Source organism: Pseudoclavibacter sp. CFCC 13611 (genome assembly GCF_008831225.1).
In the GTDB taxonomy this organism is placed as follows: domain Bacteria; phylum Actinomycetota; class Actinomycetes; order Actinomycetales; family Microbacteriaceae; genus Pseudoclavibacter_A.
In genome coordinates this window covers 836,396-894,066 of sequence record NZ_WBKE01000001.1, presented here as the reverse complement: position 1 = coordinate 894,066, position 57,671 = coordinate 836,396, and the positions used below count along the sequence as shown (strand labels likewise).

46 protein-coding genes and 1 tRNA gene (1 of these 47 cut by a window edge) are annotated in these 57,671 nt (G+C 66.7%); 23 read left to right on the top strand and 24 right to left on the bottom strand.

The genetic code is table 11. The features are described from left to right. The 3 genes from F8O08_RS03915 to F8O08_RS03905 form a co-directional block, all read right to left on the bottom strand. Positions 1-921: the 5' portion of a polysaccharide deacetylase family protein gene (locus F8O08_RS03915; RefSeq protein WP_158042589.1), read on the bottom strand. 237 nt of this gene lie to the left of the window's left edge; 921 of the gene's 1,158 nt are visible here — the first part of the coding sequence; the start codon lies at positions 919-921; the stop codon falls past the left edge of the window. 104 nt (positions 922-1,025) lie between these two features. Continuing rightward, a complete protein-coding gene (locus F8O08_RS03910; RefSeq protein WP_158037675.1) occupies positions 1,026-1,817 on the bottom strand; it encodes a DNA-formamidopyrimidine glycosylase family protein in 792 nt (263 codons plus the stop codon). After that, positions 1,817-6,529, bottom strand: a complete 4,713-nt coding sequence (locus tag F8O08_RS03905; RefSeq protein WP_158042588.1) for an ATP-dependent helicase — start codon at positions 6,527-6,529, stop codon at positions 1,817-1,819. The genes F8O08_RS03910 and F8O08_RS03905 overlap by 1 nt, the downstream gene beginning before the upstream one ends. A gap of 131 nt (positions 6,530-6,660) precedes the next feature. Here F8O08_RS03905 and F8O08_RS03900 point away from each other — a divergent pair, with 131 nt between their 5' ends. From F8O08_RS03900 to F8O08_RS03855, 10 genes are all read left to right on the top strand, one after another. Further along, a complete protein-coding gene (locus F8O08_RS03900; RefSeq protein ID WP_158042587.1) occupies positions 6,661-8,136 on the top strand; it encodes a basic amino acid/polyamine antiporter in 1,476 nt (491 codons plus the stop codon). Positions 8,137-8,203: 67 nt separating this feature from the next. Next, positions 8,204-9,493, top strand: a complete 1,290-nt coding sequence (locus F8O08_RS03895; RefSeq protein ID WP_158042586.1) for an arginine deiminase — start codon at positions 8,204-8,206, stop codon at positions 9,491-9,493. 114 nt (positions 9,494-9,607) lie between these two features. Then, positions 9,608-10,201, top strand: coding sequence for a TetR/AcrR family transcriptional regulator (locus F8O08_RS03890; RefSeq protein ID WP_192497706.1), 594 nt, complete (start codon positions 9,608-9,610; stop codon positions 10,199-10,201). Beyond that, positions 10,198-11,106, top strand: coding sequence for a HEAT repeat domain-containing protein (locus tag F8O08_RS03885; protein ID WP_158037670.1), 909 nt, complete (start codon positions 10,198-10,200; stop codon positions 11,104-11,106). The genes F8O08_RS03890 and F8O08_RS03885 overlap by 4 nt, the downstream gene beginning before the upstream one ends. A 54-nt stretch (positions 11,107-11,160) precedes the next feature. Then, entirely contained in the window at positions 11,161-12,036 is an 876-nt protein-coding gene (locus tag F8O08_RS03880; protein ID WP_158042584.1) for a hypothetical protein, read from the top strand. A gap of 143 nt (positions 12,037-12,179) precedes the next feature. After that, positions 12,180-12,947: an endonuclease/exonuclease/phosphatase family protein gene (locus tag F8O08_RS03875; protein WP_158031145.1), complete on the top strand. Its 768-nt coding sequence runs from the start codon at positions 12,180-12,182 to the stop codon at positions 12,945-12,947. 242 nt (positions 12,948-13,189) lie between these two features. Next, a complete protein-coding gene (locus F8O08_RS03870; RefSeq protein ID WP_158037668.1) occupies positions 13,190-14,809 on the top strand; it encodes an L-lactate permease in 1,620 nt (539 codons plus the stop codon). Between the two features lie 134 nt (positions 14,810-14,943). Next, entirely contained in the window at positions 14,944-16,410 is a 1,467-nt protein-coding gene (gene cls / locus F8O08_RS03865; RefSeq protein WP_158042583.1) for a cardiolipin synthase, read from the top strand. A 164-nt stretch (positions 16,411-16,574) separates the two neighbouring features. Continuing rightward, complete coding sequence (locus F8O08_RS03860) at positions 16,575-17,276, top strand: PadR family transcriptional regulator (RefSeq protein ID WP_158042582.1); 702 nt, start codon at positions 16,575-16,577, stop codon at positions 17,274-17,276. 11 nt (positions 17,277-17,287) lie between these two features. Further along, positions 17,288-17,920: a YitT family protein gene (locus tag F8O08_RS03855; protein WP_158037665.1), complete on the top strand. Its 633-nt coding sequence runs from the start codon at positions 17,288-17,290 to the stop codon at positions 17,918-17,920. 51 nt (positions 17,921-17,971) lie between these two features. On the opposite strand, the gene F8O08_RS03850 is transcribed toward F8O08_RS03855, so the two are convergent. Then, positions 17,972-18,802 (bottom strand): TetR/AcrR family transcriptional regulator, encoded by an 831-nt coding sequence (locus F8O08_RS03850; protein WP_158042581.1) that lies wholly within the window; start codon positions 18,800-18,802, stop codon positions 17,972-17,974. Positions 18,803-18,938: 136 nt separating this feature from the next. On the opposite strand from F8O08_RS03850, the gene F8O08_RS03845 reads away from it, so the two are divergent. Continuing rightward, positions 18,939-19,922 carry an NAD-dependent epimerase/dehydratase family protein gene (locus tag F8O08_RS03845; RefSeq protein WP_158037663.1) on the top strand — a complete coding sequence of 328 codons (984 nt, stop codon included), beginning with the start codon at positions 18,939-18,941 and terminating at the stop codon, positions 19,920-19,922. A 122-nt stretch (positions 19,923-20,044) separates the two neighbouring features. Here the strand turns inward: F8O08_RS03845 and F8O08_RS03840 are convergent, their stop codons facing one another. Further along, complete coding sequence (locus F8O08_RS03840) at positions 20,045-21,700, bottom strand: TIGR04028 family ABC transporter substrate-binding protein (RefSeq protein ID WP_158042580.1); 1,656 nt, start codon at positions 21,698-21,700, stop codon at positions 20,045-20,047. A 249-nt stretch (positions 21,701-21,949) separates the two neighbouring features. Between F8O08_RS03840 and F8O08_RS03835 the strand changes: the two genes are divergently transcribed. Together F8O08_RS03835 and F8O08_RS03830 are read left to right on the top strand one after the other, a co-directional pair. Continuing rightward, a complete protein-coding gene (locus F8O08_RS03835; protein ID WP_158031139.1) occupies positions 21,950-22,243 on the top strand; it encodes a PLDc N-terminal domain-containing protein in 294 nt (97 codons plus the stop codon). After that, entirely contained in the window at positions 22,240-23,352 is a 1,113-nt protein-coding gene (locus F8O08_RS03830) for a YcjF family protein (RefSeq protein WP_158042579.1), read from the top strand. The genes F8O08_RS03835 and F8O08_RS03830 overlap by 4 nt, the downstream gene beginning before the upstream one ends. A gap of 72 nt (positions 23,353-23,424) precedes the next feature. On the opposite strand, the gene F8O08_RS03825 is transcribed toward F8O08_RS03830, so the two are convergent. Genes F8O08_RS03825 through F8O08_RS03815 form a run of 3 tightly spaced genes read right to left on the bottom strand, consistent with a single transcriptional unit; the run spans position 23,425 to position 26,440 of the window. Further along, on the bottom strand, positions 23,425-25,158 hold the full coding sequence (locus tag F8O08_RS03825; RefSeq protein ID WP_158042578.1) for a TCP-1/cpn60 chaperonin family protein: 1,734 nt from the start codon (positions 25,156-25,158) through the stop codon (positions 23,425-23,427). Between the two features lie 35 nt (positions 25,159-25,193). Continuing rightward, a complete protein-coding gene (locus F8O08_RS03820; RefSeq protein WP_158042577.1) occupies positions 25,194-25,622 on the bottom strand; it encodes a zinc ribbon domain-containing protein in 429 nt (142 codons plus the stop codon). After that, positions 25,622-26,440 carry an N-acyl homoserine lactonase family protein gene (locus F8O08_RS03815; RefSeq protein ID WP_158037657.1) on the bottom strand — a complete coding sequence of 273 codons (819 nt, stop codon included), beginning with the start codon at positions 26,438-26,440 and terminating at the stop codon, positions 25,622-25,624. Before F8O08_RS03815 ends, F8O08_RS03820 begins: the two co-directional genes overlap by 1 nt. 225 nt (positions 26,441-26,665) lie before the next feature. Between F8O08_RS03815 and F8O08_RS03810 the strand changes: the two genes are divergently transcribed. Beyond that, positions 26,666-27,844: an LOG family protein gene (locus F8O08_RS03810; RefSeq protein ID WP_158042576.1), complete on the top strand. Its 1,179-nt coding sequence runs from the start codon at positions 26,666-26,668 to the stop codon at positions 27,842-27,844. On the opposite strand, the gene F8O08_RS03805 is transcribed toward F8O08_RS03810, so the two are convergent. The 5 genes from F8O08_RS03805 to F8O08_RS03785 all read right to left on the bottom strand — a co-directional run bounded on the left by F8O08_RS03805 (position 27,813) and on the right by F8O08_RS03785 (position 35,668). Beyond that, positions 27,813-30,485, bottom strand: a complete 2,673-nt coding sequence (locus F8O08_RS03805) for an AAA family ATPase (RefSeq protein ID WP_158042575.1) — start codon at positions 30,483-30,485, stop codon at positions 27,813-27,815. The two genes, F8O08_RS03810 and F8O08_RS03805, sit on opposite strands and share 32 nt — an antisense overlap. Beyond that, a complete protein-coding gene (locus F8O08_RS03800) occupies positions 30,482-31,792 on the bottom strand; it encodes a metallophosphoesterase family protein (RefSeq protein WP_158042574.1) in 1,311 nt (436 codons plus the stop codon). The genes F8O08_RS03805 and F8O08_RS03800 overlap by 4 nt, the downstream gene beginning before the upstream one ends. Before the next feature lie 45 nt (positions 31,793-31,837). After that, entirely contained in the window at positions 31,838-33,442 is a 1,605-nt protein-coding gene (locus tag F8O08_RS03795) for a DEAD/DEAH box helicase (protein WP_158042573.1), read from the bottom strand. Between the two features lie 287 nt (positions 33,443-33,729). Then, positions 33,730-34,506 carry an HNH endonuclease family protein gene (locus tag F8O08_RS03790; protein WP_158042572.1) on the bottom strand — a complete coding sequence of 259 codons (777 nt, stop codon included), beginning with the start codon at positions 34,504-34,506 and terminating at the stop codon, positions 33,730-33,732. Between the two features lie 25 nt (positions 34,507-34,531). Further along, positions 34,532-35,668, bottom strand: a complete 1,137-nt coding sequence (locus F8O08_RS03785) for a YeiH family protein (RefSeq protein WP_158042571.1) — start codon at positions 35,666-35,668, stop codon at positions 34,532-34,534. A gap of 62 nt (positions 35,669-35,730) precedes the next feature. On the opposite strand from F8O08_RS03785, the gene F8O08_RS03780 reads away from it, so the two are divergent. Continuing rightward, positions 35,731-36,627, top strand: a complete 897-nt coding sequence (locus F8O08_RS03780; protein ID WP_158042570.1) for a LysR family transcriptional regulator — start codon at positions 35,731-35,733, stop codon at positions 36,625-36,627. A gap of 13 nt (positions 36,628-36,640) precedes the next feature. Here F8O08_RS03780 and F8O08_RS03775 read toward each other — a convergent pair whose 3' ends face one another. Further along, the gene (locus tag F8O08_RS03775; protein ID WP_158042569.1) at positions 36,641-37,849 is read right to left on the bottom strand and encodes a glycerate kinase; all 1,209 of its coding nucleotides are present in this window, start codon (positions 37,847-37,849) and stop codon (positions 36,641-36,643) included. A gap of 2 nt (positions 37,850-37,851) precedes the next feature. Beyond that, positions 37,852-38,457 (bottom strand): hypothetical protein, encoded by a 606-nt coding sequence (locus tag F8O08_RS03770; protein ID WP_158042568.1) that lies wholly within the window; start codon positions 38,455-38,457, stop codon positions 37,852-37,854. 90 nt (positions 38,458-38,547) lie between these two features. On the opposite strand from F8O08_RS03770, the gene F8O08_RS03765 reads away from it, so the two are divergent. The 5 genes from F8O08_RS03765 to F8O08_RS03745 all read left to right on the top strand — a co-directional run bounded on the left by F8O08_RS03765 (position 38,548) and on the right by F8O08_RS03745 (position 43,215). After that, positions 38,548-38,889: a DUF488 domain-containing protein gene (locus F8O08_RS03765; protein WP_192497526.1), complete on the top strand. Its 342-nt coding sequence runs from the start codon at positions 38,548-38,550 to the stop codon at positions 38,887-38,889. A 5-nt stretch (positions 38,890-38,894) separates the two neighbouring features. Beyond that, positions 38,895-39,299 (top strand): phage holin family protein, encoded by a 405-nt coding sequence (locus F8O08_RS03760; protein WP_225733555.1) that lies wholly within the window; start codon positions 38,895-38,897, stop codon positions 39,297-39,299. A gap of 134 nt (positions 39,300-39,433) precedes the next feature. Further along, positions 39,434-40,552: an NAD(P)/FAD-dependent oxidoreductase gene (locus F8O08_RS03755; RefSeq protein ID WP_158042567.1), complete on the top strand. Its 1,119-nt coding sequence runs from the start codon at positions 39,434-39,436 to the stop codon at positions 40,550-40,552. Then, positions 40,546-41,583 (top strand): arsenic resistance protein, encoded by a 1,038-nt coding sequence (locus tag F8O08_RS03750; RefSeq protein WP_158042566.1) that lies wholly within the window; start codon positions 40,546-40,548, stop codon positions 41,581-41,583. The genes F8O08_RS03755 and F8O08_RS03750 overlap by 7 nt, the downstream gene beginning before the upstream one ends. A 288-nt stretch (positions 41,584-41,871) precedes the next feature. Then, positions 41,872-43,215 carry an MFS transporter gene (locus tag F8O08_RS03745; protein WP_158042565.1) on the top strand — a complete coding sequence of 448 codons (1,344 nt, stop codon included), beginning with the start codon at positions 41,872-41,874 and terminating at the stop codon, positions 43,213-43,215. On the opposite strand, the gene F8O08_RS03740 is transcribed toward F8O08_RS03745, so the two are convergent. Continuing rightward, entirely contained in the window at positions 43,203-44,048 is an 846-nt protein-coding gene (locus tag F8O08_RS03740; RefSeq protein ID WP_225733554.1) for an alpha/beta fold hydrolase, read from the bottom strand. The two genes, F8O08_RS03745 and F8O08_RS03740, sit on opposite strands and share 13 nt — an antisense overlap. Positions 44,049-44,137: 89 nt before the next feature. On the opposite strand from F8O08_RS03740, the gene F8O08_RS03735 reads away from it, so the two are divergent. Next, positions 44,138-45,535: a peptide synthetase gene (locus F8O08_RS03735; RefSeq protein WP_158037645.1), complete on the top strand. Its 1,398-nt coding sequence runs from the start codon at positions 44,138-44,140 to the stop codon at positions 45,533-45,535. Between the two features lie 4 nt (positions 45,536-45,539). Here F8O08_RS03735 and F8O08_RS03730 read toward each other — a convergent pair whose 3' ends face one another. From F8O08_RS03730 to thrC, 6 genes are all read right to left on the bottom strand, one after another. After that, positions 45,540-46,394 (bottom strand): amino acid ABC transporter ATP-binding protein, encoded by an 855-nt coding sequence (locus F8O08_RS03730; protein WP_225733386.1) that lies wholly within the window; start codon positions 46,392-46,394, stop codon positions 45,540-45,542. Then, entirely contained in the window at positions 46,391-47,845 is a 1,455-nt protein-coding gene (locus F8O08_RS03725) for an amino acid ABC transporter substrate-binding protein/permease (RefSeq protein WP_318655633.1), read from the bottom strand. The genes F8O08_RS03730 and F8O08_RS03725 overlap by 4 nt, the downstream gene beginning before the upstream one ends. Before the next feature lie 214 nt (positions 47,846-48,059). After that, the gene (locus F8O08_RS03720; protein ID WP_158037644.1) at positions 48,060-48,926 is read right to left on the bottom strand and encodes a 3-hydroxyacyl-CoA dehydrogenase; all 867 of its coding nucleotides are present in this window, start codon (positions 48,924-48,926) and stop codon (positions 48,060-48,062) included. After that, positions 48,923-49,666, bottom strand: a complete 744-nt coding sequence (locus F8O08_RS03715) for a TetR/AcrR family transcriptional regulator (protein ID WP_158042564.1) — start codon at positions 49,664-49,666, stop codon at positions 48,923-48,925. The genes F8O08_RS03720 and F8O08_RS03715 overlap by 4 nt, the downstream gene beginning before the upstream one ends. 306 nt (positions 49,667-49,972) lie before the next feature. Further along, complete coding sequence (locus tag F8O08_RS03710; protein WP_158042563.1) at positions 49,973-51,568, bottom strand: cryptochrome/photolyase family protein; 1,596 nt, start codon at positions 51,566-51,568, stop codon at positions 49,973-49,975. 69 nt (positions 51,569-51,637) lie between these two features. After that, positions 51,638-53,065 (bottom strand): threonine synthase, encoded by a 1,428-nt coding sequence (thrC, locus tag F8O08_RS03705; protein ID WP_158038190.1) that lies wholly within the window; start codon positions 53,063-53,065, stop codon positions 51,638-51,640. A 161-nt stretch (positions 53,066-53,226) separates the two neighbouring features. Here thrC and F8O08_RS03700 point away from each other — a divergent pair, with 161 nt between their 5' ends. Then, positions 53,227-54,351, top strand: coding sequence for a 5-methyltetrahydropteroyltriglutamate--homocysteine S-methyltransferase (locus tag F8O08_RS03700; protein WP_158042562.1), 1,125 nt, complete (start codon positions 53,227-53,229; stop codon positions 54,349-54,351). A 971-nt stretch (positions 54,352-55,322) separates the two neighbouring features. Here the strand turns inward: F8O08_RS03700 and F8O08_RS03695 are convergent. Then, positions 55,323-56,825 (bottom strand): aldehyde dehydrogenase family protein, encoded by a 1,503-nt coding sequence (locus F8O08_RS03695; RefSeq protein ID WP_158042561.1) that lies wholly within the window; start codon positions 56,823-56,825, stop codon positions 55,323-55,325. Between the two features lie 103 nt (positions 56,826-56,928). Here F8O08_RS03695 and F8O08_RS10800 point away from each other — a divergent pair, with 103 nt between their 5' ends. Next, complete coding sequence (locus F8O08_RS10800; RefSeq protein WP_192496833.1) at positions 56,929-57,084, top strand: hypothetical protein; 156 nt, start codon at positions 56,929-56,931, stop codon at positions 57,082-57,084. Positions 57,085-57,568: 484 nt separating this feature from the next. On the opposite strand, the gene F8O08_RS03690 is transcribed toward F8O08_RS10800, so the two are convergent. Continuing rightward, positions 57,569-57,641: transfer RNA gene (locus F8O08_RS03690), tRNA-Ala, on the bottom strand. Positions 57,642-57,671 lie beyond the last annotated feature (30 nt).

Here is a 57,671-nt window from a genome sequence, read left to right as displayed (position 1 = left end):
GGCTTGAGCCGACTCGTTCACCATGCGACCCTTGCCGTTCGCCCCGGCACGGTGCATATCGTGCGTGTGCGAGCGCTGCAGCACGAAGCGGTTCGGCGTCGCCTCGGTGCGCGCGCTCGTGATCACGAACGACGTCGCCAGAACCTGATACCGCTCGACGATCGGCGCGGCGAGTTCGAGCCACGATGAGTCTGCGTCGTCATCGGTGACGATCACCGACTTGCGCGGCAGCGCCAGACGCCCGTCGATGAACGCCTCGAGCTCATCCCAGGTCGGCAGGTAGTACTCGTTCTCGGCGATATAGCGGATGTGATCCTCGAAGTCTCCGATGTACGCATAGTTCAGGCGCAGCCAACCGCGCTCCCCCTCCGGCTTCGCCGTGAACTGGTGATACATCAGAATCGGCACCCGCACGTCGGCCGCACGCACCGCATCCGGCGTCTGCCACGCCGCATGCAGCGTGCGCTCGCCGTCAGCGCAGTCGACCAGATGCGCTCCGTTGATTCGGGCGCGCTGATCGGCGGATGCGGCGCTCGCGGCATCTGCATACCAGCCGGCGAACACCCAGCCGGTTCGATCCGGCACCGGCAGATCACGATAGAGCTCGCCGGCGACCTCGGTGACCACAGGCTCCTGCACATCGTCGCCGACGAATGAGATCTCGCAGCGATCGGCACCAGCAGCGCTGCTGCCCCGTGTCGCCGCCGAGTTCGGCGCATCATCTCCATCAGCTCTGGCGCCCCCAGACACGCCTCCCTGGGCCAGCGACGAAGGCTCCGAGCCGACGCTCGGAATCAGTGCGCCCACGACGAGGAGCACCGCAGTGAGCGTGACGAGAGCCGCCGTCAGCAGACGGATCTCGGCGAGACGATGCCGACCTCGGGCATGTCGGTACTGTCTGCGACGCTGCACCTCGCCCATTCTGATTCCCCTCCTCCCGAATGCCGCCGTGCAGCCGGGCCGCCCCAAGTCTGCCTGAGACCAGCGCGAAATGGTAGCAACCGGCTCGGCGGCCGACGGCCCGGTCAGCCCCGACTCGGCTGACAGCTCGGGCACCAGTACACATCGCGCAGGCGCGTCGCATCGGCACCGAGACGGTCGAAGCGGATCTCCTCGCCGCATCGGCGACAGGGCAGGCCGGCGCGAAAGCAGACATAGAGTCGTTCGCCGCGCCGGCGGTTGCCCGTCGTCGTGCGTTCGACGCGGTCGCGGTTCGCACGGATCATCCGTGCACCGAGGCGCAGCACAGCCATGGCGTCCACCTGATTCGCCGGGGTGTGCGGGTCGACGCCACGCAGAAAGCAGATCTCATTGCCGTACTCGTTGCCGAACCCGGCGACGTTGCGCTGATCGAGCAGAGCGACGTGCACCGGGCGCACATCGGCTGACAGCCTCTCGGCGGCGACCTCGAGGCCGCCGTGATCCCACTGCCGCTTCAGCGGGTCGGGCCCGAGATGGTCGATCAGCAGGTGCTCTTCGGCGCGCGGCACGACGCGAACCTCGGCGAGTTCGAAGCCGACCGTCACGATCGTCTCAGTGGCCAGCACGGCTCGTGCCTGATAGCCGGGCGAGCGCCAGCGCTGTCCGGGCCGGTATCGATCCCAACGCCCCTCCATGCGCAGATGCGAATGCAGCGTGTAGTCGCCGATGTGATGCAGGATGTGCTTGCCGTAGCAGGTCACACGGTCGACCCGGCACCCGGCCAGATCGACCGTCGCCGCCCGCGGCACCCGCACATCGAACCGGGTGAGCGTCTGCCCGTGCAGCGCCTCGTCGAGCGCACGTGCGGTGCGGTAGACAGTGTCTCCTTCTGGCATCAGCGCACCCGCCTGCGCAGTATCAGGCCCCGTGGCGTCTCTTCGAACCCGGCGTCGATCAGCGGTCGCCGCCAGGCCGAGCCGCCGACGGGCTCGCCGTCGATCTTCAGCACGGTGAACGTCGCCAGGTGTCGGCTCTGCACGGTTTCGACCAGGGAGCGTGCTGCGGACTCGCGGCGCGTCTGTCGCTGCGCCGGGTCGTCGGCCGAGGCCGCTTCTGCTGAGGCGAACGAGACGGCGGTGCGACCGCCCCGCTCAAGGTAGAGCACAGGCTCGCCGTCGACGATGGTGACCAGCGCGCCAGGGTTGCGCTTCGGGCGCCCCGAGTCTGCCGATTCCGCTTCTGGCCAGGGCAGTGCCGCCCCGAACGGGTTCGCCGGATCGGTCGCCGACAGCGTCAGCGCCTGCCCCGATGACGAGACGTGCAGATCTGCGAACTCCCGCAGTCGATCGACGGTGCCCGATGCCGCGAACTGGGCTCCGCCGAGGCCGTCGATCAGGTAGCCGCGACGGCAGTAGCCGCCGCGCTCGAACTCGGCAAGCAGCTGATACACCTGGGCGAAGCCGCCCGGAAATCCCTCGGCCATGACAGACCCGCGCGTCACCACCCCGTAGCGATCGAGCAGCAGCCCCGCCTGCGCCGAGAGACGCTCTGCCCGCTCGGCGGTGCTGTGCGGCACCAGCGCCCAGCGCCCGGCCAGTCTCGGTTCGGTCGCAGCGGCGTGTGCGGCTCCGGTGCGCATGCTCGAATCGCCCCCTCCGACGGTCTGGTCGTGGGCTCTGGCCTCGCGCACGCGCGCGAACGCGCCCCGGCGGATGCTGCGGCCGGCACTCGGGCGAGTGCGCGTCTTCTGCGCGGCATGGGTTCCGCTGACCGTCGCCCGCAGCGGACCGAGACTGTCGGTCGTGATCGCCCCGGACCATGCGAGCTCCCAGACAGCGGCGGTCAGCTGCTCGGTCGAGAATTGTGCACCCCGTGCGATCAGACGCTCACGCAGTTGGTGGGCGAAGAGCGCGCCGTCGTCGCCGAGCACGTCGGCGATCAGCTGTGACAGCGCCGATGGCTTCTCGCTGCCGTCGGAGTCATCGGAGGTCTGCCGCGTGAGATCGAGGGTGTCGGCCAGATGCAGGCTGACGCGCCCGTCATGACCCGGCAGCTCGCCCTCCCCCACCCACAGCACCTGACCGGAGGCGATCAGCTCGTCGAGCATCGCGGGTGTGTAGTCGGCGACACGCTGCGGCAGCACCATCGTCTCAAGCGTCGAGGCAGCCAACGGCAGACCGGCGAGCTGTTCGATCACCGAGAGCAGACCGTCGAGACCTCGCTGCTGGTTCGAGCAGCCCTGCCAGTCGCTCAGGAACATCGCGAAGGCGTGCTGCGGCACCGGTTCGATGCTGCCGCGCAGCTTCGCCAGGCTGCGCGACCGCAGCCGACGCAGCACGTCGCGATGCACCCACTCGACGTCGTCATCGAGGTCGGCGGCGGCCGCGTGCTGCGGGCGGAATCGGCCGCGCAGGAGCAGCCCTTCGACGACGAGACGCTCCAGAGCACCCCGCACCACCGCCGTGCCCAGCCCGAAATGCGTGGCCACCGCTGGTGCGGTGAACGGTCCGTTGGTGGCGGCCCACCGCACGACCAGTTCGCGTAGCGGATCAGAGACAGGCTTCGTATGGGCATCGGCGACGCCGACCGGCAGCGCTGTGCCCAGTGCGTCGCGCAGCAGGCCGGCGTCTTCGACAGCTGCCCAGACCTCGGCGCCGGCGATGCGCACACGGATCACCCGTCGCGCATTCTCGAGTTCGCCCAACAGCTCGGCTGCCGCAGGCGACGCCTCTGCGAGGCGGGCGTGCACCTCTGCCGTGCTCAGCGGCCCGAGCATCCGCAGCAGGTCGGCGACGCCCTCGACACCGTGCACACGGAAGGCGGGAGCTGTTCGCTGCAGCTCGGCCTCGACGTCGGTCACCGCCTCGGGGTCGAGCAGTTCGCGCAGCTCCACCTCGCCCAACAGCTCGCGCAGCAGCTGCGGGTCGACCGTCAGCGCAGCGATGCGGCGCTCGCCCAGGGGCTGATCGCCCTCGTACATGAACTCGCCGACATAGCCGAAGAGCATCGACCTCGCGAAGGGCGAAGGCAGCTCGCAGGCGACCTCGCGCAGACGCACGCGACGCGAGTCGACACGCTGCATCAGGCCGACGAGCGCGTCGATGTCATAGACGTCTTGCAGACACTCGCGCACAGTCTCGAGCACGATCGGAAACTGCGGATGCCGTGCGGCGATCTCGAGCAGTCGGGCCGAACGCTGACGCTGCTGCCACAGCGGTGATCGGCTGCCGGGTTTGGACGCCCCGAGCAGCAGCGCTCTCGCGGCGCACTCGCGAAAGCGAGCTGCGAAGAGCGCCGACCCGCTCACCTCGGCGGTGACGATCGAGCGGATCTCGTCGGGGTCGAACACGAAGAGCTCCGCCCCCGGCGGCGTGCTCTCGGTGTCAGGGATGCGAACGATGATGCCGTCGTTGCTCGCGATGGCGCTGCCTTCGATGCCGAGCTGCTCTCTCACCCGTGCGGTGACGGCCAGCGCCCACGGTGCATGCACCGCCTGGCCATAGGGAGATTCGAGCACCAGTCGCCAGTCGCCCACGTCGTCGCGGGTGCGTTCGACCGTGAGCGCCCGATCAGTCGGCACCATACCGGTCGCCTCGCGCTGTTCGGCCAGATAGGCCAGCGCGTTCTGCACCGCTCGTCGATCGAGCCCGGCTCGCTGCAGCCGTTCGGCGGCTCCATCGTCTTCGAGCCCGCGCAGCATCTCGCCGAGAGCCTCTCCGAGTTCGGCCGGCCGAGCGGCGCTGTCACCGCGCCAGAACGGCATGCGACCTGGCTGCCCGAAAGCGGGCACGACGTTGACGCGGTCATGCGTGATCTCGCGAATGCGCCACGAGGTCGTGCCCAGTGTGAAGACGTCGCCGACACGCGACTCATAGACCATCTCTTCGTCGAGCTCGCCCACTCTGGTGCCGCCGCCCTCGTCGCCGGTCACCGCCACGACCCGGAACAGTCCGCGATCGGGAATCGTTCCCCCGCTGGTGATCGCCAGCCGTTTGGCGCCTGGTCGCGCTTCGAGCGTCTGGGCGTCACGATCCCACAGCACGCGCGGGCGCAGCTCTGCGAACTCGCTGGACGGATACCGCCCGGAGAGCAGGTCAAGAGTGGCCACGTATGCGCTGCGCGGCAGCGACGCGAACGGCGCCGCACGTCGCACGGTCTCGAACCAGGCTTCGACGTCAAGCGTCTCGACCGAGGCCGCGGCCACCGTCTGCTGAGCGAGCACGTCGAGCGGGTTCGCCGGCATGTGCAGGTGTTCGATCTCGCCGGCGAGCATACGCTCGGTGACGATGGCGGTCTCAAGCAGCTGCTGGCGATGCGTCGGATAGAACACCGCACGCGAGATGCCGTCGACCTGGTGCCCCGCTCGTCCGACCCGTTGGAGTCCGCTGGCCACTGACGGCGGGGCGTCGATCTGCACGACGAGGTCGACGAGCCCCATGTCGATGCCGAGTTCGAGGCTCGACGTGGCCACCACGCAGCGCAGCCGCCCGCTCTTGAGCGCCTCTTCGACTTCGGCTCGCTGGTCTTTCGAAACCGACCCGTGATGCACCCGTGCCAGCGGTTCGACCTCGTCATCGGCGCTCTGCAGCTGGGCGTCCAGCTCGTTGAGCCGGGCGGTGACACGCTCGGCGAGCCGTCGGGAGTTGGCGAACACGATCGCCGAGCGCACGCTCCGGATGCGTTTCAGCAGTGACGCCTCGATCGCCGGCCACATCGACCCCACTCTGTGCTCGCCGTCGTCGTTCGCAACGGCGTCGGGGCCGCTCGAAGCGGCTCCCTCGCCCCGGTCGCCGGCCGGCGCCACGCTTTCGGGCATCGGCGGGTTCGACATATCGTCGACAGGCACCTCGACCGTCAGATCGAATCGCCGACGGCGGTCGGGCGCAACCACCTGCACCGGCCGCGGGCCGCCCAGGAATCTTGCGACGGCATCGATCGGACGCACCGTCGCGCTCAGGCCGATGCGCTGCGGCGACGTCTCGAGCAGCCCCTCGAGACGTTCGAGTGAGAGTGCGAGATGCGCACCACGTTTGTCGTCGGCGAGCGCATGGATCTCATCGACGATGACCGTGTGCACTGTGCGCAGCGTCTCGGCCGCCTTGCTGGTGAGCATCAGATAGAGCGACTCAGGCGTGGTGATCAGCACATCGGGCGGGTGTGTCACGAGACGGCGCCGCTCTTTGGGCGTCGTGTCGCCCGAGCGCACGCCGACCGTGATCGGCGGCAGTGTCTCACCCAGACGCTCGGCGGCCTGGCCGATGCCGATCAGAGGTGCGCGCAGGTTTCGCTCGACGTCGACGCCCAGCGCCTTCATGGGTGAGACATAGAGAATGCGCACGCCTGGCGCCGCTGCGGTTGCGAACTCAGGCGGGTCGGCATCGGCACGGGCAGATCGGCGCTCGCGCACGAGCCGGTCGATCGACCAGAGAAACGCCGCGAGCGTCTTACCCGACCCGGTCGGCGCCACGACCAGTGTGTGCCTGCCTCGTTCGATCGCCTGCCAGGCCCCCACCTGAGCATCGGTCGGCGCCGCGAAGGCCGAGTCGAACCAGGCTCGGGTGGGCTCGGAGAACGGCGCGACTGCCCCGATCTGTGCGTCCGATGTCATGCAGTCATCCTAGGTGCGACCGCTGACACGGTGTGGCGACGGCTGTCCGCCTGAATTGACCAGTTGCTCAATGTAAGGTGAAACCGACGCCGAACAGGCGGTTCAGCCGATCAGTGCGACAGGAGTGCAGCATGCACGCGACAGAGAACGGGTCACCGCAGGCCGGTGTGGCGCAGAAGCCCGCGTCAGGCACCGGCACCAAAGTCACCGTCGCCACCCTGACCATGATGGTCATCGGCTCGATGGTCGGTGCAGGCGTGTTCTCTCTGCCACGTCGGTTCGCCCAAGAGACGGGTGTGCTCGGCGCACTGATCGCCTGGGTCGTCGCCGGCTTCGGCATGCTCATGCTCGCCTTCGTGTTCCAGCGGCTGGCGAACCGCAAACCCGCACTCGACGCCGGGGTGTACGCCTACGCGAAGGCCGGGTTCGGCCAGTTCGTCGGCTTCTTCTCGGCGATCGGATACTGGGCAAGCGCATGCGTGGGCAACGTGACGTACTGGGTGCTCATCATGTCGACGCTCGGCGCGCTGTGGCCGGCGCTCGGCGCGGGCGACACCTGGGTGGCGATCCTGCTCAGCTCGATCGGGCTCTGGCTGTTCTTCCTGCTCATCAAACAGAGCGTCAAAGAGGCGACCGCCATCAACCGCATCGTCACGATCGCGAAGCTGGTTCCCATCATCGTGTTCGTGCTGATCGCGATCTTCTGCTTTCACCCCGACGTGTTCGTCGACAACCTGATGGGTGCTGACTACGCCGGCTCGCTCATGACCCAGGTGCGTGACACCATGCTGGTGACGGTGTTCGTCTTCATGGGCGTCGAAAGCGCCAGCGTCTACTCCCGCCACGCGCAGAAGCGCGAACACGTCGGGCGCGCCACGGTGCTCGGCTTCCTCAGCGTCTTCGCCATCTTCGCCTCGGTGACCGTCGTCTCGTACGGCATCCTGCCGATGGGCGAGATCGCCGCGCTGCGACAGCCGTCGATGGCCGGAGTGCTCGAAGCCGCGGTCGGTCAGTGGGGCACGGTCTTCGTCAGCATCGGACTGATCGTCTCTGTGCTCGGAGCCTACCTGGCCTGGAGCCTGATGGCCGCCGAGGTGCTCTTCGTCGCGGCCAAAGACAGAGATCTCCCCAAGTTCCTCGCCAAACAGACCGGCGACGACGTTCCCGTCAACGCCCTGCTGCTGAGCACCCTGCTCGCCCAGGTGGTGCTCGTGATCACCTACTTCTCTGAGGAGGCCTTCGACTTCGCCCTGGACCTGACTGCGGCGCTGTCGCTCATCCCGTACTTCCTGGCCGCGGCCTACGCACTGAAGCTCGTGGTCACACGAGAGACGTATCTGCACGAGCAGCCGCGCCGTCTTGCCGCCGATGCGGTGATCGCCGTGCTCGCTGTCGTCTACACGCTGTTCCTGATCTACGCGGCGGGCCTGCAGTTCCTCCTCATCTCGATGATCTTCTATGCGCCGGCCACGATCCTCTTCGCGATCACCAGACGAGAGCAGCATCGACGCGTCTTCTCGACCGGCGAGCTCGTGCTCTTCGCGGTCGTGGCCATCGGAGCGATCGTCGGCGTCGTCGGCCTGGCGCAGGGGCTGATCCAGCTCTGACGCAGCGACCTGGCAGGCCCCTTCTCGTTCCATCCGATCCACGCAACTTCTGAAAGGAACCGACATCATGACAGACTCATCAGAGGGCGCCGCACAGACTGCGGTCGGCAGCGGCCGCTCCGAAGCATACGGAGTGCACTCCGAGGTCGGACGACTGCGCAAAGTGCTCGTCGCCGCACCGGGACTCGCCCACGAGAGGCTCACACCGTCCAACTCCGACGACCTGCTCTTCGACGACGTGCTCTGGGTCGAGAAGGCCCAGCGCGATCACCTCGATTTCAGGAACAAACTCGCGAATCGCGGCGTCGAGGTGGTCGAGCTGCACGAAGTGCTCGCCGAGACGATCGACGTGCCCGGCGCCCGTGCATGGCTGCTCGACCGGCTCGTGATCGCGAACACCGTCGGCATCGGTCTGGTCGCTGCGACCCGCGAGTTCCTCGACGAGCTCGACAGCGCATCCCTCGCCCGATACCTCATCGGCGGGCTCGGCCTGCACGACCTCCCCACCGATCTGCACCCCATGCTCGGAAGCCTCGCCCAGTACACCAAGGGCGCTCGCGAGTATCTGCTGCCGCCGCTGCCGAACACGCTGTTCACCCGCGACACCACCTGCTGGATCTACGGCGGCCTGACGCTCAATCCGCTCTACTGGCCGGCACGCCACGGCGAGACCCTGCTCATGAAGGCCATCTACCTCTTTCACCCCGACTTCGTCGGCTCGAAGGTCTGGTGGGGCGACCCCGAACAGGATTGGGCACAGGCGTCGCTCGAAGGCGGCGACGTCATGCCAGTGGGCAACGGCATCGTGCTGATCGGCATGAGCGAGCGCTCGTCACGGCAGGCCATCACGCAGGTGGCGAAGGCGCTCTTCGACGAAGGCGCGGCAACACAGGTGATCGTCGCAGGCATGCCGAAGCTGCGCGCCGCGATGCACCTCGACACCGTCTTCACCTTCGCTGATCGAGATCTCGCGACCGTGCACCCGGCGATCGTCGACGGCGTGCACACGTTCAGCATCCACCCGAGCGACAAAGCGCCCGGCTTAGAGATCGTCGACGAGGGCGACGCCCGTTTCACCGACGTCGTCGCACGAGGTCTGGGGCTGCCCAAGCTGCGTCTGGTCGAGACGGCGGGCGACTTCTACGCCTCAGAGCGTCAGCAGTGGGACAGCGGCAACAACGCCGTGGCCGTCGAGCCGGGTGTGGTCTTCACCTACGACCGCAACACCCAGACGAACGCGGCCCTGCGCAAGGCCGGCGTCGAGGTCATCACCATCGCCGGTGCCGAGCTCGGGCGCGGGCGCGGTGGGGGCCACTGCATGACGTGCCCCATCATCCGCGACGCCGTCGACTGGTGATCGCAGGCGTTCGGGCAGGAACACTACTTCAGGTGCTCCTGTCCGAACGCTCCACTCGCGGTATTGATCATCCGGTCAGCACTTGTGCGGGCGACGACGGCTATGGTGGAGGCCATGGTCGGTGTCAGGTTGTCCGAGTCCGAACGCCGTTCGGCCATCGTCCGTGCTGCCCACCGCATTGCGGTGCGCGACGGGCTCGCGATGGTCAGCGGGCGTTCCGTCGCCGCCGAGGCAGAGCTGTCGAGCGGGCTCGTCTACTTCTATTTCTCGACAAAGCTCGGTCTCTTGCACGCCCTGCTCCACGACGTCATCGGACGTGCTCTCGACGGGCCCGCCACAGACTATGGCGCCGACCTCGAACCGCACGAGGCGCTCCAGAGCATGGTCGCCAGCGAGATCCGCGATCTGAAGAGGCAGCGCGATGACATCGAGCTGCTCTTTCAGTTCTTCTTCGTGCGACGTGACGAAGAGTTCCGGTCAGAGGTCAATGCCGGGCTCCACGAGTACGGTCGGCGGCTGCAGCCGGTGATCGCGCGCTTCGCCGCGCTGCACGGCCTCGACTCCCGCAGCATCACCGATGCGACGCTCGCGGCGATCCAGGGTGCGGGAGTCGAGCTCGTGCGGCATCCGCAGGGCTACGACGCCGAGCGCATCATCGCCGGGCTGCGCGACATGCCGCAGTTCTCAGCGGAGGGCTGCTGCCGATGAGCGACGTCCAGGCCCTCCTCGCGACTCTGGCCGATCACGCCGCCCCGCCCGAATCCCGTCAGCGTGCGGCCTTGGAAGTCGGCCGTCTCGCCGATCCTGAGACTGCCCGTCTGCTGGTGCGGCTGCTCTGGGACGAGCCCGAGTTCTTCGTTCGAGAGTCGATCGTCTGGGCCCTCGTGCGCATGGGACGGGGCTTTCTGCCGCAGGCAGCCGCAAAGCTCACTGACAGCCGCGCGCCGGTTCGCGCCCAGGCCGTGCATCTGCTGAGCAAAGTCGGTGCGCCCGAGTACGCCGACGCGGTGCTGGCCCTCTTGGACGACCCGGATCCTGCAGTGGCCGTGAAGGCCCGGTGGATGCTGGCGCAGCTGCACGATCTTCGGCTGCTGCCCCGCCTGATGGCCGGTCTCGGCTCGCACGATCCTCGTGAGCGCGATATGGTCGACCAGCTCATCACCGGTTACGGTGCCGAGGCCACGCCACTGCTCACGACCGTGCTGCGCACCGGCCGTCCCGAACAGCGCGAACAGGCCGTCGAGGTGCTGACCTCCATCGGATCTCCCGATGCCGATGGGGCACTCCCCGATCTGCGCCGTCTGGCCGAACGCCCAGCCGAACTCACCGCAGCGGCAGATCCGGTTTCCGACGCCGACGTCGAGCTCGCCACTGCGGCACTCGTCACAGCCGCGCACCTGCACGGCCCGGCAGCCCAGCAGCTCTTGATCGATGTCTCACAGCGTGCGAAGCCGGCAGGGGAACGATCAGACACCCGCGCCGCCGATCAGGTCAGCGCGGTCGCACGGCACCTGCTGCAGCATCCGCCGAAGCCCACCCCAGCCGATCGGCTGCGCCGGCTTCGCGCCGCCAAACAGGCCGATCGTCGCGCGACCGACTCCGGGGAGGAGTGACGCAGAAGCGCGTCAGGCACAGACCGGATGCCCGCCATCGGGCACAATGGGGCTATGTCCACTGCGCCAGCACCGTTCGGCCTGCTCCTCGATGTCGACGGCCCGATCGCCAGCCCCGTCACCCGCACCGTGCGCCTGCCCGAGATCTCCGACAGCCTCGTCACCCTCGCCGAAGCGGGCGTGCCGCTCTCGTTCAACACCGGCCGCTCGACCGCCTTCGTGAGCCGGCAGATCGTCCCGGCTCTGGTATCCGCCGGTCTTGCTGCCGACGCGACCGGCCTCGCGGTTGTCGGCGAGAAGGGCGGAGTCTGGGCGCAGCTCACGGCCGCAGGCCTCGACGACGAGCAGATCGACGTCGACATGCGAGTGCCTCAGGAGGTCGTCGACTTCGGCCGCGAGGCAGCGGCCGAGAAGTTCGCCGACACCATGTTCTTCGACGATACGAAGCGCACCATGATGACGCTCGAGATGATCGCCGGCAGCGACCATGCGGCATTCCTTTCGGCGAGGGATGCCCTGGTGCAGGATCTGATCGAGCTGCGCGCCCGCCTCGGAGCCGTGCAGCTGCGCATCGACCCCACCGTGATCAGCTGCGACGTCGAGGTCTCTCACAGCGGCAAGGCGCTGGGTGCCCGTCGCTCGCTCGAGCTGTTGGGCGAGCATTCCGTGCTGCCGAAGCGCTGGTTCACCGTCGGCGACTCACGCAGTGACTACACCATGGCCGACTGGCTGCACGCGCAGGGCTACGACGTCACCCACGTCGACGTGCAGCCGGGCTCGCCGAGCTCACCGGGCGCCGCCGCCGACGGCACGCTGCACAAACCATATGAGGTCACGACCATCGCCGACCCGCTGGCTCCGGGTCAGCTTCTCACCGACGACGACGCCGGTGCGGCCCTGCTGCGGCGCTGTGTCGCTCTGCTGGGCTGAGCGTCGTCGAATGCTGGCGAAATCACCGACCCTCTGTGACGATCTGGTGAATTCACAGCTGTTTCTGGCCGAAACATGCCCCGCTCAGGCGATCAGAACGGTAGCCTGAAAGCGGTTCTACCCTTTGGAGGCAAACTGTCGTGATGAATGTCGTCAGCTACAACCTGCGCAAGAACCGTGCTCTGTGCGAGCTCGATGATCTCACCCGTCGAACCGATCCCGACGTGCTCTGTCTGCAGGAGTGCGACATCGACTCCCTGCCGACTGAGATCGGGTCGCTGCGGCTTGCAGAGGCCACCCGAGGCAATCGTCTCGGCATCTCGGTCTTCTACCGCGCCGACCGGTTTCGCCTGATCGGATCGCAGACCTACCAGCTCAAGAAGTCTCTGCACGACCGTGTCGCCGCACCCGCTCACGAGCGTCTGGTCGCGACCCGACTGATGGATCTCACCCGAGATCGTGAGCTGATGGTCGCCTCGTTTCACGGGGCCCCGCTCACCGCGCTGAACTCGCTGCGCCGCAATCAGATTCGCACCTCGTTCGAGCGACTCGCACAGTTCGGTGCGGGTCTGCCCTCATTGATGGTCGGCGACTACAACTACCCGTTCTTCCAGCGTCACCTGCAGGAGCGCGTGCGCACGCACGGTTATGAGCTGACCGCGACGGAGCAGCGCACGTATCAGCGCTATCGCATCTTCCGTGGACGCTATGACATGGCGACGTCGACCGGCTTCACGGTCAATCGAGTCACCTCGCTGCCGCAGGGGCTCTCCGACCACCACCCGATTCTGGTGAACGCCTCGTACGACGACTCTATGAGCGCCGCTGCGACGCTCTCCAGCGTCGCGCCGAAGCACGGCCACGGCCCCAAGAGCAACACGCCGACCACCTTCGTTCCCGGTCTCGTCTGAAGCCTGAACTCACCGGTTCTGCCGCGCGTTTCGGGAGCCTCTCGTGATGCGTGCACGGTCGTTTGAGGCTGGCCTCTCGCCATCACGCCGTCACGAGCGGTATTGTGTCATGTGGTCCTGATGTGGTCTGACCACAATCGCTGCCCTCTGGCGCCCGACCGATTCTGACGACGACGTCGCTCATTTCCCGACTGAACGGCGCTCGTGTGTGCTGTTCCGGCATGCACGAAAGGCACTCTGTCATGTGGACGCAACCGCTTGATCCGACTGGCAACCTCGCTCTCTCAGCGGGGCTCGCCGCCGTTCCGGTGATCTTCTTCCTGGTCGCACTGGTCGGTTTCAAGATGAAGGGCACGACAGCTGCGGCCATCGCCGCTGTGCTCGCCGTCATCGTCGCCTTCATCGGCTTCGGCATGCCGGCGTCGGCCATCGGCGGTGCCGCGCTTGACGGTGTGCTCAACGGCCTGTGGCCGATCGGCTACATCATTCTGATGGCGGTGTGGCTGTACAAGCTCGCCGTGCGCAGCGGCAAGTTCGATGTGATTCGCAACAGCATCTCGGGCATCGCTGCCGACCAGCGCATCCAGGTGCTGCTGATCGCCTTCTGCTTCGGTGCGTTCCTCGAAGGTGCGGCCGGCTTCGGCGTGCCGATCACCATCTGTGCCGCCCTGCTGCTGACGCTGGGCTTTCCCGGGCTGAAGGCTGCGGTGCTCGCCCTCATCTCGAACGCCGCAGCAGGTGCCTTCGGCGCCATCGGCATCCCCGTGATCATCGCCGCACGCCAGGGCGACGTGCCGATCCCCGAGCTGTCGGGCATGATGGTGCTGGTCGGTCAGCTGCCGACGATCATCATCCCGTTCCTGCTGGTCGCCATCCTCGACGGCTTCCGCGGCATCCGCGAGGTGCTGCCCGCCCTCATCACCGTGGTCGTCGCGTTCAGCGGTTCTCAGGCGGTGCTGCTGCTCGTGCTCGGACAGCCCGACCTGGCCGACATCATCCCGTCGATCGTGGCTCTCGCCGCCCTCGCCGTGCTGTCGCGCTTCTGGAAGCCGAAGCGCACCTTCCGCATGCCCGGTGCTCCCGAACCGGTCAGCGAGCACTACACCCCGCGTCAGCTGGTCAGCGCCTGGTCGCCCTTCCTGTTTCTGACCGTGCTCATCCTGATCTGGAGCGCCCCCTTCTTCGCAAACCTCTTCGATCGTTCGAAGGGCGGTGCGCTCTCCGCGCTGAGCCTGCTGGTTTCGATTCCCGGTCTCGACGGCCAGGTCACGGCTGCGGGTGCGGATGCCCCGATGACAGCGGTGTGGACGTGGTCGCCGATCGGCGCCGCCGGCACCGCCATCCTGGTGTCGGTGCTGCTCACCGCGCTGACCAGCAGCGCACTCACATGGAAGCAGGTCGGCGAAGAGTTCGTCGCCTCGGTCAAGATGCTCTGGCAGCCGATCCTCTTGATCCTGCTCATCATGATCGTCGCCTACATCGCGAACTTCTCCGGCGGCTCGACGACCATCGGCCATGCGCTGGCGAGCGTCGGCGCGCTGTTCCCGCTGCTCTCACCGGTCATCGGCTGGCTGGGCGTGTTCATCACGGGCTCGGTCGTCAACAACAACACGCTCTTCGCCCACCTGCAGTCGGTGACCGCGACCGAGATCGGCACCAATCCCACCCTGCTGGTCTCGGCCAACGTGGCCGGTGGTGGCATCGGCAAAATCGTCTCGCCGCAGTCGATCGCCGTCTCGTCGGCGGCCGTCGGCCTGGCCGGCAAGGAGTCGGCGATCATGCGCGCCGCTCTCCCCTACAGCCTCGGACTGCTCGTCGTGCTGTCACTGTGGGTCTTCGCCCTCTCGGCGATGCTTGGCTGATCTCGCTCCGCTCGCGACGGCTGAGGTCTGGCTGCGCGGTCTGCCAGCGCGAGTAGTGCTGCAGATTCCGCACTGATTTAGGATGGGATCCGTGTTCGGGGCTCCGAGCACGGATCCCATGATCGAGGACTGCCATGTTCACCGCGCCGCTTGCCAGTCTGCTGGCGACGCTCGCACACATCCTCATCGTGCTCGTCTCGGCCATCGTCATCTCGCTGCGTCGGCCGCCGCAGACGGCCATCGCATGGGTGCTCGCGATCATGTTCATTCCCGTGGTCGGAGTGATCGCATTCCTCACGATCGGTATCGGGCGCCTGCCTCGCTGGCGGCAGCGTCGTCAGATCGAGATCAACTCGGCGCTCGCCGCGCGTGACGAGGTCACCGCACACCGCACCGTCCCGGAGTCGCCAGAGTGGATGCCCTCTGCGGTTCGCCTCAACGAACGGCTGACCGCGCTGCCCATGGTGGGTGACAACACGCTGCAGCTGATCGATTCGTACCAGGGGTCGCTGCAGGCCATGATCGACGACATCGATGCGGCGACCGAGTACGTGCACGTGGAGTTCTACATCTTGGTGCACGACGCATCGACAGCGCCCTTCTTCGAGGCGCTGCGACGTGCTCGACATCGCGGCGTGACCGTGCGCGCCCTCTCAGATCACCTCTCGGGTCTCGGCTATCCGGGTCGTCGCGCGACGAAGCGGATGCTCTCAGAGATGGGCGCGCAGTGGCACGCGATGCTGCCGCTGCGGCCCTGGCGCGGGCAGTGGCAGCGGCCAGACATGCGCAACCATCGCAAGATCGTCACCATTGACGGCAAGGTGGCCTACACCGGTTCGCAGAACCTGATCGACGACAGCTATCTGAAGCCGAAGAACCTGCGACGAGGGCTGCACTGGCAGGAGCTGATGGTCCGTGTCGAGGGTCCGCTCGTCGGCGAGCTCGACGCCGTCTTCATGTCCGACTGGTTCAGCGAATCAGGCGAACGGCTCACCCCGATGGCTCCTTCGCCCGCCGCCGAGCCTCGCACAGGCATACCGACGGTGTTCGGAGCCGATGCGCAGGTCGTGCCCAGCGGGCCCAGCTTCGCCAGCGACAACTCGCTCAAGCTGTTCGTGCTGCTCATTCAGAACGCCCGGCATCGCATCAGCATCACCAGCCCCTACTTCGTGCCTGACGAGGCAACCCTGCTCGCGCTGCTCACCGCTGCCGCGCGCGGGGTGGACGTCGAGCTCTTCGTCTCTGAGATCGGTGATCAGGCGTTCGTGTACTACGCACAGCGCTCGTACTACGAGGCCCTGCTCAACGTCGGCGTCTCGATCTATCTGTACCGCTCGCCGACGGTCCTGCATTCCAAGCACTTCTCCATCGACGACGAGGTCGCCGTGATCGGCTCCAGCAACATGGACATCCGCTCGTTCAGTCTGAATATGGAGATCTCAGTGCTGGTGCGAGACGCCGACTTCGTTGATCAGCTGCGCGCAGTCGAAGCCGACTATCGCGCCAACAGCATCCGTCTCAATGTCTCCGACTGGCGGCGTCGCCCCACACGCGAGAAGGCGAAAGAGGGCATCGCCCGGCTCACGGCCCAGCTCCAGTAGCCTGCGGTCGTGGTCGCGACGCCGGACGCCCCCTCGGCCTGTCGACCGTCGCCGTGCACCTCGCATCAGATCGACCGCCTCACTCTTGCACTTTTCGATATATCGGTATATATTTCTGATCATCTAGATCGCGATATATCGCGATAGTCACAAAGGAGAACATCGTGAGACACGAGCATCACAATCATCATCACCATCACGAGCCCGGCTTCGGCGGCCCCGGCTTCGACGGATGCGGCCATGACGGCGGCTTCGGCGACCGCGGCCACAGACGGTCACACGGCAGAGGCCCCGACGCTGGCGGTCCCGGCTTCGGTGGACCGGGCTTCGGTGGACCGGGCTTCGGAGGTCCAGGCTTCGACCCGCGTGGCGGCTTCGGACACGGCGGGCGCGGCCGTGCACGCCGGGGCGACACCCGACTGGCGATTCTGTCGCTGCTGAACGACGAGCCGGCGAACGGCTACGGCATCATCAAACGCATCGCCGAGCGCACTGACGACAGCTGGCGCCCCAGCCCCGGGTCGATCTACCCCACGCTGCAGCAGCTGACCGAAGAGGGGCTCATCACCGCAAGCGGAGAGAACGGCGCCCACGAACTCACCGCCGCAGGCGCCGCATACGTCCGCGAACACGCCGAGCAGATCGCACACATCTGGGACGCCCGGCCTCAGCGTGGCGAGCACGGAGGACTGCGCGAAGCGGCGCATGCGCTCATGACCGTCATCGGCGACTTCCGTCACTCGACGCAGCAGCAGCGAGACGCGGCGATCGACGAGCTCAAGCGCACTCGCAAAGCGCTCTTCCGCATCCTGGCCTCTGACGACGAGGCGCATGGGCAGGCCGAGGAGGACACCGACACGAAGTAGAATTCGGTGCTATGACCTCTGCCAGCGACTCCAGCGACCGCCGATATCCGGCACAGCACCACAGCATCCTCGATGACGTCGTCGGCATCGGCAGTGGTGTGTTCGCCGCGTCGCTCGGGCTGTACCTGCTGCACTCGGCGGGCGTGGTCACCGGCGGCACGGCGGGGCTCTCGCTGCTGCTGGCCTACGCCACGCCGGTTCCCTTCGGTGTGCTGTTCATGGTGGTCAACCTGCCGTTCTTCGTGCTGGCGGTGCGACAGCGCGGATGGAACTTCACCATCCGCACGGTCATCGCGGTCGCTGCCGTGTCGGCGCTCACTCCCCTGCACCCGGCGATGCTCGGAACGCTGGCGGAGAATCCTGTCTACGGGGCGGTCGCCGGAAACCTGCTCGCCGGCATCGGCCTGCTGATCCTCTTTCGGCATCACGCGAGTCTCGGCGGGTTCAACATCATGGCCCTGATCATTCAGGATCGATGGGGATGGCGCGCCGGCTACGTGCAGATGGCGTTGGACGTGATCATCGTGGCCGCCTCGTTCTCCGTCACCTCGCCGATGAACGTGCTGCTCTCGGCCATCGGTGCGGTGATCATGAACCTGGTCATCGCGCTCAACCATCGCCCAGGACGCTACCTCGGGTTCTGACCTTCGAGCCGGCGAAGCCTGGCATCTGCGCGGTATGTCACAAGACCGGCCTCACTCCAGATTCGGCGTCACGTCCGTCAGCCCAAGGCGCGTCGCGTGATCGAGGGCAAGAGACCGCAGGTAGACCTGCACGTCCTCGATCGAGCCGCGATAGTGACTGCCAAGACTGAAAGCAATCGTGCCGATCAAGGCCGTCCATGCGCTGATGACCGCAAACACCTCAGCGGCAGAGAGTCCGTCGGCGATGTCAGCACCGCCCCTCGCTCCACCGACGTGCTGCCGCACCCAGCCCCGAACACGCTCCAGGTCTTCCTCTGCGATCAGCGGCCCGACTGTGCCACTGTTCGCGGCGGAAGTCCACCCCAGGGGCGTCTCGCTCATCCCCGTGCTGCTGTGGCCATCGAGATAGACATTCAACAGCACGCGCACCACCTGCCCTGCTGGCTCGACCGTCGAATCCGGCGCGGCGTATCCAATGACTGGCGTGCCGTATATCAGGTAGAACCGCTGGATATGTCTCTGCGACCATGCAGAGGCTGCCTCCCAAACCGCGATCCAGCGCTGTCGTGCAGACCCGCCCGAATGCTGCACTTCGGCGTCAGCGTCGTTCATACTCTGCGCCAGATCACTGTAGGCACGCTCGATGAGCTCGGTGAGCAGATCATCGCGCCCGTCGAAGTATCGATACAGAGCCCCCACCGTGACGCGCAGCTCTCGCGCGATGCCACGCATCGACAGCTGAGACGGGCTTACCGTGGCAAGCTGATGCTCCGCAACGCGAAGGATTCTCAGCCGAACAGCGTCGTGCTCATTGCTCTGCACTCGTCGCTCCGGGGCGTCTCCGATTCTCGAGGCTTCTTCACCCCGCCGCACAGTCATCATGGGTCTCCATTCTCAGAACAGTGATTTGCCGTTGCGCTTGTGAACAGTGTTCACTATAGTCATCACTATGAGTGAACACTGTTCACGGTGCAGGTTCTCTCACCCTGGTGAGCCGTGCCCCAGACGGGAGCCACCCATGTCAACTTCTCTCATCATCGGCGCCGGAGCACTTGGCCGCTCCACCGCCGAGCACCTGCTGAACGCGGGTCACGACGTCGTCGTGGCCACACGTCGCCCACTGCCCGACACCGATCCACTCGTCATTGGCGGGGCACGGTCGATCGCCTGCGACATTACGACTCCCGAGGCGCTGGCAGCCGTACGCACCCTGCGGCTGTCGGCGATCGTGGCCTGTTGCAACTGGCCGTACCCGCAATGGTCGCGGATGTGGCCGAGGGCCACCCAGCAGCTCATCGCGATCGCGGCACAGCATGACGCATCGCTGACAGTCGCAGGCAACCTGTACCCTTATGCACTCGGCTCCTCTCCGCTCGGCGAGACCTCAAAGATCGACCCACCGTCTGCGCTGGGACGAGTGCGTGCAGAAGTCTGGGAGACGCTCTTCGACGCTCATAAGCAGGGCAGGATACGGGCGACGGAGATCCGCGGCTCCGACTACCTCGGAGCAGGAGCCGGAGCTGGGGCCCACGCCGGCGACCGGCTGGTCGTTCCGGTGCTCTCCGGGGCGGCCGCACATCCAATCGGAGATCCTGACCAGCCACACACGTGGACCGCGATCAGGGACTTCGGGCGCCTGCTGGCGCGGGCGGTGCAAGACGAACACATGTGGGGCCGCGTCTGGCATGTGCCCAGCGCTCCGGCCTGCGCAATCAGAGACGTCGCTCAGGCGCTGCTCGACGCAGATGTGCGTCTGAACGGTCAGGCAGCACAGACGCACCCGAGACTCCAGCCGATTCCAGGCTGGCTGCTGACCGCTCTCGGTCTCTTCTCACCGATGATGCGTCAGCTGGGCACAGTCGCCTATCAGTTCACCGAGCCGTTCGTCCTCGATGACTCTGCGGCACGGAACGAGCTCGGCGAGCAGGAGACCCCGTGGGCTGAGACCATCGAGGACATGGTCCGCGACTTCCACACCCGGCGGTCAGTCTCACTCCGCTGATCGCAATCCGTCCGCACGATCGGGCGCCACCGCGCGCTTGGAGACGAACATGTCTGCTACGTCGGGCTGATGACGCGCACGACTGACACGATGACGGCTGAGCGATTCAGCGATTCAGCTCCTCACCGGTTCAGCCAGAGGCTGTAGAACGACGGCCGCCCCACCGATTCCGTGTCGAACCCCTGTACCGCAGAGCTCGTCCCATAGACCAGGGGCTCTTCGTAGATGGGCAGCACATATGCCTGCTCGGTGACATAGTCCTGCACGGCTTCGCTCGCACGCTGACGCTCTTCGGCGCTCGGCCGGCTGGCCACGGCGTGCAGCAGCTCCTCGAGATGCGGGTCGCCGTACGATCCGTCGGTCTTGTCCAGGTTCAGAAAGACGTTGCGATTGTCGCCCGAGTACTGGCTCTTGATGACGTCGTAGTCGGCTCGCCCGACCATCTGGTGATAGACCTGCACCGTGTCCTGGTCGAGAGCGGCGGCGTTCTGCGCCGCCTGATCGCCTTGGAAGAGCCTCACCTCGACGCCCACCTCTTTGAGCTGCTCCTGCAGGATCGTGACCAGCTCCTTCGATCTCGGCAGCGGGATGGCGTGATTGACGGTGAGGGTCAGCCGTTCACCGTCCTTGGTGCGAATGCCGTCATCACCGACGTGCCATCCGGCTTCGTCCAGCAGATCACGTGCCCGCGGTCGGTCGTAGCGGTAGGCGGCCGATTCGTCTTTGTAGCCGAGTGCGCTCTTCGCCAGCGGCGAGGTGGCCAGCGGATAGCTCGCCGTGTAGAGCTGATCGAGTATCTGCTGCCGGTCGACACCCGCGATGAGCGCCTGCCGCACTCGGATGTCGCTGAGCCGTCGATCTCTGAACCGGAACTGCAGCGCGTTGTCGATGCCGTTCGTGCTGGCGACGTGCAGACTCTGTCCTGCGCCGGTGACCTGCGCCTCATCCGGCGGATCGATCTGGCGGGCAACGTCAGCCTGACCGGCGACGAGCGTGCCCACCCGAATGCTGCTCTCAGGTGTCACGACCACCTTCACCGCATCGACGCGAGCTCTGCCCTGATGCGCGAGCGACGGCGGCGCCCAGTCGTACCCTTCACGAGCCGTGAGCGTGTACTCCGTGTTCAGCTGCTCGTCGGTGACGACGAACGGGCCGCTGCCGACGATCTGCTTCGCCTGCCCGGGCGCGAAGCCCTCGGAGTCGCGATCGAGGGTGGCGTTCGACAGCAGGCCGGAGTTGATGGTCGACGTCGCCTGAGCGAACCCCGGGGCAGGTGCCGAGAAGTGGAAGCGAACGGTGTGTTCGTCGACGGCCTCGGCATGGTCATAGTTGTTCAATGCCTCCGAGACGGTCAGCTTGCGCTGCTTGTCCCCCTTGCCGTAGAGGTCGAAGTTCTTGACGACGTTGGCGGCGTCGAGCGGCGTGCCGTCCGAGTAGGTCACCCCTTCGCGCAGCCTGAACGTGTACTCGGTTGCGTCCGCGTTCACAGCGGGCAGTGCACTCGCGATCCAGGGCTCGAGCTCCAGCGTCTCGGGGTTCTGATAAAGCAGCCGGTCGGTGAGGTTGTTGACGATGCTGCCGTTCGGGTAGAAGCCGGCTGCGGGCGGGTAGAGCCCGCTAAAGGCCTGCGGCTCGAGGTAGGTGACCGTGCCGCCTGACTTGGGCTCGCCCACTGCCTGTGCCGATTGGTCGGCGGCAGAGCATCCTGCGAGCAGTGTGGATGCCGTGGCCGCCGAGAGAACCACGGCAAGCAGTCGATTCCTCCGTTGTGGTCGCATGATTGATCCTCCTGAGGTCGCTGACATGACTGCATCAGTAAGCCATCTCATCCCGCTCGGGCACATCTTTCGGCGTCACTGGAGGTAACGATCGCTCAGGTGCACCGGCTCGCATGGGACTCGGCCGGCCGGTATGGCGAGCCGAGGCACGAGACGCCGGCGCACCATCCGGCCCCTGTCGCACGAACGCACTAGGCTGGGCACACGACGGCATCGTCCGATGTGGTCACGGCAATCGAGGAGGCATCAATGGCAAAGCTCAAAGATCAGGCGCTCGAGACCAAAGGCGAAGTCAAAGGCAGAGTCAAGGGCGGTTCGAAGGTCTTCGGCTTCGTGGCCGGCGCCGCACAGCTCGCACTGGCCGCCTATGCCGGCTCGGATCTCGTGAAGCGTCCCGAGTCGCAGATCAACGGCCCGAAGGCGCTCTGGGCCGGTGCGCTCGCGCTCAACTGGGTCGGTCCGACCGCTTATCTGCTGCTGGGCCGCAAAGAGACCTTCGACCAGGTCAAGGGCTTCGTCGACGGGCTGCAGAAGCGGGCATGACCGAACAGCTGGGTCATGACCCTCAGGGGCGCCTGGACGAGGCGTGGGATGAGGCGCAGCTGCCGCGATACAACCTCGCGGTGATCGGGGCGACCGGTGCCGGCAAGAGCACGCTGATCAACGCCGTCTTCGGCGAGGATCTGGCGGCTACCGGCGTCGGCGCTCCGGTCACGCAGCAGGTCTCGCTGTACACGAACGACGAAGGCACTCTCGGCCTCTACGACTTCAAAGGAGTCGAGAGCTTCGATCAGCTGCGCGATGTGGTGCGTTCGTTCAAGAAGACCTATGCCGAGCGTGCGAAGGCCGGCGAGCCCATCCACGGCATCTGGTTCTGCATCAAGGCGGCCGATCGACGCTTCGATCAGACTCAGCGACGTCTCGTCGAAGATCTTGCGGCTCTCGACGTCCCCGTGTTCCTCGTGATCACGCAGACACCATGGAAGGCCAGCATCGGCTTTCCTCCCGACGTGCAGCAGTTCGTCGACTATCTCACGTCGCTGCGGCTGCCCATCGAAACGGGCAGGCCGGTGCCGATCGCCGCAGTGGACGACCCGTTCTCCGGCACACAGGCCTTCGGCCTCGAACATCTTGTGGAGGTGTCCCTCGAAGCGGCCCCAAAAGGCGTGAGCGCGGCGCTGGCCGCGGCACAAAGCGTCAGCATCGCCGTCAAGCACGGCGCCGCGCGTAAGGTCGTCGCTCTGGCGTCGACGACCGCCACGGGGATCGGTGCGATTCCCATTCCCGTCGCAGATGCGGTGCCGCTGATGGCCGTGCAGGTGGGTATGCTGCGCAGGATCGCCTCGATCTACGGCATCTCGCTGACCAAGCAGGCGACGGTCGCGCTGGTCGCTCAGCTGACCAGCGCCCTTGCCGGCAAGACACTCGCCACGAGCCTGCTGAAGCTCGTGCCGGGCGCCGGGTGGGTGATCACCGGCGCGGTCGCCGGCGGCGTCACGACTGCGCTCGGCTACGCATGGCTCAGGCTCTGCGAGAATCATCTGGCCGGCGACCTCGACATCTTCGACTATCTGCAGTCGAACCGACTTGCGGCGCTGCTGCTCGAGCTGGCCGCCCAGAACCTCCAGGGGCGCGTCCACCGACGCCGATGAGGCGCACTGACCCCGTCGCCCTCCGCTGCCGGGCATCGCGCGCAGGCACGCACTGACCGTGGAATCAGCCCGTCAGTGACGGTGGTGTCCGGTGGTGGTCTCGGTGAAAGAGACCACCTGTTGGCTCCTCGGTACGACGGCCTCTGAGGTCAGGTAGACAGCAGCAGCCGAGGCGGCCGAGGTCAGCGCCCGTTCGACCGTCACGGCCGAGTCGATGACGCCCGCCTCGAAGAGGTCGCACCAGCGTCCGGCAGAGGCCTCGTACCCGAGTCGCCACGAGTCACCCGAGTCGTCAGTCGAGCTGTGCCTTGCCTCCCGCAGCAGCTCCATCTGCCGCCGAGCGATCGAGGCTCCGTCTCGCCCGGCGTTCTCTGCGATCGTGCGCAGCGGCACGAGCAGCACATCGGCGAACTCCCGGGCGAACGCATCGACTTCGCATGCCTGCAGGGCCTCTGCGGCCGCAGCGAGCGTGGCTCCGCCACCGGCCACGCAACCGCTGCGCAGAGCTGAGAGCGCCGAGTGCAGTGCGTCGTCGACTCGGAGCCGACGCTCTGAGCGCTCCCACTGCGTCTGCCCGCCGACCCGCAGCGTGATGGTTCGTCCAGCGAGTCGAGCCAGCCGCAGGTGCAGCTGCTCGGCGTCGAACGGATCGACCGCCAGCGCAAGCGCCCTGCGCAGCCGGTCGACTCGGGCGAGCAGAAGCTGTGGATCTGCCGCTCCCCCTGAGAACGTCGTCGTGCCGGCCGAAGCGCTCGTCGCACCGAGCTGCACCTGTCGCGCCACATCGCGGACGACGACCTGTCGGGCGCTGCCCAAGTCGTCGGCACGACACCGGCGCACAGGGAGCTCAGGCCCGCCGAGCAGCGTGGCGCCCACCGACACGGCGAGGTCCTCAAGCAGGTCCGAACGTCGGATCCCGCTGCTCGGCGCGACCAGAGGCAGAGCGAACAGCCCCGCCTGCCTGCTGTTCGTCAGCAGCATGGCCCGGGCGTCCGCGCTGAACTCGTGCGCTACGACGACCAGCGCCCGACCTGACTCGTGGGCCACGCGGGCCGGGGCGATCAGCTCCTCGCCGCTCGTGATCTCGGCGTCGACCACCACGATGAGCGGTTCATCGGCGATCAGCAGACCGTGCGGTGATCGGGCCGAGCCCGCCGGCGACGAAAATCGCTCATCGACGAGACGGGCGTCCAGAGCCATCGCCGAAGACTCTTCGACATCGATGAGCGACGAGGCTCCGCCGCTTCCGCCCAATGTCCCTTCCTGCACCGTCACCACGCCGAGCTTCCCCGCGCGGTCGACCGCTGCCGCGATGGTCGCGCCGACCTCCCGGTCTCCGGCGGCCAGCGCCGCGATCTCGGCCACGGCGTCCGTCGAACGAACCGTGACCGCATGACGGGCGACGAGGCCGGCAGCGCGATCCGCCAGGCCTCGAAGACGCGCAGCCACCGTCTGACGATCATCTCCGCTCGCGATGTGGCGCAGGCCCAAGGCGATGAACGCCTCGGCGAGAACGGTCGCAGTGGTGGTGCCGTCTCCCGCCGCCGAATCGGCCGCGCTCGAGGCGGTGCAGATCAGCTGGGCGCCCATGTCTGCGATCGGGTCGTCGAGGCGGATGCTGCGGGCGATTGTCGCACCGTCGTTGGTCGTGATGACACGGCCGTCTGGCAGACCGATCACGACGTTGCGTCCGGCAGGGCCGAGCGTGACGCCGACCAGACGACTGAGCGTACGCACACCGACCAGCATGCGGTCACGAGCTGCGTCGCCATGCAGAATGCCGCCCTCATCGATCGTGACCGTCATGGTGCCCTTCTTCTGCTCGCAGTCTCGGCTCGGAATCAGCCGTTGCGGCGCTCGAACGCCTGCCGGTCGGCATGATCGAGACTGATCTCCTTCGCCTCTCGCAGCGCATGGTCGACGTCTTCGCCGGCCCGCAGCGGACGCTGCTCGAAGACGCCTTCATGAGCGACCACGGGCCGGCGGTCGCCCGCGATCTCGGGAAAGCGTTCGGTCAGACGCTCGCGGCGCAGTGCCTGTGCGCGCCACCGATCGACGGTCTCGCGGTCACCGCGGTCTGCGGCCGTCCACGTCTGCGGCAGCTCACCCTCGCCCAGGCCGGCCGAACAGCTGCCGCCGACCGTCGGCGTCGAGATCAGCCGGGCGCCGGCAGCGCCGCACGTCGGGCACAGCGGGTCGGTGGCCGTCTGTTCGTCGACGACCGCCTCGAAGCCGTGCCCGTTCGCGCAGCGAAAGTCGTACAGAATCATCAGCTGTAGAAGCCGCCCTCGGGGGCGAGCCGCAGCTGCTTGCGCTGCTCCGGGTCGTGGCCGAAGATCAGCTCAGCCTGTGTGCGATCGGCGATGCCGCGCAGCTTCTCGACCGACTCCAGCCACTTCACGCTGTCCCAGACGATACCGGCGCCGATGGCGGGCGGCCCGTAGCTCTCGCCGAGGTACACGGCGTCCGACGTGAAGATCTTCGTGCCGTCATTCGGCAGATCGACGCGCAGGGACATCGTGCCCCATGTGTGACCGGGGGTGAAGATGACCGAGACACCCGGCCAGATCTCCTGGTCTCCTGAGACGGCCTCCATCTTGACGCCGTCGTAGTCAGAGACCAGGTGCGCCCCGGCGAAGACGCCGTCGATCGCGAAGGCACCGGCGATCTCGTCGGAGTTCGCGATGATCCGCGTGCGCTCCGGGTTGAAGAGCTTCGTGTTGGATGCGTGGTCGAAGTGCAGGTGTGAGAGAACCAGCACGTCGATGTCGTCCGGGGTCAGACCGAGGTCGGCGAGCGCGCTGTCGAGGTAGCCGGGGCCCTCGGGATCTTCCTTCACCGGGAAGAACTCCTCGAAGCCGGTGGGCTTCCACCGTGTCTCCCAGTCACGAGGAACACCGGTGTCCCAGAGCAGTCGCCCCTCTGGATGCTCGACCAGCACCGCATGCGTGGGGCAGTCATCCCACCGGGGCTTCTGGTCTTTGTGATGTCGATCGACGATGGTGCTGCCTGCTTTGAGCAGCAGCCAGGTGTAGTCACATTCCATCACTCCGGTGGAGAGAATGTGCACCTTCATCTCTTGAGTCATAACAACCGCCTTTGCCTGTTGTGACGAGCTCGATCAGCTCGAACTTCGAAACATTGTCACGCGCCCCGGCGACTGCCAGCAATGTGCGAGCTGACATAATCCGGGCGTCTGCATGTCGCAGGGGCCGTCGGTCTCTGCTTCCCATCCCGACTGTCGTTCGGGCTGCTCACCGATGATCGGAGCGACGTTCACGTTCTGGTCGCTCCCCTGTGACATGCTGGAGATATGTCCGCACAGTCGATTTCCCACAGCCCAGATCCTGCCTCCGTCGACCTACCGTCGACTCCGGAGCGCCAGCTGGGGCAGGTGCGCGAGCTCATCGAGGAGTGCGGCATCACCGATGATGCCGATCTGGTCGAACGCATCGTCATTGAGGGCCTCGGTCTCGGTGAAGACGGCGCCGATCGACTGAATCTGAAGATCGCTTCGAGTGCGATCTCAGAGATGAGGCAGGCGTTTCAGCTGTTCGCGCGCTTCGACGGGCGCCCCAAGGTCACAGTCTTCGGGTCTGCGCGCACCAAACCCGACGACGTCGTCTACCAGATGGCTCGTGACGTCGCAGAACGGCTGGCGGCGATGAACTGGCTCGTCGTCACCGGAGCAGGCCCTGGCATCATGCAGGCGGCCACCGAGGGAGCCGGACCGGAGAGCTCGATCGGTGTGGCCATCCGGCTGCCGTTCGAATCGCCCAACCCGACTTTCACCGACGAGACCAATCTGGTCAGCATGAAGTACTTCTTCACGCGAAAGCTCATGCTGGTCAAAGAGTCGCAGGGGTTCGTGTGCATCCCTGGCGGGTTCGGCACGCTCGACGAGCTCTTCGAGCTGTTGACTCTGCAGCAGACAGGCAAGTCGGTGCCCACCCCGATCGTGCTGCTCGACCGTCCTGCCGAGGGCGTTCCGACGGAAGCCGTGTCTGCGCACGCGAGCCGCGCCCGAAATCGAGCCGGCTATGATCCTGCCGCCGACGAGGCTCCTCCACGCCCGATCGGCGGCTTCTGGAGCGGCCTTCGCCGTTTCGTCGACGATCAGCTCATTCCGTCTGGAGTGGTTTCGCCAGACGATCTCGACCGCGTGATGATCACCGACTCGGTCGACGAGGCCGTGCACGAGATCGCACATTTCTGGAACAACTACGACTCGCTGCGCTGGGTGGGCAGCCGCCTGATCCTCCGGCTGCGCAACGCTCCGACAGACGACGAGATCGCCGACCTCAACCGGCGATTCTCGTATCTGACCCCCGATGCGGCCATCTGCCGCACCGAACCGCTGCGGCCCGAAACGCGCGATCACGACAAGGTCGATCTGCCTCGTCTCATGCTCACGCCGGACTCACGTCAGATCGGCCATCTGTTCCAGCTGATACGAGCGATCAACGACCTGCCCAGTGCTCCGCGCGAGTGAGATGAACCTGTTTGGCTCCCCCGATGCGAGCGAAGCGTCGCGGCTGGCACGTCAGCACGATCACCTGCGCCGTGCCGCCCAGCTGGCTGAGCACCGCGTTCAGCATCTCCAGTCGCTCCGGATCGGCGAAGCCGAGCGTGTCGTCAAGCACGACGGGTGCGCCGTCGTCTGACGAGACCAGCTGAGCGCAGGCGAGTCTGCCGATGAGTGCCAGCTGCTCTCGAGCGCCGGCTGACAGCGAGTCGAACGGGATGGTGCGCCCGTTGAGGGTTCTCGATGCGATCTGCAGCGTCGGGCTCACCTCGACGGCGAAGTCGCGTCCGAAGACGCTGCGCCCCAGCCGTTCGATCTGGCGTCGGAACGGAGCCACGTAGCGCTGCTGGGCTTCGTCGCGGTGCCGCAGCAGCGTCTCGCGCAGTGTCGACACCGCCTGTGCGGCGCGGTTGGTTCGCGCCACTTGCTCGTGCGCCGTCACGAGATCGGTGCACACCACCTGCAGGCGATCGTAGATGCCCTCCCCCGCCAGCAGTTTGAGCCGCCCCTGCAGCTCGTCGCGCTGAGTGCGCACGTCTTCGAGCTCGGCGGTGGTGCTCTGCACCAGCCGCCGAGCATTCTCGGCCTGCAGCTCGATCTTCTCTGCGTCGGCATTCTGCAGGCGTCGTTTCGCCTGTTCGACGCCTTCGGCAGCCGACTGCAGAGAGCCCTCTGCCTGATCCACAAGCTCGTTGAGAGCGACGTCGCCGAGTGACTGTCGGTCGTTGTCGATTCTGACGGTCAGCCGTTCGCATTCGGCAAGCGCCGCCTTGTAGGCCTCGGCCGCTCGCACCGCCGCAGTGGCGGCCTCCGTCAGCCGCTCGCGCGCACGTTCGTTCGCCTGCTGCGCGAGGGCGACCTCATGCTCGGTGTCGTCGAGTCGATCACGGGCATCCGACGATCGCGATTCGAGCACGGACAGATCGGCCGAGTCGCGTCGGCCCGGCTCTGCAGCTTTGTCTGGCTCGCGCGGCTCGTCATCGCTGTGCAGGCGAGCTCGCAGGGTTTCGACGCGGGCTCGCAGTTCGGCGATCGCTTCCGGAACGTCGTCGTCGACCTCGAGCAGCGCCCGCAGCTCGGTCTCGGCCCGCTGCCGCTCAGCGTCCGCCGTGCGACGCAGTTCGGCAGACTGCTCGGCGTCTTCGAAGGTGGCGACTCCGTCTCTGCTCAACGCACGTTCGAGGGCTGACTGCGCGTGCTGCACGTCGGCATCGAGTTCGCTGGTCTTGGCCGCAGGTGCGACGTCGACGCGCACGACTCCCTCGACCTCGATGCGCACGTGGTCGTGCACGGCGACCTCACGAACTGCGCCGGCGTCGAGGGCGCTGCCGTCAAGCACAACCGCATCGCCGCCGAGACGCGTGGCCGTGACCTGCGCAGCAGCCGCGTCTCGCATTCGCGTCGCCACGTGCACTTCGGTCTGCAGTTTCGTCAGGCGTCTGAGCTTCTTGTCATCGATATGCTGCACCCGCAGCACGGCTTCAGCCGCACGGAGCTGTGCCTCTGACGCGGTGGCGCGCTCCAGCTGAACGCCGAGCCGATTCAGCTCGTCATGGTCGCGCCGCCGGCTCAGTTCGTGTTCGCAGCGGCGTGCCCGTTCGCGGGCGTCTGCCAGAGCCGTCGTCGCCGAGGCGACCCGTTCGGCCGTCTGCCGGGCATGCGTCTGCGCATCGGTCTGACTCAGCTCCAGTCGTTCCGCCTCGACTCGCTGTGTCTCTGCCTGCTGTTTCAGATCCTCGAGCTCATCGTTCAGCGCACGTCTTGCCTGCAGCTGGTCGCGCAGTGCGCCCAGCCGCTGCTGTGCGCTCTCGTGCTCCCGCTCTGCCGAGGCCAGCCCTTCCTGCAGCACACGCAGCTCGGCGCTGCTGCGGGTCAGAGCGGCGACGTCTGTGCGTGCCTGCTCCAGACGCTCTGCGGTGTCGGCGGCCAGACGCCGGCAGACGGCATGGGCATCAGCGGCCTCGTCCATCTCGCGGCTGCGATCCCGCAGATCTCTGTACTGCCGGGCCAGGTCGGCCAGCTGCTGGCGAGCGTCTCTGACCGCTCTGACCGGGCGCCCGGTGGCGGTGAAGTACTGTGTGTACTCGCTTTCGACCCGAGCGAGCAGCTCGTCATACCCGTCGAAGTCGTCTGCCGACGTCTCAAGCGCCGTCTGCAGAGCCGGCAGCTGTGCCAGTTCCGGCTGGTCGAGCGAGTCGCCCTGCTGCACTTCCAGGGCGTGCAGCAGCCCCATGTCGACGGTCTCTCGCAGAATCTGCACGAAACGATCGTGCGCGTCATCGCCCGAGAGCGACTCGCCTTTGGGCGCAGTCACGGCCAGCTCGGTGATCGGCTGCACCAGCCACCGTTTGCGCATCGTCAGCGTGTACGGGCCGGTCTGCATGTCGATGGCGACTTCGGGCCCGGCATCGCGCCCCACGGGCTGCACGTTCCTGATCGAGCGATGCCTCGAGCTCGATTTGTACTCGCGCACCAGGTGCAAGGCCTCGAGCACCGACGACTTGCCGACCTCGTTCGGCCCCTCCACCACAGTGACGCCTGCCCCGAACGCGATCGTGCGATGACTGATGCCGCGAAAGTCGGTGAGTTCGATCTGGGTGAGTCTCATCGCGCGCCTCCGGTCAACCGATACAGCAGTGAGAGCGCGTCCTGTGCGGTCCTGACCCCCGATGCCTGCTCCCCGCCGACGTTCTCTCCGTCGGCAGCTTCGAGCGCTGCCCGCACGGCCTGGTCGAATTCGGGATCGGACTCTTCTGCCACGTTCCCGTTCGCCGTCTCACCATCGTTCTCGCGCTCGACGTCGCGCTCGACCGCCACGCTGGTGCGCGCGTCTGCGGCAGAAGTGTCCTCGGCCCGACCGATCAGCTCGGTCAGCGCCGCCGAGGCGAAGCCGGTCAGATGCAGGTCTGAGAAGTCGCCGTCGTCCGGTCGTACGACCAGATCGCTGTGGCTCTCCCAGATCTTGATCAGCGCGAACAGATCGCAGAACTCGTCGATCAGTGCGTCAAGACGAGCGCGCAACGAGGTCGAGAGCGTGCCCTGCAGCATCAGCCAGACGCCGGTTCGAGCCTTGTCCGGAATCCGTTCGAGGCGCCCGCGCAGCCGTGCGAGATCGTCGGCATCCTGCAGCGTCTCGGCGACCGTCTCAAACCGCCACGCGCCCACGTGCACGCGTTCGACCTGCACGCGTTCCGACAGATCTGCGTCTGGGTCGACGTCGACGACCAAGACGTTCCCCGGATCGACCTCGCGACGAGCCGTCACCTCAGGCGTGCCCGGATACCAGATGCCCGCGCCGACCTCTGCGGTGGCATGTCGGTCGCCCAAGACGGCGACGTGCACCATCCCCGCGGTGATGAGCGCGCCGAGGGCACCGTCGTCGATCGTCGCCGGGTCGGTCGCATCCGGGTTCAGCGTCGCGACCGCCCCGTGCCCGGCCACGACCCGGGTCACGCCGGATGCCGGGGGCACCAGATCGGCGCAGGCTGCCGCGACGAGGTCGGCATCGGGGCGTTTCGAGAACCAGGGCGCCCCAACGAGCTCGACGTCGGCCGCCACGGCCACCGGAGCGCTGTCACGAATGACGTGCACATGTTCGGGCCGCCGTGCCGTGAACTCCTCCGCGTCGTAGATGGAAGCGGAGTCGAGCGGGTCATGGTTGCCCGGAAGCAGGTAGATCGGCACGGTGGAGTCGCGCAGCGCCTCGAAGGTGCGCGCGATCACCGACCGATCGAGCTGGTTCGTCTCGAAGACGTCGCCGCACACCACGACGAACTGCGCCTTTCGCTCGGCCGCGAGGCGGGTGATGCGCTGCAGCACGTCGAAACGCGCCTGGACGAATCTGGGCCGCGCCTCGGGCTCGAGAAAGCCTGCGGTCATGCCGAGCTGCCAGTCTGCCGTGGCGAGGAATCTCATGCTGGCAGTTTAACGACTGTGCCCGTCCCGACCGCAGAGCAGCGTCTACCTCCCGTGGCGCTGACCGCCCTTGCCGCGCGAACCGGCGAGCTGGCCGACTCCCGATTTGCTCGAGAACCGAGCGGCGCCGCCGGAGCGCTGACCGCCCTGCTTCGACGACGAACCGCTGCGCGGGCCCGAGCCGTGCGTCGAGGCGATGCCGTCGCCCGAGCGACGCGAGCGACCGCCGCGTGATTCCGCCGCACGACCGCCGTCACGACGGGCGCCGTCACGGCGTCCGCGTGAGTCCGAGCCGTTCCAGTCGCCGCGTGAGTCTCGGCTGTGCGAGTTGTGGCCGCCGCGCCCACCGCGCGACTCATGCGAGCCGTCACGCTGACCCGTGCCCTGCCCCTCACCGCGACGACGACGCGACTTGCCGCGTCCCTGCCGACGGTTGCCCTCGGGCGTCTCCGGGGGCTTCGGGGCGACATACGGCGCCGCTTCGCCGACCAGTTCGACGACCTCAGGCGACTCGGCGGTCACCTTGATCGGTTCGACCGAGATCTTGGCCTGGCGCAGCATCCCTTTGAGGTCGCGGCGCTGCTCGGGCAGGCAGATCGTCACGACGTCGCCCTGATGGCCGGCGCGCGCGGTACGACCCGAACGGTGCAGGTAGGCCTTGTGCTCTGCCGGCGGATCGACGTGGATCACCAACTCGACTTCAGGCACGTCGATGCCGCGCGCGGCGACGTCGGTGGCGACCATGACTTTGACTTCGCCCGACTCGAACTTCGCCAGATTTCGCTCACGGGCGTTCTGCGAGAGGTTGCCCTGCAGGTCGACGGCGGGAATGCCGTTGGCCGTGAGCTGGCGCGCGAGACGCTTGGCATGGTGCTTGGTTCGCATGAAGAGGATGCGTCGGCCGGTTCCGGAGGCGAGGCGCTCGACGACCGCCTTCTTGACGTCAGGCGAGCTGACCTCGAAGACGTGGTGCGTCATCTTGGCGACCGGCGAGTTCGCCTCGTCGACCGAGTGCAGAATCGGGTCGTGCAGAAAGCGGTTGGCGAGCTTGTCGATGCCGTTGTCGAGCGTGGCCGAGAAGAGCAGACGCTGACCGTTCTTGGGGGTCGCGTTGAGGATGCGGGTGACCGCCGGCAGGAATCCCAGGTCGGCCATGTGGTCGGCCTCGTCGAGCACGGTGATCTCCACGGCGTCGAGACTCACGAAGCCCTGCTTCATGAGGTCTTCGAGGCGACCCGGGCAGGCCACGACGATGTCGACGCCTGCTTTCAGAGCGCTGACCTGGCGCTGCTGCTTCACCCCGCCGAAAATCGTGGTCGTACGCAGATCGTAGGCGCTGGCGAGCGGTTCGATCACCGTCTCGATCTGCGTCGCAAGCTCACGGGTGGGGGCAAGTACGAGCGCGACGGGCTGCCCGGGGCGGCGTTTGCCGCCGGCAAACTCGCCGGCCAGGCGTGAGACCAGAGGCAGCGAGAACGCGAGGGTCTTGCCCGAGCCGGTCTTGCCGCGGCCGAGCACGTCGCGGCCGCGCAGCGTGTCGGGCAGCGTGTCTGCCTGGATGGGAAAGGCCTCGGTCTTGCCGTCAGCCTCGAGCACCGAGACGAGCGGTGCGGGAACGCCGAGTTCGGCGAAGGTCTTCTGAGTCGTCATGATGTGTGTGACTTTCCGCAGTCTCCACGACCGCTTGCGTCACCCGGGGCACGATGAGACCGCCATGCACATGCATGGCGCACCGTCCTGGTGACTGATTGGCGAAGGCGCCGGTCGGCGCATCCGTTCGCCGTATGAAAGAGATCTCTGCGCTGGGTCCCAGCTCGGGGCGAGGTCAGCGCGGGCTCGTACAGAGCTCAAGAGGCGTTCTACGACGCGAGCGAGCACGAATGCTCACCAAGTGCACCACACTACCTCATCAGCGCGAAGAACGCGACCGCCCGACCTCAGCAGCTCGACAGCACGTGCCGCATGGCCTCGGCCTCTGCCTGCGTCACCCACAGCGAATAGGCCGACTTCACCACGATTTGCCGCGAGACGTACGAGCAGCGGAACGATCTGTTCGGTGGCAGCCAGGTCGCGGCGTCTCCGTCGCCCTTGCGCGTGTTCGTCGGGCCGTCGACCGCCAACAGGTTGCGCGGGTCGTTGGCGAGCTCGAGCCGCTGATCGGCACTCAGCTGCTGCGCGCCCTTCTGCCAGGCGTCTGAGAGTGCGACGACATGGTCGATCTGCACCGCCTGCGAGGTCTTGTCTCCGCGCACGAAGGCGATTGTCCCCCCGGTGTACGGGTCGTGAAGCGTGCCCGAGAGCACCGTGCACGGCCCCCGAAGCTGCACGGCCACGAGGTCACGGGCCAGCACGTCGTTGCGCGCGTCGCAGCCGTTGCGGTCGGGATCACGCCACCCCTTGCCGAACTCGGATCGCGCATAGCCGGTCTTCGGCGCGCGACCCTTCACCGGCAGCGATGCCAGCGTCTGCAGCGCCGCCTGCGCGTCTGCAGCGCTCGGCTGCGGTTCAGCGGATGCAATCGCCGCATCACCGGTCGAGCCGGGGGCCTCATCTGTCGGTAAGACGTCATCCGACGGTGCGGTGCTGGGCGAATCGGTCGCCGGAGCGGGAGCGTCGGGGGCTGTCGTCGAGCAGCCGACGCAGAGGCCGAGGCAGACGCCGAGGGCCGCAAGCACGCCGAGCAGCCGCTGCAGACGGCGAGACGAATGGGTCATCCGTGCAGCGTACGCGTGTGGACGCTCATCCGAAGAGCAGCACGCCGCCGAGACCGATCGCGGCGACGACGACAGTGGTCGACAGGGCGAGCACGAAGGGCCGTGCGCCCAGACGGCGGATCATGCTGAGCTTCACTCCGGCCCCGAGCGCGAACATCGCGGCGGTCAGCAGCAGCGTCTGAGCCGTGTGCGCCACATCGACGACGGGCTGTGGAACGATGCCGAGCGAGCGGATCACGACCATTGCGATGAACCCTGCGACGAAGAGCGGCATGATCGGCGGGCGGTGTGTGTGCGTGCCGTCGATCGCAGAAGCCTTCCCGCTCGCAGACAGGCGGCGCTGCAGACCGATCACGGTCAGCACCGGAGCCAGCAGCAGAACGCGTGCGAGCTTCACGATCACGGCCGCTGCCAGCGCGCCGGATCCGACGGCCCCGCCGACGGCGACGACCTGCGCCACCTCGTGCACGGAGGCTCCCGCCCAAAGACCGGTCTGCTGCTCGGTCAGGCCGAGTCCGGAGGCCATCAGCGGCAGCAGGGGAATCATCACCGTGCCGTAGATCACCACGAGCGCGACCGCCGTGACCACCTCTTCGTCTCGGTCGTCGTCGAGCACACCGTCGATCGCGGCCACAGCTGCCGCGCCGCAGATCGAGAAGCCGCCGCCGATCAGCAGCACCTGATTCGGCGTCATCCCGAGCCAGCGTCCGACGAGCAGGCTAGAGCCGATGCCCACGCCGACCACGGCGACGACGACCACGATCATGCCCGGCCCGAGCGCCAGGACGTCACCGAAGACGAGCTGCAGGCCGAGCAGCACGACGCCGATGCGCAGCACCCGCTTCGCGGCGCTGGCGATGCCGGGTTCGAGAATGCGGTGCACGCCGCCCAGGTTGCGCAGCAGCACGCCGAGCACGATCGCCACGAGCATGGGGCTGAGCACAGGCAGCCAGGAGCTCACCAGCAGGGCGAGCCCCATGCCGACGGCGCTGACGGCGAGTCCCGGTACGACCGCGCCGACGCGGTTCGCCCACGACACGGGCGCCGTCTGCGCCTGCGCCTGCGCCTGCGCGAGGGAGCCTCCCTGGCGCGGCTCGATAGTGGCCGCTCTGGCTTGGTCGTTGCTCTGGTCGTTGCTCTGATCGTCGTTCACCTGTCTCATGATCCTCTTCGCACGGCGCGGCCAGTAGTCCCGGAATTGCACCGATCACATATCATCGTGATATGACTCACAGATGGCCTGATCTGTCGGTGCTGGCGCTCGTCGTGGGCGTCGACGACTTCGGCAGCCTCAGCGCGGCAGCGCGCGAAGCGGGAATCGCACAGCCGAACGCCTCACGCGCGATCAGCGCGCTCGAGCGCGACCTCGGCGTGACGCTGCTGCGGCGACACCCTCGCGGCTCGTTGCTGACCCGTGCCGGGCTGCGTGTTGCCTCAGGCGCACGAAGCCTGCTGCAGGCGGCCGATGCGTTCGGTGACCGCATCGACGAGGTCGTCAGCGGCGAGCGCGTCCGCCTCGACCTCGGCGCCAGTCTGACGGTCGCCGAACAGCTGGTGCCCCGCTGGCTCGGTCGGCTGCGTGAGGCGCTGCCCGATGCCGACGTGCACCTACAGGTGCACAACTCGGCCGACGTGTTCGACTTGGTGCGCTCTGGCGACTGTCTGCTCGGCTTCGTCGAGACCCCCGAGAAGCCCGTCGAGCTGCACACCCGGGTGGTCACGACGGATGAGCTCGTGGTCGTGGCGGCCCCGACGCACCCGTGGGCTCGTCGGGCCGATCCGGTCACCGCCGAAGAGCTCGCGCGCACGCCGCTCATCCTGCGCGAGCCGGGTTCCGGCACGCGTGCCACCGTCGAGCGGGCTCTCGCCGAGCACTCCCCTGTCGCCCCGGCCCTCGAAGCGGGCAGCAACGCGGCCGGGCTGGCCACGGCCGCAGCGGGTTCAGAACCGGCGGTGCTCAGCCGACTCGCCGTCGCACGCTGGATAGAGCGCGGCGAGCTCGTCGCCGTGCCGGTGACCGGCGTCGATCTGCATCGCGAGATTCGCGCGGTCTGGCGCGACGACCTCGTCTCGCCGGTCGCCCGTCGACTGGTCGCCATCGCCTGCGACGATCAGCACTGAGCATCGATCACCGCTAAGCGTCGAGCGTCGCGAAGACCTCTTCGGCGACCTGCGGCAGCAGAGCGGCCGCGTCGCGCATGGCCCGCTCCGGTGAGCCGGCGCGGTCGACGAGCGTCGCCAGACGGCGGATGCCCACTTGTGCCTGCTGCGCCTCGTCGAGCGTGCTGCGTCCCGCGATCGCCACGACGGTTGCCCCTGCGGCGGCTGCGCTGCGAGCCAGTTGCACTGGCCCCTTGCCCTGCAGCGACTGCTCGTCGAGCGACCCCTCTCCGACGACCACAACGTCGGTGTGCGCGAGCGCATCAGAGATGCCCAACAGATCGGCGATCTCGTCACCACCGGAGCGCACTTCGGCGAGGCGCAGGGCGATCAGCGGCGCGCTGAACCCGCCGGCGGCACCTGCGCCCTCGACGTTTCGCACCTCGGTGCCGGTCTCGTGTTCCAGCAGCGAGCCCCAAAGCGCGAGGCGATCCTCCAGAGTGACCACGGCATCCGCGTCGGCCCCCTTCTGCGGGCCGAACACCTGAGCCGCACCGTGCGACCCGACCAGCGGCGCGGTGACGTCGCTCGCGATCACGATCGCCGTCTCGGCGAGCCTCGGATCGAGCTCGGCCGTGTCGAAGCGCACCCCGACTGAGGTGCACTCTCGGCTGATACGGTCCAGATGGCGCACGTCGCTGATTACGTGATCCTGTGCGTCGACGACGCGCAGACCGAGCTCGGTGATGCATCCGAAGCCTCCGTCGGTGCTCGCCGAACCGCCGATGCCGATCACGAGTGATCGGTAGCCTTCGTCGAGGGCCAGCCTGATCAGCTCGCCGACACCGCGCGTGTTCGCTGCGAGAGCCTGCTCCGGTGTGGGGTGACCTCCGTCGCTTCGGTCGAGTTCTGCCGGTACGAGATGCAGGCCGCTGGCCTGCGCCAGTTCGATGACCGCGGTGTCGCCCATCGTCGCCCACCGTGCACTCACGCGCCCCTGATCGGGCAGCGGCCCGTGCACCTGGGCGGTGTGCTCGGTCGCTCCGGCTTCGAGAAAGGCATCGACCGTACCCTCGCCGCCGTCGGCGATCGGCTTGAGCGTGATCTGAGCATCGGGCAGCGCCATGCTGATGCCTCGGCCGATCAGCTGCGCCGCCTCGGCCGCGCTGAGCGACCCTTTGAATTTGTCTGGGGCGACCAGCACGCGCAGCGCCCGGTCGGCGGAATCAGATCGAGTCGTCATGATCAGTGGTGCGCCATCAGCTCGAGACCGACCACCAGCAGCCCCAGTGCGGCTTCGGCCACCAGCACCAGGAGCTTCTGCCAGGCCGGCAGCTTCAGGCGTCGCACGGCGGCGAAGCCAATGCCCACCAGCCAGAGGATCAACAGGACGGTCGAAGAGCGCAGCGCGATCTCAAGTGTCCAGATGCCGCCCCAAGCCCCCAGAAGCATCAGAATCGGCAGGGCGATGGCCGTGGTCGCCCCGACCGAGGTCGATGCGGCGTGACGAGCCTCGCTCGCGGTGAACATGCGCTGATGCGTCACGAAGTGAGCGAGAATCTCGGCGAGGAACATGGCCAGCACCGAGCCGATGACGGTGACGATCAGCGTGGTGACCGCCTGCTGCGGGGTGACGTCGGCGTGAGATGCCAGCGTGAGCACGACGGCGAGCGCTGTGAAGGTGATGTAGATGCGCTCTTTGAGTCGCGATGCGGCCGCTGCCCGCTGCTCGTCCTGCTGCTGCAGGGACGACTCTGCCGTCGCTGGAGATTCACTCGCTGGCGTTGGGGCTCCGGTCGCTCGCGTCGAAGATCTGCCCGCTGTGGCTGGGGATGCTGATTCATCGCTCATGTCTGCTCAGCCTAGCCGGATCATATGCCCCGCGGGTCGAACGGGCTACGGTGGAATCAGGCTGCGAAAGCCGAGAGAGGACGCTCCCTGATGTTTCAGATCAAGCGCATCTACGAACAGCCCGCCGAGAGCGACGGGTTCCGGGTTCTGGTCGATCGTCTGTGGCCCCGAGGAGTCTCGAAGGCGCGTGCGCACCTCGACCTGTGGCTCAAAGACGCCGCACCGTCGCCTGAGCTGCGCACCTGGTGGAACCATGACCCGGCTCGACTCGACGAGTTCGCCGAGAGGTACCGGCAGGAGCTCGAAGCGAACCCGGCCGTCGACCAGCTGCGCTCCGTCGAGCGCGAGCACCCGACGGTGACCCTGCTCTACGCAGCCCGTGACCCGAAGGTGAACCACGCCCTCGTGCTGCGCGACTTTCTGCAGGGGTGACGGCGATGATCCGCTTCGTGACGCAGGCGGCGCTGACCGCAGTCGCCCTCTGGATCACCGCTGCGATCGTGCCCGGCATCGCCGTGGTCCCGTTCGCCGGCGAGCCTCCGATGAACAGCATCCTGACCTACCTGCTGGCAGCGGCGATCATCGCCCTGGTGAACACGCTCTTCGGCACCGTGCTGCGCTTCATCAGCATCCCGCTCTACATCGTGACGCTGGGACTCTGGTCGTTCGTGCTCAACGGTCTGCTGCTCTGGACGGCCAGTCTGATCAGCAGCTCCTGGGGCTGGGGGCTGACCATCGATCGCTTCTGGTGGTCAGCGGTGTTCGGCGCGATCGTGCTCGGCTTCGCCAACTGGCTGGTCGAGCTGATCGCCCGGGCAGTGGGCATCGGCTCTCGCGACTGAGCCCCACGTCACTGACCCCTCACGTCACTGAGCCCCCCACGCCACCGAGGACCCACATCACCGAGAATTCGACACGACCGACACGCCACACTACTATTGCGAACTATTCGCATTAGTTATGAGAGTGGTGTTCCATGCACGTCATCGACGCAACCATCGTGGGAGCGGGCCCGGCCGGCGTGGGCATGGCGGTCGCCGCCAACGCGATCGACGACTTCGAGGTCTCGCTGATCGACGCCGGGCAGATCGGCCAGACCTTTCACGACTGGCACCCGGAACAGCGGTTCCTCACGCCGTCGTTCACCGGCAACGGCTTCGGCGCGACCGACCTCAACTCGGTGCACCCGAGCACCTCTCCGGCGTTCACATTGGGCGTCGACTACCCCGACGGCCCCGGCTACGCGCGCTACCTCCGTTCGCTGGTCTCGCATTTCCGCGTGCCGATCGCCGAAGACACCCGAGTGCAGCGCATCACGCCCACCGACGACGGCTTCGAGATCGAGACCGACCGTGGGCGTGGCCGCTCTCGCACGCTGATCTGGGCGGGCGGCGAACGCAGTGAGCCGCGCCTGCCCGGCATCCGCGGCGAGCATCTGCTGACCCATTCGTCGCATGCGGATGCCTGGGCCGAGCGCAGAGGACGTCTCGCGGTGATCGGCGGCTCCGAGTCAGGCATCGAGATCGCCTGCCATCACGTCGAGCGAGGTGCCGAGGTGTCGGTCATCGACGCCGAGCGACCGTGGGGCCACGGAGTCGACGGCGACCGACAGGCCGACCCGTCGTTCGGGCTCGCTCCGCGCACCCGCATCCGCATGCGCGCCGCCCTCGAGACCGGCCGCCTCGAGCTGCGAGATGCGAGCGCCACCGCCGTGGTACGCAACGGCACCGGCTTTCGCGTCAGCACCTCGCGCGGTCCCGCGGTGCTGAGCGAGACGCCGCCGATCGCGGCCACCGGCTACGGTCCAGGGCTCGGTCCCGCAGCCGAGCTCTTCGACCGGCGCGACGACGGCTGGCCTCTGCTCACCGAGCACGACGAGTCGACCGTCACCCCTGGCCTGTTCCTCACCGGACCGGCGCTGCGGCACGACGACGAGCGATTCTGCTTCGTCTACAAGTATCGACAGCGTTTCGCCCATGTCGCCCGCGTGATCGGCGAGCGGGCCGGCCGCGACTGCTCGGCGCTCGATCTCTGGCACGAGCAGGGCATGCTGCTCGACGATCTCTCCTGCTGCGGAACGAGCTGCGCATGCTGAAGGGCCTGCACCCCGCGACGGTCGTCACGGCGCTGCTGCCGGTGCTCGCGATGGCGGTCGGCAGCATCATCGCGAGCGTCTCGACCACGGCCTCTGCGGTCGCCGGGAAGCTGACCGACCCGCTGGTGCTCCTGCTGGTCGCGATGCTCTTCGTCACCCTGCCCGTCGGCCGCCGCGCAGGCGTCTCTGGCACGGCGCCTCACCGAATTCGCCCCAGCGCGCCGCTCATCGCTCTGGCCTGGGCGATGAACTTCGTGGTCGTTCCGGTGCTGGCCATCGGGGTGACTTCCTTCGTGCTCCCAGACGATCCCCTGCTGCGGCTGGGCGTGATGATCTACCTGCTCTTTCCCTGCACCGACTGGTTTCTGGGCTTCACACGGCTGGCACATGGCGACACGGTGACGGGCGCGGCGCTGATTCCGATCAATATGGTCACGCAGCTCTCGCTCTACCCCGTGTACCTGAGCTGGCTCACCGGCGCCAGTGTGGTCTCGACCGTGGCAGAGATCGGGCCGGCGCTGATGCAGTGGTTCGCGCTGCCGGTCCTCTGTGCTCTGGCTGTGCGCGCGGCGCTGCGACTGACGACTCCGGTCGACGTGCGCGAACGCATCCTGGGCGTGCTCGACCACCTCGTCACACCTGTGATCGCCGCGCTCATTCTGGCGCTGTTCGCGGCCAACGGGTCGACCGTCGTCCAACATCCGGCTGCCTTCGGCCTCGTCTTCGTCACCGTCTTCGTGTTCTTCGTGGTCTCGTGGTGGCTCGTCACCGGCGTGTCACATCTGACTCGTCTGCCCTATTCGGCGCATGCGCTGCTCTCGATGACCACCTCAGCCCGAAACGCACCGATGATGCTCGCCGTGACAGCCGTCGCGCTGCCTGGCCAGCCCATCGTCCAGGCTGCGATCGTGCTCGGCATGCTCGTCGAGTTCCCGCATCTGACGGTGATCACGCAGCTGCTGCTCCGGCAGCGTTCCCACCGGCCGGCCGCACCGACGACGCGCCTGAGCTGGCGTTCGTACGCATCCTGACCTATACTGTGCGACTGTCGGCTGTCGTTGACAGCTGACTAGGTGTTCGAGAGGAGGTTCCGCCATGATGGTACGCAAGACGTCGTTCGTCGCATCCACACGAATTATTATTCCGTCCCACTCGTCGGCGGAATGATCGAACACAAGTTGCTCGGGCTCGCCTGCGAAGGCAGAGCCCGACAGGCGTGATCATCGATGCGCACATCCAGGCTCTGTCTTTGCGACAGGGCCTTTTCTCTGCCCCACCAACCGGTGCCGCAGTCAGGATGTGAAAGGTGAAACACGACAATGTCCAGCACACTGGATGAGCAGACGACCGCAGGTCGAATGCCGAAGACCGCGCCTGCCGCCACCGCGGCAGGCCTGCAGCGAGACTCCGCACGCAAGGTGATCGCCGCGTCGATGATCGGCACCGCCATCGAGTTCTTCGACTTCTACGCCTACGGCACCGCCGCGGCCAACTACTTTCCCACGGTCTTCTTTCCACAGGCCAGCGCGACCGTCGGCGTGCTCGCCTCGCTGCTGACCTTTGCGGTCGCATTCGTGGCCCGCCCGTTCGGTTCACTGCTCTTCGGCCACTTCGGCGACCGTCTGGGCCGCAAGACGACGCTGGTCGTCTCGCTGCTCACCATGGGCGTCGCAACCGTGCTGATCGGCGTGCTGCCCGGGTTCGCTCAGGCCGGCGTCTGGGCGGTCGTGCTGCTGTGCCTCTGCCGGTTCTGCCAGGGCATCGGTCTGGGCGGCGAATGGTCTGGCGCCGCACTGGTCGCCACCGAGAACGCCCCGTCCAACCGCCGCGCGCTCTACGGCTCGTTCCCCGAGCTCGGCGCTCCGATCGGCTTCCTGCTCTGCAACGGCCTGTTCCTGCTGCTTGAGACGGTCTGCTCCCATGATCAGATGCTGGCCTGGGGCTGGCGCGTGCCGTTCCTGCTCAGCGGAGTGCTCGTGGTGATCGGTCTCTGGGTTCGCGTCACGATGGAGGAGACTCCGGTGTTCAAGCTCGCCGCCGCGCAGAACCGCACAGTCAAGGCCCCACTGGTGACCACAATGCATGACCACTGGCGTGCTGTCGTTCAGGGCACGCTCGTCGTCGCCGTCACGTACACGCTCTTCTACATGCTCACCACGTGGTCGCTGTCCTACGGCACGAAGACGCTCGGCTTCAGCAATCGGCAGTATCTGGCCATGCTGATGATCTCGGTGGTGGTGTTCGCGGGTTCGATCGTCGGTTCGTGCGTACTCGCCGATCATTGGGGGCGCAAGAAGGTGCTGACGCTCGCCTCGGCCGGCATGGTCGTCTTCAGCTGCTTCTTCGGCCCCATGCTCGGGCACCTCAGCGTCGCACCCGTGATGGTCTTCCTGTGCGTCGGATTCCTGCTGATGGGCGCCGCTTTCGGCCCGCTGGGCGCGTTCCTGCCCGAACTCTTCCCGGCACATGTGCGGTACACCGGTTCAGGCATCGCCTACAACCTGGCCGCCATCGTCGGTGCCGCGTTCGCCCCGTCGATCGCCACCGCGCTCGCCCGAAACGGCGTGCAGAACGTCGGCCTCTATCTCGGCCTGATGGCCGTGCTCAGTCTCATGGCGCTGTTCACCTGTCGTGAGACGAAAGACGTCGACTACCGCAGGTAACCGGCGACGCTCTGCGGCGTCTGCTGCTGCGGAGCCTGCAGCACCGCGGCATCATGGGTGGCCACGTGCTCTGCGAAGAGCCCCGGCCACGCCATGATGCCGTACGGCGTCTGGGCGACCACGAGCCGGCTGCCCCGGATCAGCGCGTTGAGCGCCTGCGCCGTCGTCATCGGGTGAGCGGGGTCGGCGATCCAGGCGAGAATCAGCGTCGGGGTGGCGATGCCTGCGAGGGATGCCGGATTCGGCAGATCCGCTTCGGCGGCACCGCGCAGCACTGTCGGCAGCAGCCCTTCTGCCACCGCCGGCCGGGTGTCGGGCACGTCGGCGAGCGCCGGCGGAGTCACGTTCCTGTGCCCCTGCGCGATGAACGCCTCGATGCCGGCGCGTTCCACCAGCTCGGCGCTGGCCAGATAGTTCTTCGCCTGTGCCCGTCGGGTGTCCCAGGCCGTCGGCGGTGAGACCAGGGTCAGGCTGGCGAAGCGTGACTGATCACGCACGGCCGCGTGCAGCAGCGTCCCGCAGCCCATCGACTGCCCCACACCATGCACGGTCTCACCCGGCGCCACATGGTCGAGCAGCGCAAGCAGGTCGTCGGCGAGCCGGCTCCAGCGATAGCTGGCCGCTTCGAGCGATCCGGTCGAACGCCCATGGCCGCGGGCGTCGTAGCGCAGCACGCGGTGGTCGCGAAGCGCCCGCCCGTGGTCGAGCCCGAGACGCGCATCGCGCTCGCGGCACGAAGTGAGGCCGTGCAGCTGCACGACGAGCGGCCCGTCGTCGCCACTGATGTCGTAGTCGATCTTCGCGTCGCTCAGCTCCAGCACGGGCACGGTCACTCCCAGTCGTCTTCTCCACGTGTCGGCAGAGGTGGCAGCACGTGAGATTCACACCAGAATAGCGCGCGGCGACGCGGTACAGTCAGAACGTGCGCCTGACGAACATCACCCGAGTCACGCTGCCCGCGGGCCGCGTGCGCCACTATGCCGTGACGATGGGTGCGGTGGTGCGAGAACACGTACCGATCTCGTTCGATCAGCGACGTCACGTAAGCGAGGGCGAACGGCCAGGCTCCTGGATGGCGCTCGCCTTCCGTCTGCCTCATCCGGTCACCGCAGAGCGACTGGGCGAGGCCTGGCTCGACGTGGTGCGCCGACACGGCACCATGCGCACAGTGTTCTCACGCGCAGACGACGGAACCCTGCAGCTGACCGAACATGCGGTGAGCGCCGGAAGCTGGCATGAGCATCCTCGCTCGGGCGGGCAGCTGACGAGGGATGCCGTGCATGAGATCCTGGACGCGCACTGCCGCCCCTGCTCGCGTCCGTCCCATCGCCTGGTGCTGATCGATCCGTCCAGCGATGCGACAGACTCCGCGCAGACCGTGGTGATCGGCTCAGACCACTCTCATGTCGACATGTGGTCGGTGCTGCTGCTCGCCCGAGACCTGCTGGCAGCGCTCGACTCGTCTGCGGTCGAGCACGACGTTCTTATGCGGCTCGAGACCGGGCGACCGACCGCCACGCTCACGACCGACGCCGCCGGAGCATCCGCATCGCTCGACGAAGCCCCAGACTTCGCCGATCACACCGCAGCCCTCGCCGCACGCCCGGCGGCCACGCCCGAGGTGCTCGAACGATGGGCCGAGATCCTGGCAGCCGGAGACGGACTGCTGCCCACGCTGCCGCTCGACCTCGGCGAGCTGCGGCACGCGGTGCCAGAGGTGGTCGAGGTGCGTGACATCCTTGACGCCGACCGTCTCGAGATGCTTTCGACGCAGGCCGCGGCCCTGGGAGTCCGACTGCTGCACATGGTGCTCGCCGACTTGGCCGGAGTCACCCTCGCCATGACCGGGCGGCCGCTGCGTGCGGTCTTCCCGGTGCACAGTCGGTACGAACCGCGCTGGCACGACTCCGTCGGCTGGTTCGTGACCAACTCGGTGATCGAGTGCGCCTCGGATGACCCGCGCGAGTGTGCCCGGGATGTGAAAGATGCGCTTCGACTCGCGGGCACGCCGCTGGCCGACATTTTCGAACCTCGCGGCGGCATGCCGGGCGGTCCGGGCATGTTCGCAATCTCCTGGCTCGACACCCGCCGTCTACCCGTGCAGCTGCCTGCAGAACTGGCGACGCAGTACGTCTCGGCTGCGCTGAGGGTCGACGGCGTGATGATCTGGTTCGTCGTGAGTCCGACCGGCATGCATCTGCGCTGCCGTTACCCGGACACCCCACAGGCACGTGTCAGCATGCGCGCCTGGCTCGAGGCCGTCGTGCATCGGTTGCAGGATCGCACGCTGCACGACGCCGTCGAGCACCGCGCCAGCTGAGGGTTCAGAGCACCTTCGAGAGGAAGGTCTGCAGGCGAGCGCTCTGCGGGTGCGCGAAGACTTGTTCGGGCGAGCCCTGCTCTTCGACCACGCCGGCGTCGAGGAAGAGCACGCGGTTCGAGACCTCACGAGCGAACCCCATCTCATGCGTCACCAACAGCAGTGTCATGCCTTCGGCGGCCAGATCGCGGATGACCTGCAGCACCTCGCCGACCATCTCGGGGTCGAGCGCGCTGGTGGCCTCGTCGAAGAGCATGATCTCGGGCTTCATGGCGAGTGCCCGTGCGATGGCGACACGCTGCTTCTGGCCGCCTGAGAGGGATGTCGGGCTTGCGTCCGCCTTGTCTGCCAGCCCCACCCGGTCGAGTAGTTCGAGCGCCATACTCCGGGCCTCAGTCTTGCTCACGTGGTGGATCTCTCGCGGCGCCAGCTCGATGTTCTCGGCGACGGTCATGTTCGGAAAGAGGTTGAAGTGCTGAAACACCATGCCGACCTCGCGGCGCACCTCGTCGATGTTCACCTTCGCACCGGAGATGTCGTGCCCGTTCACGATGACGGTGCCCGACGTCGGGGTCTCGAGCCGGTTGAGGCAGCGCAGCAGCGTCGACTTGCCCGACCCCGATGTGCCGATGATACTGACCACGTCGCCTGATCGCACCGTCAGCGAGATGCCCTTGAGCACCTCGTTCGAGCCGAAGGTCTTCTTCAGATCGCGCACCTCGATGCGGACGGGGCGATCGGTCTCGCTGACGGACCCGGCGGCGCTGGCGCTGTCAGGCGTGTTGATGGTGCTTTCGTCCATGGTCGGTGCCTTCTCCGTTGTCGAGCTGCCGTCGCTGGTGGTCGGTTCGGCGCTCATCGGTTGATCCTCCGGTCGATCACGTTGGCGAGCCATGTCAGCAAGGTGATCGCCACCAAATAGATGATGGCCACGAGCAGCAGCGTCTCAGTCACGCGGAAGTTCGCCGCGTAGATCTGCTGGCCCTGATAGAGCAGCTCGCCGAAGCCGATGGCGAGCAGCAGCGACGAGTCTTTCACCATGATCACGAGCTGATTGATCAGCGACGGTGTGGCGATCTTGACGGCCTGCGGCAGCACGACGCGCTGCATCGACTTGCTGTAGCCCAGGCCGAGCGACCGGGCCGCCTCGAGCTGGCCGGAGTCGACTGACCCCACCGCTCCGCGGATGATCTCGGTGATGTATGCTCCCGAGTTCAGCGCCAGAGTGAGCACGCCGGCAACCCAGATGTTCACGGGATGCCCGATCAGCTGTGGAACGCCGAAGTAGAAGAAGAACGCCCAGACCAGCAGCGGGGTGCCGCGGAAGACGCCGACGAAGATTTTGGCGATCCAGTCGAGCACGCGGCTGGTGCCGACGCGCATCAGGCCGAAGCCGAAGCCGAGTACCATAGCCACGGCGAACGAGATCAGCGTGATGATCACCGTGTTGCGCAGACCGAGCATCAGAGCGGGGAACGCCTGCTTGGCGAGCTGCAGCAGCCCGCCCTGGCCGGCGGCGTTCGCCTCGGGGTCGGCAAGATAGTGGTCGATGATGCGCTGGTACTCGCCGTCCTGCCTGATCGAGGCGAGTCCTCGGTTGAACGCGTCGACGAAGTCGGCGTTCATGCCCTTGTTCACCGCGACGCCGTAGTCGCCGCCGGGCACCTTGTCTGTCACCGTCTTCAGCCCGTTGTTCTGGGCGATGCCGTAGGCCAGCACTGGATAGTCGTCGATGACGGCAACGGCATTGCCCGACTTGACTTTCTCGTACATGGTCGCCGACTGATCGACGCCGTCGATCTTGAAACCGTACTGTTCTTGAATCGACTTGGCGTAGGCCTCGCCTTCGGAACCGGTCTTGACCGCGACGGTCCTGCCCCGCAGGTCTTCGTAGGAGTGCACGTCTTCGTTGTTCTTGGCGACAGCCATCTGCACTCCACTCTGGAAGTACGGGTCGGTGAAGTCATAGACCTGCTTGCGCTGGTCGGTGATCGACATGCCGGCGATCACCGCATCGACCTGGTTTGACGACAGCGCCTGCAGTGCCGCGTTGAAGCCGAGCGACTGGATCTCGACGTCGAAGCCCTCGCGCTTGGCGATTTCGCGCATGAGATCCATGTCGATGCCGACCATCTGCCCCGATGAGTCGCGGAACTCGAAGGGCGCGAAGGTCGTGTCGGTCGCGACCCGGAAGGTGCGGCCCGCGACGGCGCCGTCGCCGCTCGGGTTCTCATCGGCGTGAGCGGACGACACTCCGGGCAGCAGCAGGGCGAACAGCGTGAAGAACGCCATCGCGAATGCCGTGAGCACGCCCCATGGCCTGCGACCCCCAGACTCACCAGAGTGCTGGTCGATTCTGGTCGCATGGTCGCAGACCATCAGTGCCTCCGTCTTCTCGCCGGGCCGTAGGCACCGTCGAGAGGTTCATCTCGTCGAGTGATTGCTGGGAAAAGTATACTCACCTCGATATTTCGACCGTGGACCTGGGCCCGGCAAGACGCATCACCGGCACCAAGTTCAGGCGTCACTCCGCCTGGTCATAGGAGTAGAACCCCTCCCCCGAGGCCCGTCCGAGCTTGCCCTGATCGAGGTAGTTCTCTTTCAGCCAGGCGGCGATCTGCTGCTTGCGCTCGTCGCCATGCGCCATGATGTTGTACGGAGTGTTCAGACCCACCACATCGAGAATCTGGAAGGGGCCCATCGGCGCGCCGGTTCCGATCCGCCAGACGTTGTCGACATCAGCGGGCTCGGAGTACCCGAAGACGACCAGTTCGAGCGCTGCGTCGAGCAGCGGCACGAGCAGCGAGTTCAGCACGTACCCTGACTTCTCTTTGTGCAGCGGGACCGGCACCATGCCCATCTCTTTGGCGTAGGCGACAACTCGGTCGAAGACCTCAGACGAGGTCTGTTCAGTGCCCATGACCTCGGCCGTGTTGTGCAGCCAGATCTCGTTGGCGAAGTGCAGGGCGAGAAAGCGGTCGGGACGGTCGGTCGCGCTCACGATGTCGCTTGGCAGCAAGGTCGACGAGTTCGTCGCGAAGATGGTCTTCGCCGGTGCCGCGGCGCTCAGCTTCTGATAGGTGTCACGCTTGATCGCCACGGCCTCGGGCACGGCCTCGATGACCAGATCTGCGTCGGCCACCGCGGCCGCGAGATCGCTGCTCACGCCCAGACGAGACAGAGCCGCATCGGTCCGGGCCTCCGTTGCCCCGTCGACCTGCTGCTGGTACACCTTGGCGAGGCCGGCGAATCGCGCCTTTGCGTGCTCGAGAATCTCGTCGCTGATGTCATAGGCGGTCACGGTGAACCCGGCGTAGGCGCTCTGGAAGGCGATCTGCGATCCGAGCACGCCGGTGCCGAGCACGGTGACGTTGGTGATGTTGCTGGTCATGATGGTTCCTTTCGGGTTTTCTTTGGGTCGTTGGTCTTGACGTCGATCGTGCTGACCGGGGTCGAGGAGCAGATCTCGGCGGCGCGCACGCGGAGCCCGTCGACGATCATGGCCACCTGTAGTCGCAGATCGGCGAAGTCGTTGTTCAGCGCGTCACTGGCGCGGTGCGGCTGGATCAGCAGCACGTGCAGATCGGCGAAGATGCTGCGGGCAGCCTGCAGGGCGACCGGCTGAAGGCAGGCGGATGCCGTGGCCGACAGCTCGGCGTCGCCCGCTCTGATCTGGTCGTCGAGATCGGCCATCAGACGATCGCAGAGACGGTGCTCCATCTCTTCGACGAGTGCGAGACCTTCGGCACGGTATGGCTCGTCGGCATCGGCGAAGATGAGCTCACGCTGGAAGAGCGCGGTGTTGCGTGGCTGGTCTGCGGCCGCCCGCAGAATGCACACGGCGTAGGCGAGAAGAGCCTCCGTCGTCTCAGCCTCTGCGTCCATGGCGCGCTCTGCTGCGGCCAAGGCCTCGCGCAGCCGCTCGTTGTATACGAGCAGCAGCAGCTCCGGCTTGGTGGCCGCATAGCGGAACAGCGTGCCTGCGGCGATGTCGACACGCTCGGAGATCTGCTGGGTCGTCGTGGCGTCGAAGCCCTGTGCGTCGAAGAGCTCTGCGGCCGCGTGTATGATGCGCCCGAGCGTCTCTCGTTTGCGACGGGCGACTCGACCTTCGCTTTTGGTCACCGTCATTTCCCACCTCCAGGATCTGCGCAGCCGACACCTCTTGTACACGCAGACTCCTCAGGAGTCCTGGTGAGCCTGCTCATTTCTGAGTGTACTCATGTTTTGGCGCATTTCGATACCCTCCAGGCAAGTTTGCGCGCCCAGAATGTCAGCAGATAGAACAGTCGATCTCTCAGTACGAACAATCGATCTCGCAGAGAGCACTCGTCACCGGCGCTCCGCATCGCAGAGCCCCGGGCTATCTGCCGATCGCCGGCTCTGACGCAGCTCTGCTCGCGGCCGGGCGCGTCACCGTCACCTTTATCACTGGTGTCACCGAGGCGCCCGCGTGAGTTCGGCATAGGCTGCGAGCGCACGCGCACGACTCGCGCGCAGGTCGACCAGCGGCTCGATCCCGGGCTGCCTCGCCTGCCACCGGTCGACATACTCTCCCTGCGGGTCGAACCGACGCCGCTGGGTCTCGGGGTTGAAAATGCGGAAGTAGGGCGCAGCATCCGCCCCGCACCCGGCAACCCACTGCCAGTTGAAGGGGTTGCTCGCGGCATCCGCGTCGACGAGCGTGTCCCAGAACCAGCGTTCCCCAACCCGCCAGTCGATCATCAGGTTCTTCACCAGATACGACGCCGCCACCATGCGCACGCGATTGTGCATGACGCCGGTCTGCCAGAGCTCGCGCATACCGGCGTCGACGAGCGGCTCTCCCGTGCGGCCCTGCTGCCAGGCCCGCAGCTCAGAGTTCTCTGCGGCAGACATCGCGACACCCGCGGCCTGCCCCGCTCCGGCTCGCCACGGAAACGCATCGAATCGCCGGTCGAGGTTAGTCGTCGCCAGATCGGGATGCTGAAAGAGCGTGTGCCAGGCGAACTCCCGCCAGCCGAGCTCGCTCAGGAACGTCCCGACGGACCGACCGCTCGCGATGGCCTGGCGACATACCGTTGCCGGGCTGATCTCTCCCCACCGCAGGTGTGGCGAGAGCCCCGAGACCGCGTCGTCGTCGGCAGGTTCGTCACGGTGCTCGGCATACTCGTCGATCGGCGCAGGTCTCTGTGCACTTCCCGGCGCAGCATGCGACGCTTCCTCGCCCAGAAAGATCGCCAGCCGTCGATGGGCCGCGTCCTCTCCCGGTGTCCATCGATCCGCGAGACCCGCTGACCAGTCGGGAGCACTCGGCCGTAGGTTCCAGCTCGCAAGCGTCGTCGAGAACGTCTCGGCGGCCGAGCTGGCAGGGCTGGCAGGGCTGGCAGAGCTGGCAGAGCTGGCACTCGGCTCACGCCCTCCGCCTAGCGTCGGCAGTTCGACGGATGCAGGCGTGAGATGGTCGGGCGCCGGCACCGGAGCGCGAACGGGCAGTTCCCCGCAGGCTCGCCAGAAGGGCGAATAGACTTTGTACGCTCCCCCAGCCTTCGTCTGCACGGTCCAGGGTTCGTGCAGCAGATTCGCAGCGAACGACTGCACGGCGACGCCTGCGTTGCGCAGCCGGAGCTTCAGATCGGCGTCGATCGCCTTCTCTGGTCCGTACCGCCGGTTCCAGACCACCCGGGTGATCTGCGTCGCCCCGGTGGCGACGTTCGCGCCACCTTCTGTGTGCGCACCAGACTCGACAGGCACACCGACCTCAGCGTGTGCGCCTGCACCAGCACCAGCTCCCCAGATGAGACGCGGAATCACTACACGGGCGGCTCCGCGCTCGAGCAGCAGCGGCGCACCGAGCTCGGCCAGCCGCTCGCTGAGTCGCATCAGAGACTGGTGCAGCCACCACTTCGCCGCTCCGCCCAATGCGCGGGTCTCTGGACTATGCTCATCGAGCAGGTAGACGCAGACGACGCCCTCCGGGTCACGAGACGCCTGCAGCAGCGCCGGGTTGTCCTTCACCCGCAGATCGTCTCGAAACCACACCAGAGTCGTCATGACCCCAGTTTAGTTCACCTGGTAAGTAAGCTCCGCTGGTACAGACCGCGCGCCGTCAGCTCCGCAGACTCAGACCTGCGCCGTCAGCGCGTGCTCCTCGAGGTACGCACGCACGGCATCCACATCATCTGGCAGATCGACGACGTGTTGAGGCTGCTGCAGCAGCTCACGCACGGCGGGCGAGATCACGTCGACGTCATCGCCCAGCGCCTCGTGCACCGTGTCGCTGAACTTGGCCGGCAGCGCCGTCTCAAGCACCAGGGTCAGGCCGGGCACATCGAGTTCATGCGCCACCGTGACCCCGTCAGCGGTGTGCGGGTCGATGACGACGCCGCTGTGCTCATAGGTCGATCGGATGCTCGCGAGCCGGTCAGCATGGGTGCTGGTTCCGCTGATGAAGCCGAATTCGGCGTGTAGGCGCGGCAGCTCGGCGCTGAGGTCGAGGCGACCGGTGCGCTGCAGCTCGGCCCAGCGCTCGGGGAATGCGTCTGTGCCCAGCAGCTCCCAGATGAAGCGTTCGAGGTTCGAGGCCTTCGAGATGTCCATCGAGGGGCTCGACGTGGCTAGCGTCTCTTCGCGCGAACGCGGCACGTACACACCGGTGCGGAAGAAGTCGTCGAGCACGTTGTTCTCGTTGGTGGCGAGGATCAGACGGTCGATCGGCAGCCCCATGCTGCGCGAGAGGTGACCCGCGTAGATGTTGCCGAAGTTGCCCGACGGCACGGCCACCGAGAGCATCGCCTCGGGTCGGTCGGACTCGGCCACCGCATCCGTCGCACGCAGCCACGCCCAGAAGTAGTACACGATCTGTGCGCTGATTCGGCCGAAGTTGATCGAGTTGACGGCGCCGATGGCCTGGTCGGCCTTGAACTGCGCATCGCCGTTGATCGCCTTCACGATGTTCTGGCAGTCGTCGAAGACTCCGTCGATGGCGATGTTGTGCACGTTGTCGTCGGTGATCGAGTACATCTGCGCACGCTGCACATCGCTCATACGGCCCTGTGGCGAGAGCATGAACACGCTGATGCCGGGCTTGCCGCGGAACGCATGCTCGGCTGCTGAGCCGGTATCTCCCGACGTAGCGCCCAGAATGTTGAGGCGACGGCCTCGACGAGCCAGCACATAGGGCATCGCCTCGCCGAGAAACTGCATCGCCAGGTCTTTGAAGGCCATGGTCGGCCCCTGCGACAGCCCGACCAGTACCGTGCGATCGTCCAGCGGCGTCAGCGGCACGACGGGGTCGGGAAAACGCTCGGGGCTGTAGGCCCTGGCAGTGAGCACTTCAAGGTCGGCCGTCGGGATGTCGGTCGCGTAGAGGGCGATCACCTTCGCCGCGAGCTGCGGGTAGGTCAGCGAACGCCATGACTCGCGCTGCTCGGCGCTCACCTGGGGAATCGTCTGCGGCACCACGAGACCGCCGTCGGGGGCGAGACCGTCGAGCAGCACCTCGGTGAACGTCGCGGGCTGCATGCCCCCTCGTGTCGAGACGTACTGCAGATCGGTCTGGTGGTCGATCATTCCCTCGGTCATGCGGTTCGTGCCTTTCGATAGACGGCGCTCGTACGGCTGCCACTCAAGGATACCGACTGACCACGACAGGCCGTGGTCCGGCGCCGCCAGAAGCCCTCAGCGGCCGCCGAACTGATAGAACTGAACCTATGACAACCTCGCACAGCATCCCCTTTCGTGCCGACCAGGTCGGCAGTCTGCTTCGTCCGCCGGCCGTCCACGAGGCCCGCGACCGCTTCGCCCGCGGTGAGATCGACGCCGCCGCTCTGCGTGCCGTCGAAGACGAGCAGATCGCACGCGTCATCGCCAAGCAGGAGGAGGTCGGTCTGCAGGCGGTGACCGACGGCGAGTTCCGTCGCGCCTTCTGGCACTTCGACTTCTTCGGCGGGCTCAATGGCGTCGAGATCGTCGAAGAGGACAGCGGCATGGCCTTTCACGGCACGGCGCCGAAGCCGCATGCCGTGCACATCACCGGCAAGGTGAGCTTTCCCGACGACCACCCCATGCTCGAGCACTTCCGCTTCGTTCGCGACCACACCACGGTCACGGCCAAGCAGTGCATCCCGGCGCCGACCGTCATGCACTTTCGTCTGGCCCCCGAGAGCATCGACCACAGCGTCTACCCCGACCGGGCTTCGCTGTTCGCCGATCTGGCTCAGACGTGGCGGGATGCCGTCCGTGCCTTCCACGCTGCGGGGTGCCGCTACCTGCAGTTCGACGACACCGCATGGGCGTATCTGTGCTCTGATCTGGAACTGGAGCGTGCCCGCGAGCGCGGACTCGACACCGAGAACATCGCTCAGGCCTACGCCGATCTGCTGAACGACATCGTTCGCGACCGCCCTGACGACATGACGATCACCACGCACGTCTGTCGTGGCAACTTCCGTTCGACGTGGATCTCGTCGGGCGGCTACGAGCCGGTCGCCCCGTACCTGCTCGGCCAGGTCGACTACGACGGCTTCTTCCTGGAGTACGACTCCGATCGTGCCGGCGGCTTCGAGCCGCTGCGCTTTCTGCCCCATGACGGTCGCCGGGTCGTGCTCGGGCTGGTCACGTCGAAGTCGGGCGACCTCGAACCGGCGGATGCCGTGCGCGCGCGTATTCGCGAGGCGGCGGAATTCGCCCCGCTCGATCAGCTCGCCCTGAGCCCGCAGTGCGGCTTCGCCTCGACCGAAGAGGGCAACGTGCTCACCGAGGAACAGCAGTGGGCGAAGCTCCGCGAGATCACGAAGATCGCCGACGAGGTCTGGGGCTTTCCGCAGGATCGGTAGCTCTCAGCGCGAGCGATTCTCAGCGCGAGCAAGATCTCACGGCAGGCGGATTTTAACGCGAGCAAGTCTCAGCGCGAGCCTCCTGACCGGTCTGATCCACTGGAGCGGTCAAAGGGACGAACCTGGCGGGTCTGATACAACGACTCAACAGGTCGAACCTGTGAGATCTGCAAAATCGGCCCAGCAGGTCGAACCTAGCAGACCTACCTACAAGCGTGGTGAAACCGGCAGGAACGGTCACAACAACGGGTCGTCATTGCCTCTTGGCCTCGTCACTCTGCCTGCACCGGTCGGACTCATCCAGTGCAGCCTCGCGCCACCGATCTGCTTGACCTTCCAGTGGCTCTGAAGTTTGAGCGGGGTGCCGACGGCACAGATAGTCGAGGTCATCCGGGTTGGTGGGGCCGCCCCATTCCCAGTTCCCCGTCTGGTCGACCGCACAGTCGTGTGCCGCAGCCTCGCATCCAGGGAATCTGCAGGTACCGCCACAAGCCTTCACGAACTCGGCGAGGTCGCAGGTCGGCCGATACTGGTCTTCGGTCGAGGTTCAGCACTGCACCAGTGACCTGATCTGTCTGCCATGAAGCACAAATTCGCTGAGATGTACACGGTTCCGCTGAAATCAGGCTGTTCTGAGCGGAACCGTGCACATCTCAGCGGAACGGTGTACATCTGGGCAGAGCCGCGCACGTCTGGGCAGAGCCGTGCACAAGGCGATCGCTCCTCCCAGCACGCGAACCAACCTCAGAGCATGTGGGCGCCATGACCCGAGAGCATATTTTCGCGCCAGACCATGAGATTCATGCAGCGAATCCTGCCAGAGCCTGACGAATGCTCTCGGAGCGACTCAGTCAGTCACATATTCCTTCACGTGAGGTCAGCTCCTCGACACTGGCCGGCTCATCTTCCGCGAACCTGAGGGCGATCTATGGCAAGGCTGCGCGCTTCGACCGGGCCGTCCCCGCCACCTCCTATCCGGCGAGCACCTCAGAATCCAGCACCGCGACCGCCCGCGCATCCTGGAAGTCACGCAGCCCGTCGAGCCCCTGCTCACGCCCCATGCCCGACGACTTGAGTCCGCCGAACGGCGCCCGCAGATCGAGCCGGTTCGCACCGTGGTCGTTGATCCATACATACCCGCAGACCAGCTGGCCGGCGACCCGCCGAGCCCGCGCCGCATCCATCGTCCAGACCGAGCCGCCCAGGGCCGCCCAGCTGTCGTTGGCAAGGCGCACCGCATCCGCCTCGTCGTCGAACGCCATCACCGGGATCACCGGTCCGAACTGCTCTTCGGTGACCACGCGCAGACCCGCATCGGGTTCGACCACGATCGCCGGCCGCACGAAGTTGCCCGCCGCAAGATCGCCGCCAGGCAGCTCGCCGAACTCGCGCACGTCGGCTCCTGACGTTTTCGCCTCGGCGATCAGCCCGTCGACGAACCTCTTCTGTTCCGCCGAATGCAGCGGCCCCATCGTCGTCTTCGGGTCGGCACCGTCGCCGAGCACCACATGGTCGAGCCGCGCAGAGAGCCCGGCCACCAGCTCGTCGAGGCGCGACCGGTGCACGTAGATGCGCTTGGCGTTCATGCAGATCTGTCCGGTCGAGTCGAACACCGCGTGGAAGAGCCGGTCCAAGTGCTCCTCGTCGAGCAGAGCGTCATCGAACACGATCGCCGCATCGTTGCCGCCGAGCTCCAGCGTCACACGGGTCAGCGTCGGCGCCGCGAGCTCCATCATGCGACGACCGCCGCCCACGCTCCCGGTGAAGCAGACCTTCGCGACATCCTCGTTGCGAATCAGTCCCGTCATGTTCGCGTCCGGCCCGGTCACGACATTCAGCACGCCTGCGGGCAGACGCTCGGCCACCCGCTGCACGAGCTGCGCCGTCGCCAGCGGAGCAGTCAGCGGCGGCTTCACGATCACTGTGTTGCCGGCCAGCAGCGCGTACGGCAGCGATGCCGCGAGAATCGCCAGCGGCCAGTTGAACGGCACGATCACCGTGGCCACACCGAGCGGCTGATAAGTCACCGTCGTCTCGACCGGGATGCCGGGTTCGGGGCGCAGCACGACATCGGCATCGACCTGGTCGACCAGCGTGAGCGCCAGTCGCCAGCGCAGCTCGAAGACGAGCGCGTCGACCCACGCCTCGGCCACGATCTTGCCGTTCTCTCGCGACAGCAGCGCGGCATCCGCATCTCGGTCTGCCGCGATGTCTGCGACGGCCTCGGTCATCAGGTCGGCGCGCTGCTGCGGGGTCAGCGCCGACCACTGCGCGAACGCCCCTTTCGCAGCGGCAACGGCGTCTGCCACGTCTGCTGGCGATGCCGCCGCCGCATGGCCGACAATATGGCTCGGCCTCGCCGGATCGATGATGGCCGTCGTCTCGTCGGTCGCGCGCGCGGCGCCCCCGATGAAGAGTCTCGAGCGCGTCTCGTCAGGCGTCGAATCGTTCTGGGGATGCGCGGTGTCAGTCATGCGGTCTGCTTTCAGTCGTGGGGTGGGCGCGGCTGGATGTTGTGCTCTGTGTGCAGGATCAGGCTGGAACCAACACTATCCCAGCTTCTGCGGTCTGGCCGTAGTGGTCTCCCTGCTCGAGCAGGGCGACGCGACGATTCCTGAGCGCAGACAGATCATGCTCGATCAACGAGACCGCATCGAACGCCAGATCGCCGAGCTGGAGCTCGCCCGCGAGGCGACAGATTTCAAGATCGCACGGTACTCCGCGCCGGAGTGAGCGGTCGGTGCGCTGCCGCGGCAGTGCTCATACTGCCTGGGCTGGTGCGAGGGTGCTGCAGCACTGATGCAGGAGCACTGGTGCTGCAGCACTCAGTCCCGGTACTGGTGGAGGACAAACAGTACTCAAACAGCCGCCGGGCAGCACTGCCCACCTCTAATTGGTCGAACGCGGCACCGCCCTACTTGCTTCAGTGCAACACGGATTTGTCGAGCGCGGCACCGTTCCGCTCAACCTCAGCTGATCTCGACAAAACCATGTACATCCGAGCGGATCCGTGCACCGGCACAAAGACTCATCAGCACAGAGTCAAAACCTGATGCGCCCTCATGCTGAAAGTCGCCACAGTACACAGCACTACATCGCGCGCAGAGCACGGTGCCTGCAAAACACTGCGCACAGATCAGCCCCTCAACGCAGAAATCCCGCCAGTTGCACCTGGCGGGATTTCTAATGTTACGAGCGATGTCTCAACCATCTCGTGTGGACCTGAGGGGACTCGAACCCCTGACCCCCTGCATGCCATGCAGGTGCGCTACCAGCTGCGCCACAGGCCCCTTTCGGAGCTTCAAAACACCTTACGGCGT

Coding starts and splice junctions, on each gene's coding strand:
- F8O08_RS03785 (WP_158042571.1), bottom strand. CDS start 35,668: ATGAGACAGGTGAACGACGATCAGAGCAACGACCAGAGCAACGACCAA.
- F8O08_RS03780 (WP_158042570.1), top strand. CDS start 35,731: ATGACTCACAGATGGCCTGATCTGTCGGTGCTGGCGCTCGTCGTGGGC.
- F8O08_RS03850 (WP_158042581.1), bottom strand. CDS start 18,802: ATGATGACTGTGCGGCGGGGTGAAGAAGCCTCGAGAATCGGAGACGCC.
- F8O08_RS03730 (WP_225733386.1), bottom strand. CDS start 46,394: ATGAGCGCCGAACCGACCACCAGCGACGGCAGCTCGACAACGGAGAAG.
- F8O08_RS03715 (WP_158042564.1), bottom strand. CDS start 49,666: ATGACGGTGACCAAAAGCGAAGGTCGAGTCGCCCGTCGCAAACGAGAG.
- F8O08_RS03820 (WP_158042577.1), bottom strand. CDS start 25,622: ATGATTCTGTACGACTTTCGCTGCGCGAACGGGCACGGCTTCGAGGCG.
- F8O08_RS03830 (WP_158042579.1), top strand. CDS start 22,240: ATGACCGAACAGCTGGGTCATGACCCTCAGGGGCGCCTGGACGAGGCG.
- F8O08_RS03700 (WP_158042562.1), top strand. CDS start 53,227: ATGACAACCTCGCACAGCATCCCCTTTCGTGCCGACCAGGTCGGCAGT.
- F8O08_RS03815 (WP_158037657.1), bottom strand. CDS start 26,440: ATGACTCAAGAGATGAAGGTGCACATTCTCTCCACCGGAGTGATGGAA.
- F8O08_RS03885 (WP_158037670.1), top strand. CDS start 10,198: ATGAGCGACGTCCAGGCCCTCCTCGCGACTCTGGCCGATCACGCCGCC.
- F8O08_RS03805 (WP_158042575.1), bottom strand. CDS start 30,485: ATGAGACTCACCCAGATCGAACTCACCGACTTTCGCGGCATCAGTCAT.
- cls (WP_158042583.1), top strand. CDS start 14,944: ATGTTCACCGCGCCGCTTGCCAGTCTGCTGGCGACGCTCGCACACATC.
- F8O08_RS03895 (WP_158042586.1), top strand. CDS start 8,204: ATGACAGACTCATCAGAGGGCGCCGCACAGACTGCGGTCGGCAGCGGC.
- F8O08_RS03755 (WP_158042567.1), top strand. CDS start 39,434: ATGCACGTCATCGACGCAACCATCGTGGGAGCGGGCCCGGCCGGCGTG.
- F8O08_RS03800 (WP_158042574.1), bottom strand. CDS start 31,792: ATGAGATTCCTCGCCACGGCAGACTGGCAGCTCGGCATGACCGCAGGC.
- F8O08_RS03720 (WP_158037644.1), bottom strand. CDS start 48,926: ATGACCAGCAACATCACCAACGTCACCGTGCTCGGCACCGGCGTGCTC.
- F8O08_RS03905 (WP_158042588.1), bottom strand. CDS start 6,529: ATGACATCGGACGCACAGATCGGGGCAGTCGCGCCGTTCTCCGAGCCC.
- F8O08_RS03870 (WP_158037668.1), top strand. CDS start 13,190: ATGTGGACGCAACCGCTTGATCCGACTGGCAACCTCGCTCTCTCAGCG.
- F8O08_RS03710 (WP_158042563.1), bottom strand. CDS start 51,568: ATGACGACTCTGGTGTGGTTTCGAGACGATCTGCGGGTGAAGGACAAC.
- F8O08_RS03890 (WP_192497706.1), top strand. CDS start 9,608: ATGGTCGGTGTCAGGTTGTCCGAGTCCGAACGCCGTTCGGCCATCGTC.
- F8O08_RS03875 (WP_158031145.1), top strand. CDS start 12,180: ATGAATGTCGTCAGCTACAACCTGCGCAAGAACCGTGCTCTGTGCGAG.
- F8O08_RS03790 (WP_158042572.1), bottom strand. CDS start 34,506: ATGACCCATTCGTCTCGCCGTCTGCAGCGGCTGCTCGGCGTGCTTGCG.
- F8O08_RS03910 (WP_158037675.1), bottom strand. CDS start 1,817: ATGCCAGAAGGAGACACTGTCTACCGCACCGCACGTGCGCTCGACGAG.
- F8O08_RS03845 (WP_158037663.1), top strand. CDS start 18,939: ATGTCAACTTCTCTCATCATCGGCGCCGGAGCACTTGGCCGCTCCACC.
- F8O08_RS03760 (WP_225733555.1), top strand. CDS start 38,895: ATGATCCGCTTCGTGACGCAGGCGGCGCTGACCGCAGTCGCCCTCTGG.
- F8O08_RS03795 (WP_158042573.1), bottom strand. CDS start 33,442: ATGACGACTCAGAAGACCTTCGCCGAACTCGGCGTTCCCGCACCGCTC.
- F8O08_RS03840 (WP_158042580.1), bottom strand. CDS start 21,700: ATGCGACCACAACGGAGGAATCGACTGCTTGCCGTGGTTCTCTCGGCG.
- F8O08_RS03810 (WP_158042576.1), top strand. CDS start 26,666: ATGTCCGCACAGTCGATTTCCCACAGCCCAGATCCTGCCTCCGTCGAC.
- F8O08_RS03695 (WP_158042561.1), bottom strand. CDS start 56,825: ATGACTGACACCGCGCATCCCCAGAACGATTCGACGCCTGACGAGACG.
- F8O08_RS03750 (WP_158042566.1), top strand. CDS start 40,546: ATGCTGAAGGGCCTGCACCCCGCGACGGTCGTCACGGCGCTGCTGCCG.
- F8O08_RS03825 (WP_158042578.1), bottom strand. CDS start 25,158: ATGACGGTCACGATCGATGAGGGCGGCATTCTGCATGGCGACGCAGCT.
- F8O08_RS03765 (WP_192497526.1), top strand. CDS start 38,548: ATGTTTCAGATCAAGCGCATCTACGAACAGCCCGCCGAGAGCGACGGG.
- F8O08_RS03880 (WP_158042584.1), top strand. CDS start 11,161: ATGTCCACTGCGCCAGCACCGTTCGGCCTGCTCCTCGATGTCGACGGC.
- F8O08_RS03775 (WP_158042569.1), bottom strand. CDS start 37,849: ATGACGACTCGATCTGATTCCGCCGACCGGGCGCTGCGCGTGCTGGTC.
- F8O08_RS03770 (WP_158042568.1), bottom strand. CDS start 38,457: ATGAGCGATGAATCAGCATCCCCAGCCACAGCGGGCAGATCTTCGACG.
- F8O08_RS03745 (WP_158042565.1), top strand. CDS start 41,872: ATGTCCAGCACACTGGATGAGCAGACGACCGCAGGTCGAATGCCGAAG.
- F8O08_RS03835 (WP_158031139.1), top strand. CDS start 21,950: ATGGCAAAGCTCAAAGATCAGGCGCTCGAGACCAAAGGCGAAGTCAAA.
- F8O08_RS03855 (WP_158037665.1), top strand. CDS start 17,288: ATGACCTCTGCCAGCGACTCCAGCGACCGCCGATATCCGGCACAGCAC.
- F8O08_RS03900 (WP_158042587.1), top strand. CDS start 6,661: ATGCACGCGACAGAGAACGGGTCACCGCAGGCCGGTGTGGCGCAGAAG.